Source organism: Streptomyces sp. BK208 (assembly GCF_004364245.1).
In the GTDB taxonomy this organism is placed as follows: Bacteria; Actinomycetota; Actinomycetes; order Streptomycetales; family Streptomycetaceae; genus Streptomyces.
The window spans coordinates 1-57,671 of sequence record NZ_SOAV01000002.1 but is presented as its reverse complement, the minus strand read 5'-3'; the positions used below and the strand labels follow the sequence as shown (position 1 = coordinate 57,671).

The 57,671-nt window shown below is 73.4% G+C and carries 38 protein-coding genes and 1 rRNA gene (1 of these 39 running past the window's edge); 23 read left to right on the top strand and 16 right to left on the bottom strand.

Features of this window, described 5'->3' with window-relative positions:
• Nucleotides 1–1,417, bottom strand: the 5' portion of a protein-coding gene (locus EV562_RS04800; RefSeq protein ID WP_133885418.1) for a serine/threonine-protein kinase. It extends 224 nt beyond the left edge of the window; only the first 1,417 of its 1,641 coding nucleotides appear in the window; it begins with the start codon at nt 1,415–1,417; its stop codon lies beyond the left edge, outside the window.
• Between the two features lie 396 nt (nt 1,418–1,813).
• Between EV562_RS04800 and EV562_RS04795 the strand changes: the two genes are divergently transcribed.
• The 9 genes from EV562_RS04795 to EV562_RS04755 all read left to right on the top strand — a co-directional run bounded on the left by EV562_RS04795 (nt 1,814) and on the right by EV562_RS04755 (nt 19,789).
• Nucleotides 1,814–5,656, top strand: coding sequence for an FHA domain-containing protein (locus EV562_RS04795; protein WP_133885417.1), 3,843 nt, complete (start codon nt 1,814–1,816; stop codon nt 5,654–5,656).
• A 355-nt stretch (nt 5,657–6,011) separates the two neighbouring features.
• Entirely contained in the window at nt 6,012–7,409 is a 1,398-nt protein-coding gene (locus tag EV562_RS04790) for an ABC transporter substrate-binding protein (protein ID WP_133885416.1), read from the top strand.
• 76 nt (nt 7,410–7,485) lie between these two features.
• A complete protein-coding gene (locus EV562_RS04785; RefSeq protein ID WP_133886013.1) occupies nt 7,486–8,769 on the top strand; it encodes a sugar ABC transporter permease in 1,284 nt (427 codons plus the stop codon).
• On the top strand, nt 8,766–9,707 hold the full coding sequence (locus EV562_RS04780) for a carbohydrate ABC transporter permease (RefSeq protein WP_133885415.1): 942 nt from the start codon (nt 8,766–8,768) through the stop codon (nt 9,705–9,707). The genes EV562_RS04785 and EV562_RS04780 overlap by 4 nt, the downstream gene beginning before the upstream one ends.
• 166 nt (nt 9,708–9,873) lie before the next feature.
• Nucleotides 9,874–12,159: a bifunctional glycosyltransferase family 2 protein/CDP-glycerol:glycerophosphate glycerophosphotransferase gene (locus EV562_RS04775; RefSeq protein ID WP_166661589.1), complete on the top strand. Its 2,286-nt coding sequence runs from the start codon at nt 9,874–9,876 to the stop codon at nt 12,157–12,159.
• A 183-nt stretch (nt 12,160–12,342) separates the two neighbouring features.
• Nucleotides 12,343–14,553: a bifunctional glycosyltransferase family 2 protein/CDP-glycerol:glycerophosphate glycerophosphotransferase gene (locus EV562_RS04770; RefSeq protein ID WP_133885413.1), complete on the top strand. Its 2,211-nt coding sequence runs from the start codon at nt 12,343–12,345 to the stop codon at nt 14,551–14,553.
• 4 nt (nt 14,554–14,557) lie between these two features.
• A complete protein-coding gene (locus EV562_RS04765) occupies nt 14,558–16,795 on the top strand; it encodes a bifunctional glycosyltransferase/CDP-glycerol:glycerophosphate glycerophosphotransferase (protein WP_133885412.1) in 2,238 nt (745 codons plus the stop codon).
• Nucleotides 16,792–18,081: a hypothetical protein gene (locus EV562_RS04760; RefSeq protein WP_133885411.1), complete on the top strand. Its 1,290-nt coding sequence runs from the start codon at nt 16,792–16,794 to the stop codon at nt 18,079–18,081. The genes EV562_RS04765 and EV562_RS04760 overlap by 4 nt, the downstream gene beginning before the upstream one ends.
• Nucleotides 18,082–18,235: 154 nt before the next feature.
• The gene (locus EV562_RS04755) at nt 18,236–19,789 is read left to right on the top strand and encodes a hypothetical protein (RefSeq protein WP_133885410.1); all 1,554 of its coding nucleotides are present in this window, start codon (nt 18,236–18,238) and stop codon (nt 19,787–19,789) included.
• A 16-nt stretch (nt 19,790–19,805) separates the two neighbouring features.
• On the opposite strand, the gene EV562_RS04750 is transcribed toward EV562_RS04755, so the two are convergent.
• Nucleotides 19,806–20,219, bottom strand: coding sequence for an organic hydroperoxide resistance protein (locus EV562_RS04750; protein WP_133885409.1), 414 nt, complete (start codon nt 20,217–20,219; stop codon nt 19,806–19,808).
• A 126-nt stretch (nt 20,220–20,345) separates the two neighbouring features.
• Here EV562_RS04750 and EV562_RS04745 point away from each other — a divergent pair, with 126 nt between their 5' ends.
• Both EV562_RS04745 and galE read left to right on the top strand, forming a co-directional pair.
• Complete coding sequence (locus tag EV562_RS04745) at nt 20,346–20,816, top strand: MarR family transcriptional regulator (protein WP_133885408.1); 471 nt, start codon at nt 20,346–20,348, stop codon at nt 20,814–20,816.
• 77 nt (nt 20,817–20,893) lie between these two features.
• Nucleotides 20,894–21,874, top strand: coding sequence for a UDP-glucose 4-epimerase GalE (gene galE / locus EV562_RS04740; protein WP_133885407.1), 981 nt, complete (start codon nt 20,894–20,896; stop codon nt 21,872–21,874).
• A 57-nt stretch (nt 21,875–21,931) separates the two neighbouring features.
• Here galE and EV562_RS04735 read toward each other — a convergent pair whose 3' ends face one another.
• Nucleotides 21,932–22,369, bottom strand: a complete 438-nt coding sequence (locus tag EV562_RS04735) for a glutaredoxin domain-containing protein (RefSeq protein ID WP_133885406.1) — start codon at nt 22,367–22,369, stop codon at nt 21,932–21,934.
• Between the two features lie 124 nt (nt 22,370–22,493).
• On the bottom strand, nt 22,494–23,123 hold the full coding sequence (locus tag EV562_RS04730) for a TetR/AcrR family transcriptional regulator (RefSeq protein ID WP_133885405.1): 630 nt from the start codon (nt 23,121–23,123) through the stop codon (nt 22,494–22,496).
• A gap of 171 nt (nt 23,124–23,294) precedes the next feature.
• On the opposite strand from EV562_RS04730, the gene EV562_RS04725 reads away from it, so the two are divergent.
• The 4 genes from EV562_RS04725 to EV562_RS04710 all read left to right on the top strand — a co-directional run bounded on the left by EV562_RS04725 (nt 23,295) and on the right by EV562_RS04710 (nt 29,295).
• Nucleotides 23,295–24,227: an ABC transporter permease gene (locus tag EV562_RS04725; protein ID WP_133885404.1), complete on the top strand. Its 933-nt coding sequence runs from the start codon at nt 23,295–23,297 to the stop codon at nt 24,225–24,227.
• The gene (locus tag EV562_RS04720) at nt 24,220–25,125 is read left to right on the top strand and encodes an ABC transporter ATP-binding protein (RefSeq protein WP_133885403.1); all 906 of its coding nucleotides are present in this window, start codon (nt 24,220–24,222) and stop codon (nt 25,123–25,125) included. The genes EV562_RS04725 and EV562_RS04720 overlap by 8 nt, the downstream gene beginning before the upstream one ends.
• Before the next feature lie 211 nt (nt 25,126–25,336).
• Complete coding sequence (locus EV562_RS04715) at nt 25,337–27,586, top strand: CDP-glycerol glycerophosphotransferase family protein (RefSeq protein ID WP_133885402.1); 2,250 nt, start codon at nt 25,337–25,339, stop codon at nt 27,584–27,586.
• A complete protein-coding gene (locus EV562_RS04710) occupies nt 27,583–29,295 on the top strand; it encodes a glycosyltransferase family 2 protein (protein ID WP_133885401.1) in 1,713 nt (570 codons plus the stop codon). The genes EV562_RS04715 and EV562_RS04710 overlap by 4 nt, the downstream gene beginning before the upstream one ends.
• Before the next feature lie 242 nt (nt 29,296–29,537).
• On the opposite strand, the gene EV562_RS04705 is transcribed toward EV562_RS04710, so the two are convergent.
• The 3 genes from EV562_RS04705 to EV562_RS04695 all read right to left on the bottom strand — a co-directional run bounded on the left by EV562_RS04705 (nt 29,538) and on the right by EV562_RS04695 (nt 36,203).
• The gene (locus EV562_RS04705; RefSeq protein WP_133885400.1) at nt 29,538–34,499 is read right to left on the bottom strand and encodes an NAD-glutamate dehydrogenase; all 4,962 of its coding nucleotides are present in this window, start codon (nt 34,497–34,499) and stop codon (nt 29,538–29,540) included.
• Between the two features lie 470 nt (nt 34,500–34,969).
• Entirely contained in the window at nt 34,970–35,641 is a 672-nt protein-coding gene (locus EV562_RS04700; RefSeq protein ID WP_133885399.1) for an HAD family hydrolase, read from the bottom strand.
• 58 nt (nt 35,642–35,699) lie between these two features.
• Nucleotides 35,700–36,203, bottom strand: coding sequence for a hypothetical protein (locus EV562_RS04695; RefSeq protein WP_133885398.1), 504 nt, complete (start codon nt 36,201–36,203; stop codon nt 35,700–35,702).
• A gap of 681 nt (nt 36,204–36,884) precedes the next feature.
• On the opposite strand from EV562_RS04695, the gene EV562_RS34990 reads away from it, so the two are divergent.
• Nucleotides 36,885–37,526, top strand: coding sequence for an Rv3235 family protein (locus tag EV562_RS34990; RefSeq protein WP_243859991.1), 642 nt, complete (start codon nt 36,885–36,887; stop codon nt 37,524–37,526).
• Between the two features lie 160 nt (nt 37,527–37,686).
• On the opposite strand, the gene secA is transcribed toward EV562_RS34990, so the two are convergent.
• Entirely contained in the window at nt 37,687–40,530 is a 2,844-nt protein-coding gene (secA, locus tag EV562_RS04685) for a preprotein translocase subunit SecA (protein ID WP_133885397.1), read from the bottom strand.
• A gap of 279 nt (nt 40,531–40,809) precedes the next feature.
• On the opposite strand from secA, the gene EV562_RS04680 reads away from it, so the two are divergent.
• Both EV562_RS04680 and EV562_RS04675 read left to right on the top strand, forming a co-directional pair.
• On the top strand, nt 40,810–41,376 hold the full coding sequence (locus tag EV562_RS04680; protein ID WP_133885396.1) for a GNAT family N-acetyltransferase: 567 nt from the start codon (nt 40,810–40,812) through the stop codon (nt 41,374–41,376).
• 242 nt (nt 41,377–41,618) lie between these two features.
• A complete protein-coding gene (locus tag EV562_RS04675) occupies nt 41,619–42,794 on the top strand; it encodes a crosslink repair DNA glycosylase YcaQ family protein (protein ID WP_133886011.1) in 1,176 nt (391 codons plus the stop codon).
• Nucleotides 42,795–42,833: 39 nt separating this feature from the next.
• Here EV562_RS04675 and EV562_RS04670 read toward each other — a convergent pair whose 3' ends face one another.
• From EV562_RS04670 to mtnA, 7 genes are all read right to left on the bottom strand, one after another.
• Entirely contained in the window at nt 42,834–43,598 is a 765-nt protein-coding gene (locus tag EV562_RS04670) for a response regulator transcription factor (protein WP_133885395.1), read from the bottom strand.
• Between the two features lie 230 nt (nt 43,599–43,828).
• Nucleotides 43,829–44,521 carry a ribosome-associated translation inhibitor RaiA gene (gene raiA / locus EV562_RS04665; RefSeq protein WP_133885394.1) on the bottom strand — a complete coding sequence of 231 codons (693 nt, stop codon included), beginning with the start codon at nt 44,519–44,521 and terminating at the stop codon, nt 43,829–43,831.
• 313 nt (nt 44,522–44,834) lie between these two features.
• Entirely contained in the window at nt 44,835–45,761 is a 927-nt protein-coding gene (locus tag EV562_RS04655; protein WP_133885392.1) for a ComF family protein, read from the bottom strand.
• Between the two features lie 115 nt (nt 45,762–45,876).
• Nucleotides 45,877–47,724, bottom strand: a complete 1,848-nt coding sequence (locus EV562_RS04650; RefSeq protein ID WP_133885391.1) for an LpqB family beta-propeller domain-containing protein — start codon at nt 47,722–47,724, stop codon at nt 45,877–45,879.
• The gene (gene mtrB, locus EV562_RS04645) at nt 47,714–49,786 is read right to left on the bottom strand and encodes a two-component system sensor histidine kinase MtrB (protein ID WP_133885390.1); all 2,073 of its coding nucleotides are present in this window, start codon (nt 49,784–49,786) and stop codon (nt 47,714–47,716) included. Before mtrB ends, EV562_RS04650 begins: the two co-directional genes overlap by 11 nt.
• 1 nt (nt 49,787) lies before the next feature.
• Nucleotides 49,788–50,477 carry a two-component system response regulator MtrA gene (mtrA, locus tag EV562_RS04640; protein WP_003975799.1) on the bottom strand — a complete coding sequence of 230 codons (690 nt, stop codon included), beginning with the start codon at nt 50,475–50,477 and terminating at the stop codon, nt 49,788–49,790.
• Between the two features lie 4 nt (nt 50,478–50,481).
• The gene (gene mtnA, locus EV562_RS04635; protein WP_133885389.1) at nt 50,482–51,624 is read right to left on the bottom strand and encodes an S-methyl-5-thioribose-1-phosphate isomerase; all 1,143 of its coding nucleotides are present in this window, start codon (nt 51,622–51,624) and stop codon (nt 50,482–50,484) included.
• 140 nt (nt 51,625–51,764) lie between these two features.
• On the opposite strand from mtnA, the gene EV562_RS04630 reads away from it, so the two are divergent.
• The 5 genes from EV562_RS04630 to EV562_RS04610 are packed head-to-tail and all read left to right on the top strand — an operon-like array spanning nt 51,765 to nt 57,444.
• Nucleotides 51,765–53,138 (top strand): glycerophosphoryl diester phosphodiesterase membrane domain-containing protein, encoded by a 1,374-nt coding sequence (locus tag EV562_RS04630; RefSeq protein WP_133885388.1) that lies wholly within the window; start codon nt 51,765–51,767, stop codon nt 53,136–53,138.
• A 22-nt stretch (nt 53,139–53,160) separates the two neighbouring features.
• Nucleotides 53,161–53,931: a DUF4129 domain-containing protein gene (locus EV562_RS04625; protein ID WP_166661588.1), complete on the top strand. Its 771-nt coding sequence runs from the start codon at nt 53,161–53,163 to the stop codon at nt 53,929–53,931.
• Nucleotides 53,928–55,145: a DUF4350 domain-containing protein gene (locus tag EV562_RS04620; protein ID WP_166661587.1), complete on the top strand. Its 1,218-nt coding sequence runs from the start codon at nt 53,928–53,930 to the stop codon at nt 55,143–55,145. The genes EV562_RS04625 and EV562_RS04620 overlap by 4 nt, the downstream gene beginning before the upstream one ends.
• Nucleotides 55,145–56,134, top strand: a complete 990-nt coding sequence (locus EV562_RS04615) for a MoxR family ATPase (protein ID WP_133886008.1) — start codon at nt 55,145–55,147, stop codon at nt 56,132–56,134. Before EV562_RS04620 ends, EV562_RS04615 begins: the two co-directional genes overlap by 1 nt.
• The gene (locus tag EV562_RS04610) at nt 56,134–57,444 is read left to right on the top strand and encodes a DUF58 domain-containing protein (protein ID WP_133885387.1); all 1,311 of its coding nucleotides are present in this window, start codon (nt 56,134–56,136) and stop codon (nt 57,442–57,444) included. The genes EV562_RS04615 and EV562_RS04610 overlap by 1 nt, the downstream gene beginning before the upstream one ends.
• Before the next feature lie 132 nt (nt 57,445–57,576).
• Here EV562_RS04610 and rrf read toward each other — a convergent pair.
• Nucleotides 57,577–57,671 (bottom strand): 5S ribosomal RNA (rrf, locus tag EV562_RS04605); the annotation flags it as partial.

Genomic DNA, 57,671 nt, shown 5'->3' with positions numbered 1-57,671 from the left:
GCGCCCTCGGCTCTCGCCGGGGCTGCTGCGGCTCGGGCACGGGCGGCGGGGCGTACCGCTGCGGCTGGGGCCGCTGCGGCTGCTGGGGTTGCGGGGTGGCGTAGCGCTGGGGCTGCTGCTGCGGATAGCCGTAGCCCGGCTGCTGGGGCGGCGGGGCCTGGCGCGGCTGCTGCGGGCGGGAGACCTGCCGCTGGGGGCGGCGGCGCAGCGGGTCCTGGTTCGGGTCCAGGTACTGGACCTGCGTCTGCTCGTTGCGGTCACGGGCGGCGCGCAGCTGGTTCTGCCAGGGGTGCGGGTCCTCGGGCCCGCCCTGTCCCGGCTGGCCCGGCTGCCCCGGGGGAACCGGCGGCATGACGGCGGTCGGGTCGGGCGCGCCGGTGCTCGGGAGGACGGTCGTGGGGTCGGCGGCGCCCGCCGGGCCCCCGGTGTGCGGCAGGACGCTGGTCGCGCCGTTCGGGTCGTAGGCGCCGTCGGGGGCGCCGGGGACGCCGGGGACCTGCGCGGGTGCCGGGTCGGGGGCGAGGAGCACGCCGACGCCCTCGGCGGCGCCGATCTGCGCGCTGTTCGCGTGCACGCCGATGCCCTCGGCGACGACGCGCAGGCCGCGGGCGAGGTTCTCGGCGCTGGGGCGTTCGTCCGGGTTCTTGCGCAGGCAGCGCTCGATGACCGTCCACAGCGGGTCGGGGACGGTGGAGGGGCGTCGCGGTTCGGCGCTCAGGTGCTGGTGCAGCACCTCGAGGGCCGATCCCCCGCCGAACGGGGGGCGGCCGGTGACCAGCTCGTACAGGAGGATGCCGGCGCCGTACACGTCGACGGCGGAGGTCTGCGGGCGGCCCTCGGCGGACTCCGGCGCGACGTACGCGGGCGTGCCGACGAACTCGTGGGTGCGGGTGAGGCCGGGCGAGTCGGCGAGGCGGGCGATGCCGAAGTCGGTGAGCATCGGGTGCATCTCGCCGCCGGTCTGCTTCAGCAGGACGTTGGCCGGCTTCAGGTCGCGGTGGACGACGCCGTCGGCGTGGCTCGCCGCGAGCGCGTCGGCGATCTGCGCGGTGAGCAGGGCCGCGGCGACCGGGGTGAGCGGCCCGTTCTCGCGCAGGTAGCGGTGGAGGTCGGGGCCGTCGACGAGGTCCATGACCAGGGCGAGCAGCTCGCCCTCGACGACGAGATCGCGGACCCGGACGATGTTGGGGTGGGTGAGCCGGAGCAGGACGGAACGCTCGCGCAGGAAGCGCATCACGATGTCGGCGTCGCTCGCGAGCTCCTCCTTGAGGACCTTGATCGCGACGGTCTCGCCGGGCTGCCCGGCCACGGCCGCCTCGGCGCCCGCGGTCTCGCGCTGGCGGGCCCGCCAGACGGTGCCCGTGGCACCGCGGCCGAGGGGCTCCTCGAGGAGGTACTTGCTGCCTACCGGCCGCACGTCATGCGCTCCTAGTTGCTTGCTGGCTGTTCGGACCCACTGTCGCAGAACCGGTCGGTCCCAGTCGGACCCAACTGTAGTGCCGCCTCCGCACCACGTTCGAAGGAAAGACGCGCGACCCGGTCCCTTGGTTGCCGCGACCCGTACGTGACCGATCTCAAGCGGACGGCATTCGATCATCCGCAGGGCACCTGTCAGGCATTTTTGGGGGCAGAGCCGACCAATCAAGATCATTTGACGGCGGGCGGCGGGCGCGTTGTCAGTGGCAGGTGCGAGGATGCCTGCAGAACTGGCCGACGTGCTCGTGTGACGGTGGGGGAAGTCCGCGGTGGGGGACCATGGTGGCGGCTTCCGTCCCGGCGCGTGGGCGCCCGCGCGAAGGGACCGCTTACGGCGATGCAGATCCGGCTGACCGTCGTAGACCCGCTGGGCCCGCATGCTTCGGCTGCCCCGGCCGCGTCCGCCGCTTCGGCGGGGGGCCGCGCCGCGCGGTGCGACGTACTCGTCACCGCACCGGCCGGCACCGCCCTGGCCGCGGTCGCCCCGGCGCTGGCCGCCACGCTCCCCGGCGAGACCCCGGGCACCGGTCAGGTGGTGCTGTACGCGGGTGCGCAGCGCCTCGACGCCCAGCGCAGCACCCTGGGCGAGCCTCCGCTGATCGACGGCGCCGTGCTCTGTCTGGGCGCCCCCGGCGAGCCCGACCCGCACGCCGAGCCGGCCGACGTCCCCGCCCAGCTCCACGTGGTCGCGGGTCCCGACGCGGGCGGCGTCCACCTGCTGCACGGCGGCCAGATCAGGCTCGGTCGCTCCGCCGACGCCGACGTCGCGCTCGACGACCCGGACGTCTCCCGCATGCACTGCGCCGTGACCGTCGGTCCCGACGCCCGCGTGTCGGTCGCCGACCTGGGCTCCACCAACGGCACCACCCTGGACGGCACCCGCGTGGGCGGTCGCCCGGTCCGCTTCGCGCCGGGCGCGCTGCTGCGGATCGGCGAGTCGGCGCTGCGGCTGGTGCCGGTGCCCCCGGCGGCGGAGGCACGGGTGGCGACGACGCCGGACGGGGAGGGACACGTACGACTGTCCGGGCTCCGGACGGCCGCCGCGGAGGACGGGGACGGCGACGCGGGGGCCCACACGCGCGTGGCGGACGGGGCGGAGGGGCAGGTGCGCGACGGGGACGGCCGCTCCCGCGCGCGGAGCGCGCCTCCGGGACCCGCGTCCGCGCACGGACCGGCGGGACCGGCCGGAGCGCCGGGACGCGCACCGGAGCACGACGGCACCGCGTCCCACGGGACCGACGGGAGGTCCGCGGCCGACGGCCGGACGCACCACGCGTACGGCTCCTCCCGCTACGCCGCGGGCGGGCCGTCCGCGGGGCCGACGCACGTACCCGGGCAGGGCGGCGCCCCCCGCATCGAGAGCCACGGCACCGGCCCGACGGCGGGCCTGCCCCGGCAGACCCCCGCCGGGGGCGAGACGCACGGCGGCGCGCGGGGCGCGGGGCCGTACGCGGCCGGGGCCTTTGGAGCGGGCGGGTACGGCCCGGGCCCTTCGGCGCCCGGAGCGTACGGAGACGGCACCCGCGACGCGGACGGGTACGGAGGCGGCACCCGCGACGCGGACGGGTACGGAGGCGACACCCGCGACGCGGGCGCGCCCGGGATCGGCTCTCCCGCACCGGCGGCGTACGGGCCGGGCGCGAGCGCGCACGGCGGCCCCGGTGGCCCCTCCGGAGCGGGCGGCCGGGGGGACGGCTCCGGCCCGGACGATCGCACCGGCCGGGAGACCGGCACCGGGCGCGGCGGCGACACCTCCGCGGGCGGGCGCACCGCCCGCGGAGGGACCCCTCTCCCGGGTGCCGACGTGCCGCAGGAGGCGCGCAGGCGCGGTGGGATAGGCGCGTGGGCGCGACGGCTGACCGGCGGGCGCGCGGGCGCCCCGGAGGCCGCCGCGTCCGGCGGTCCCGCGCGCGACGAGGCGGCGCCCGGACCGGCCCCGGCGGCTCCGTCCGGCGTCCCGGGCGCCCGGGAGACCTGGCCGGACCCCGCCTCGCTGCTGCTGACGGCGCTGGGACCGGGGCCGCGGCTGTGGGAGCGCGGCCCGGGCCACCCGGAGGCGCTCACCGTGCGGCTCGGTACGGCCGACCGGGTGGCGCCGGGCGGTGACGCCCCGCTGCCCGCGGTGCCGGTGACGGCCGATCTGCGCGAGGTCGGCGCGCTCGGCCTCGCCGGCCCGCGGGAGCGTCTGGCCGGGCTGGCCCGCTCGGTGCTGGCGCAGCTCGCCGCGCTGCACTCGGCCGACACCCTGGAGATCGTGCTGATCAGCGCGGACCGTTCCCGGCCTCTCGCCGAGCGCAGCGCCGAGTGGTCCTGGCTCGGCTGGCTGCCGCAGGTGCGCCCGGGACACGGCCAGGACTGCCGCCTGCTGCTGGCCCACGACCGCGAGCAGGCCACGGCCCGCGCCACCGAGCTCCTCCGGCGCCTGGACGACCACCTCGCCGACGAGAACCGGCCCGGTGCCCGCCCGGGGGACGCGGACGCGACCACCGCGGCCCCCGCCACCGGGGCCGTCCGGCCGCAGCCCTCCTGGGCCCGCGCCGGCGACGGGAGCGGCGACGGGACCGATCCCACCGGCGGCTTCACCGGGCCCTGGACCGTGCTCGTCGTGGACGGGGACCCCGGCGGTGCCGACGTGCGCGAGGCGGTGGCCCGGCTGGCCCTGGAGGGACCGCGGGCCGGTGTCCACGTCGTGTGCCTCGCCGAGACGGCCGCCGCCTCCCCCTCCTCCCCGGTGACCCGGACGTACGAGGCGGCCTGCGCGGTGTCGCCGGTGTTCCGGGAGTGCGGTGCCGTGGCGCTGCTCAGCGGCGACGTGGCGACGACCCTGCGGCTGCTGCGCGTCGCCCGTACGGCCGCGCATCCGGGCCCGGGCGCCCCGGCCGCACCCGCCGGGCCGGTCGGTCACGGCACCCTCGGCACGGTGGACGCCGTCTCCCCGGCCTGGGCCGAGCGGTTCGCGCGCGCCCTGGCCCCCCTGCGCACCGACGGCGCCGGCACCGGCGGCGAGCACCACGCGCGCGTGTCCGCGCCCCTCCCCCAGGCGGCCCGGCTCCTGGACGAGCTGGGCCTGGCCCGCGCCACCCCGGCCTCGCTGATGGCCCGCTGGGCCGCCGCGGCCGACGACACGGAGTCCCTCGGGGGACGCGCGCAGGCGGTGCTGGGCGCCGGTCCGCGCGGCCCCGTCCTGGTCGACCTGGCCGCCGAGGGACCGCACCTGCTGGTCGAGGGCCCGCCCGGCAGCGGCCGCACCGAGCTGCTGCGGGCGCTGGTCGCGTCGCTCGCCTCGGCCGAGCGCCCCGACCGGCTCGGTGTCGTCCTGATGGACGGCCGCGACAGCGTGAGCGCGGGCGGCGCCCACGGCGAGGGTCTGCGCGTGTGCACGGACGTCCCGCACGTCACCACCCACCTCACCGCCAACGACCCCGTGCGGATGCGGGAGTTCGCCCAGTCCCTGAGCGCCGAGCTGAAGCGCCGTGCCGAGCTGCTCGGGCGGTCGGACTTCGCCGAGTGGCACACCGGCCGCGAGGTGTCGGGCCGGCTCGTCGCCCAGCGCACCCCGACGACGGGGACGCCCGCGCAGGTCTGCGACTCCGGGGACGTCGAGTCCCCGCCCAGCTCCACCCTGCGGCTGCGGCCCGCCGCCAAGCGCCGCACGGGGCCGGTCCCGCCCCTCCCCCGCCTGGTCGTCGTCGTGGACGACCTCGACGCCCTCGTGGCTCCCCCGCTCGGCTCCCCCGGGCGGCCCGCGGCGGGGTCGGTCGTGCGGGCGCTGGAGGCCGTCGCGCGGGAGGGTGAGCGGCTCGGCGTCCACCTGGTCGCCGCCACCGCTCCCGGGGGACGCACGGACCGCACCGAGCCCGCCCTGCGCGCGGCCCTCCGCGCCACCCTGGACGCGCCCGTGCCCGGGCCGGACGAACCGGCGCCCGGCCGGGGGCGGTTGACCCACCCGGACGGCCGCGCCGTGGCCTTCCAGGGCGGCCGGGTCACCGGCCGTATCCCCCGCACGGCGACCCTGCGCCCCACGGTGGTCGCCCTGGAGTGGCACCGCATGGGCGACCCGCCCACCCGCCGCCCGGTCCGCGAACTGGGCAACGGACCGACCGACTTGGCCCTGCTGGCCAGCGCCCTGGAGCGGGCGGCACGGGAGGTCTCGGCGGCCGAGGTCCCGTCGCTCCTCTGACGCCGGACCCTGCGACCCGGCCCGTCCGGCGCCCGGGGCCGAAGCCGCCCCGGGTCTCGGCGGGGCCCGGCGCGGCCCGGCGCGGCGCGGCACGGCGCGGCACGGCACGGCGCGGCGCGGCACGGCGCGGCACGGCACGGCGCGGCACGGCACGGCGCGGCGCGGCGCGGCGCGGCGCGGCGCGGCAGCCCCCGGGACGCCCGCCGCCGGGCCGGGTTTCCGATCACGGTCACGACGCGGTCACGATCCCCCCGTCGACCACGGACGCGCCCTTGCCGCCCTCACCCCCCTGGCGTACACCAGAGCGCACGGGAGAGCGCCGAGCGTTCGACGAGGAACGAAGAACGGGGCAGTAATGCGCACGAGCAGCACCATCCGGACACGCGGAAGCGTCAAGAGGACCACCAGGACGGCAGCCACCCTCGCCGCGGGAGCGCTCGCGCTCTCGCTCACCGCGTGCGGCGGCGGCGATGACGACAACGGCGGCGGCGACAAGGGCGACAAGGGCGGCGACAAGACGCCGGCCGCCTCCGTCACCCTCCCGAAGCTGGACGGCGAGAGCCTGGAGGTCGCCGCCGTCTGGACGGGCACCGAGCAGGAGAACTTCAAGAAGGTCCTCGCGGAGTTCGAGAAGCGCACGGGCGCCAAGGTGACCTTCGTGCCCGCCCAGGACCCGATCATCAACTTCCTCGGTTCGAAGATCGCGGGCGGCGCCCCGCCGGACGTGGCGATGCTTCCGCAGCCCGGCGCCATCAAGCAGGCCGTCGACAAGGGCTGGGCCAAGCCGCTGAGCGCCGAGGCGACCAAGGAGCTCGGTGAGAACTACTCGCAGGGCTGGCAGGACATAGGCAAGGTCGACGGCAAGCAGTACGGCGTGTACTACAAGGCCGCCAACAAGTCGCTGATCTGGTACAACGCGCAGGTCTTCGAGAACGCGGGCGCCGCCGAGCCCAAGACCTGGGACGAGCTGCTCGACACCGCCCAGATGATCTACGACTCCGGCGTCGCCCCGTTCTCCGTGGGCGGCGCGGACGGCTGGACGCTCACCGACTGGTTCGAGAACGTCTACCTGTCGCAGGCGGGCCCGGAGAAGTACGACCAGCTCGCCAAGCACGAGATCAAGTGGACGGACCCGTCCGTGAAGGAGGCCCTGACCACCCTCGCGGAGATCTGGGGCAAGAAGGACTTCGTCGCGGGCGGTGCGTCCGGCGCCCTCCAGACGGAGTTCCCGGCCTCGGTGACGCAGACCTTCACCGGCGGTGACCAGCCCAAGGCGGGCATGGTCTACGAGGGCGACTTCGTCCAGGTCAACATCGGTGAGACGAAGGCGAAGGTCGGTACCGACGCGAAGGTGTTCCCGTTCCCGGCCGTGGGCGACACCGCGCCGGTGGTGTCCGGCGGCGACGCGGCCGTGGTCTTCAAGGACTCGAAGGCGGCGCAGGCGCTGGCCACCTGGCTGGCCTCGCCGGACGCGGCGGGGATCCAGGCGAAGCTCGGCGGGTTCCTCTCGCCCAACAAGAGCATCGACTCCTCGGTGTATCCGAACGAGGTGCAGAAGAAGATCGCCGAGGCGCTGGTCGCGGCCGGCGACGACTTCCGCTTCGACATGTCCGACCAGGCCCCGCAGGCCTTCGGCGGCACCCCGGGCAAGGGCGAGTGGAAGACGCTGCAGGACTTCCTGAAGAACCCGAAGGACGTCGCGGGCGCCCAGGCGAAGCTGGAGGCGGACGCGGCCGCCGCCTACGGGGGCTGACGCGATGACGTCGGCCACGGCGGCCAAGGCCCCGCGGGGCACCGCCGCCCCCCAGTCACCCAAGTCGCGCAGGAGCGTGACCGGCACCCGCAGGTCCGTGGCGGCGCTGTTCCTGCTGCCCGCCCTGGTGCTGCTCGGCGCGCTCGTGGTCTACCCGATCGGGTACTCGCTGATCCGCAGCTTCTACGACCAGTCCGGCGACTCCTTCGCCGGGTTCGACAACTACGAGACGCTGTTCACCGACGACGGCATCCGCACCGCCCTGAAGAACAACATCATCTGGGTGGTGTTCGCGCCGACGGTCGCCACCGCGCTGGGTCTGATCTTCGCGGTGCTGACCGAACGCATCCGCTGGGGCACCGCGTTCAAGCTGGTCGTCTTCATGCCGATGGCGATCTCGATGCTCGCGGCCGGCATCATCTTCCGCCTGGTGTACGACCAGGACCCGGACAAGGGCGTCGCCAACGCGGTGTGGGTCGGCGTGCACGACACGTTCGCCGAGTCGTCCGCGTTCCCGAAGGCGCACCCGGGCCGCGACTCGCCGCTGAAGCCCGCCGGCGGGGGCGCGTTCGTCACGAAGCAGCCGGTCCGCTCGGGCACCCCCGTCGTCCTGCCCCTCGTCGGCGTCGCCCCCGACCTGATGCCCGACGACGCGAAGAAGGCCGCGGTGCCCGAGCCCGCGGACGGCGAGGTCACCGGCACCACCTGGCAGGACTTCACCCGCGGCAAGGGCGTCGGCAGGCTCGGCGGCGTCGACGCGGCCGAGCTGGGCTACGCCGGGATGAAGATCGAGGCGGTCAAGGACGGCGAGGTCGTCGCGACGGCCACGGCCGCCGGGGACGGCACGTTCACCCTGCCCGCGGCGGCCGACGGGGCACTGCTCAGACTGCCCGCCGACAACTTCAAGGAGCCGTACAACGGCCTGAACTGGCTCGGCCCCTCCCTCGTCACTCCGGCGATCATCGGATCGTACGTGTGGATGTGGGCGGGTTTCGCGATGGTGCTGATCGCGGCGGGCCTGGCCGGGGTGCCCAGGGAGCTGCTCGAAGCCGCCCGGGTGGACGGCGCCAACGAGTGGCAGGTCTTCCGGCGGGTCACGGTGCCGCTGCTGGCGCCGGTCCTCGCGGTCGTGGTCGTCACCCTGATGATCAACGTCCTGAAGGTCTTCGACCTGGTCTTCATCATCGCTCCGGGCTCCTCCCAGGACGACGCGAACGTGCTCGCCCTGGAGCTGTACCGCAAGGGCTTCGCCTCCGACCAGCCGGGCGTCGCCAGCGCCATCGCGGTCTTCCTGCTGCTCCTGGTCATCCCGGTGATGTGGTTCAACGTACGGCGACTTCGGCGGGAGGTGCGGCGATGACCGCGGACGCGGGTTCCCTCACGGGAACCGGAACCGGGCCCGGTAGCGGGGCCGCCGCCGGGACACCCGGCGGGACCGTGAAGGCGAGGCAGTCGCTCGGGTCCCGGCTCGTCGAGGCCCTCAGCGGCGGGCTGGTCCGGGTGTTCCTGATCGTGGTGGCCCTGTTCTGGCTGGTCCCGACGATCGGGCTGCTGCTGTCCTCGCTGCGCACCCCCCAGGACATGGCGGCGAGCGGCTGGTGGAAGGTCTTCACCGAACCGTCCCAGCTGACCTTCCAGAGCTACGAGGAGCTGCTGAAGAACGGCGACATCACCTCCTCGCTGCTCAACACCGCGCTGATCACCGTTCCCGCGACCGTCCTGGTCGTGGTCATCGGGGCACTGGCCGGATACGCCTTCGCGTGGATGGACTTCCCGGGCCGCGACTGGTGGTTCCTGGCGGTGGTCGGGCTGCTCGTGGTGCCCGTGCAGGTGGCCCTGATCCCGATCGCCGAACTCTTCGGCAAGATCGGCCTGTTCGGTTCGATGCTCGGCGTGATCCTCTTCCACGTCGGCTTCGGCCTGCCCTTCGCGGTGTTCCTGCTGCGGAACTTCTTCGCGGAGATCCCGAGGGAGCTGCTGGAGGCGGCCCGCCTGGACGGGGCGGGCGAACTGCGGCTGTTCGCGCGGGTGGTGATGCCGCTCGGCGGGCCCGCGATCGCGAGCCTGGGCATCTTCCAGTTCCTGTGGGTGTGGAACGACATGCTGGTCGCGCTGATCTTCTCGGACTCCGACAGCCAGCCGATCACGGTCGCCCTGCAGACCCAGGTACGGCAGTTCGGCAACAACATCGACGTGCTGGCCCCGGGGGCGTTCATCTCCATGGTCGTCCCGCTGGCCGTGTTCTTCGCGTTCCAGCGGCAGTTCGTCTCCGGCGTGATGGCGGGCGCCGTCAAGTAGCGGACCCCACACCACCCTTGAGAGGGGGCGGACCGGTCACCGGTCCGCCCCCTCATCCGTACGGGCACAACGTCCCCCGAATGCCCCGGGGGCCGTAACCAAGTCGCTCCGGCGGCCGTTGCCGGGCAGAAGCCCGCACCGATCCCGCCGACCCATGGATGTCCCCGTGCCCCGGTTCAGTGTCATCGTCCCCGCGTACCAGGTGCAGGCGTATCTGCACGCGTGCCTGGAGTCGGTGCTGGCCCAGTCGTACCCGGACTTCGAGGTGATCGTGGTCGACGACTGCTCGCCGGACGCCTGCGGCGCGATCGCCGACGGCTTCGCCGCCCTCGATCCGCGCGTGCGCGTCGTCCGCCTGCCGCGCAACGAGGGCCTGGGCCCCGCCCGCAACGCCGGGATGGAGCGGGCGTGCGGCGACTACCTGGTCTTCCTCGACGGCGACGACACCCTCACCCCGCACGCGCTGCGGAGCATCGCCGACCGGATCAAGGAGACCGGCGAGCCGGACGTCCTGGTCTACGACTACGCGCGTACGTACTGGACCGGCGAGACGGTCCGCAACCAGGCCGCCGCGCACCTCACCGAGCAGGGCCCGGCGCCGTTCCGGCTCGCCGACCGGCCGGGGCTGCTGAAGCTGCTGATGGTGGCCTGGAACAAGGCGGTGCGGCGGGAGTTCGCCGAGCGCGAGGGCCTCGTCTTCCCGCCGGGGTACTACGAGGACACGCCGTGGACGTACCCGGTCCTGATGACGGCGGGGTCCGTCGCCACCCTGGACCGGGTCTGCGTGCACTACCGGCAGCGCCTGCGGGGCAGCATCCTCGGCACGCCGAGCGCGCGGCACCTGGACGTGTTCACGCAGTACGACCGCGTCTTCGCCTTCCTGCGCTCGCGCATGGAGACGCACCCCGGGGAGCGGCCGGAACTGGCCCGCTGGCGACCGCTGCTGTACCGCCGCATGGCCGACCACCTGACGACGGTGTACACCCGCCCCGACCGCCTCCCGCACGCCCTGCGCGCCGAGTTCCTGCGCCGGGCCCGCGTCCACTGCCGCCGCTACCGGGTGCCCGGCGCCCCCGCCCCGCTGCCCGTCCGTCTCCGCCACGCTCTGCTCCGCCTCGGCCTGCGCCGCACCTACGGAGCCCTGCGCCTGGCGTCGGCCCTGCGCCGCCGTACGGCTCGGGCGGGCGCGGGTCTGCTGCGCGCCGCCCGGTCCCGCGCCCTGCGCCTGCACTACCGCGTCCAGCGCTGCCTCCCGCTCCGCGCCGACCGCGCCGTCTTCGCCGTCGAGGGGAACCGGGGGTACGGGCGCGACCCGGGCGCGCTGGAGGAGGCGTTCCGCCGTCTCGCGCCGCACGTGCGCACGGCGTGGGCCGCCGACCCCGTGCACCACCACACCGTCCCGCCCGGTACCCGCCGGCTGGCCGCCGGCACGGCCGCCCACTGGACGGCCCTGGCCCGCTCCCGCTACCTGGTGTGCGACGCGGCCTTCGCCGCCGGGCTGGTCAGGCGCCGGGGTCAGGTCCTGGTCCAGACGCAGGCCGGGACGCCGCTCAAGCACATGGGCCTGGACCTCCAGGAGCGCCCGGCCGTCGGGCGCGGCACCGACTTCGCCCGGCTGCTGCGCGAGACCGGCACCTGGGACTACGTGGTCTGCGCCAACCGCCACTCCACCCTGACCTGGGAACGCGTGCACCCCGGTGACTGGACCGCCCTGGAGTGCGGCCAGCCGCGCACCGACGCGCTCCAGCGGGCGACGGCGGCGGACGTGGCCCGGCTGCGCGGGACCCTCGGCATCCCCGAGGGCACGGTCGCGATCCTGTACGCGCCCACCCACCGCGACTACCGGCGCACCCAGCGCGCCGCCCTGGACCTGGACCGCGTCGTGCGCCGCCTCGGTCCGCGCTTCATGGTGCTGGCCCGCGCCCACCCCCGTCACGGCGGGCCGCTCACCGCGTCGGGCGGCCGGGTGCTGGACGTGAGCGACCACCCGCACGTGGAGTCCCTCTGCCTGGCGTCGGACGTGCTGGTCACCGACTACTCGTCCCTGATGTTCGACTACGTGGGCCTGGACCGCCCGGTCGTGCTGCACGCCGACGAGCCGGAGGCGTTCGAGGCGGTCCGCGGCACCTACGTCGACCTGCGTTCCTTCCCGCCGGGAGCGATCGCGCGGGACGAGGACGAGCTGATCGGCGTGTTCGCGAGCGGCGACTGGCACGGCACCCGGACCGCCCGGCTGCGGGCCGCCTTCCGCGAGCGCTTCTGCCCGTACGACGACGGCCGGGCCGCCGACCGCGTCGTACGCCGCGTCGTCCTGGGCGAGAGCGGCCTGCCGCCGGTCGTGCCGCTCGCCGAGCGCCGCCCCGCGCCCTCCGCCGCCGCGGCCCTCGCGCGCCCTCCGCTGACCACGGTGCCGCAACCCGCGGGGCCCCGCACCGTCACCGACAGCCTCTGACCACCGTTGGTCCTCCGGGAGTCCCCATGCCCCGCAGTTCGTCGCGGCCCACTCCGACCCGGCCGCCCACGTGGCGGCCCGCGGGACGGCCGGGCCGAGGGCGCGGCCCGCAGGGGTCTCCCGCCGGACCGGGACGGACCGGTCCCGGGTGCGTCGGACCAGGATCACGAGAGAAAGAGCAGCATGCCCCGCTTCAGCATCATCGTCCCGTCCCATGGGGTCGCGGGGCGGCTCTCCCAGGCACTGGACTCGGTCCTCGGCCAGTCCTTCGGCGACTTCGAGCTGATCCCGGTCTGCGACGGCCCGGACTCCGCCGCGGCGGACGTGGCCGGTGAGCACGCCGGGCGGGACTCCCGGGTGAGGCCGGTGCACTCGCCGCCGTCCGCCGGTCTCGCCGGGGCGCGCAACGCCGGGATGCGGGCGGCGACCGGCGCGTACCTGCTGTTCCTCGACGGCGACGACGTCCTGGTGCCGGGGGCGCTGGCGGCGCTGGACGCGCGCCTTGCGGACACCGGCGGCGTCGACGTCCTCTACTTCGAGTACGAGCGCGTGCCCTGGTGGGAGGGCGAGACCACCAACCCGGCCGCCCCGCTGCTGGCCAAGGCCCCGGGCGGCGCCTTCACCCCCGACCGCGCCCCGCAGCTGTCCGGCGTGCACCTGCCCGCGTGGAGCGCGGTCCACCGCCGTACCTTCCTCGCCGAGCGCGGGCTCGACTTCCCCGGCGGGCACTTCACGGACGTCGGCTTCGGCGCCCGGGTCGCGGTGCGCGCCGAGCGCGTGGCGGTCCTGCGTTCCGTGGTCGTGCGGCACCGGGTGCGGCGTCAGGGCAACCGGCTGAACCTGCCCGGCGGGCACCACGCGGACCTGCTCGACCAGACCGAGTCGGCGCTCGTGTACGCCGCCGAGCGCGGTCTGCCGGCCGAGCGGTACGGCCCGCTGTTCGAGCAGCTCTTCGCGGCGGTCCTGAAGACGGCCGTCCACCCCCGGCGCCTGACCCGCCGGGAGCGGCGCGCCTTCTACCGCCGGGCGAGCCGGCTGTACCGGCGCCACCGGCCCGCGGGCTTTCGGCCGCCGGGCGGACGGCTCGGTGTGCAGCACCGGCTGCTGGCGTCGGGCTCGTACACCGGCTTCCGCGCCCTGCGCGCCGCCAACCGCGCGGTGACCGGTGTCCTGAGCCGCCTGCCGTGGCCGCGAGGGCTGCGCACCCGCCTGTTCTACCGCCGCCACCTGCGCCGTCCGCTCGACCCCGGCCTGGCGGTGTACTGCGCCTACTGGGGCCGCGGCTACGCCTGCAACCCGGCCGCGATCCACGCCAAGGCCCGTGAACTCGCCCCGCACATCAGGTCGGTGTTCCTGGTCGAGCCGGACCAGGCGCACACCGTGCCGAAGGACGTCGAGCACGCCGTCATCGGCAGCCGGCGCTACTGGGAGGTACTGGCCCGCGCCACGTACCTGGTGAACAACGCCAACTTCGCCGAGGGCGTCGTCAAGCGCCCCGGCAGCGTGCACGTGCAGACGCAGCACGGCACGCCGCTGAAGACGATGGGCGTGGACCAGTCGCCGTACCCGGTGGTGGCGGCGGCCACCGGCAGCTTCACCAAGCTCCTGGGCCGGGTGGACCGCTGGGACTACAACCTTTCCGCCAACCGGCACTCCACCCGGACGTGGGAGCGGGCCTTCCCCGGCTCCTACGAGCACCTGGAGTACGGCTATCCGCGCAACGACGTCTACGTGACGGCGACCGCCGAGGACGTGGCCCGCGTCCGGCGCGAGCTGGGCGTCCCGGAGGGGAAGACGGCCGTCCTGTACGCGCCCACGCACCGGGACTGGGAGACCGGTTCCGAGGCGGCGGGCCTCGATCTGGAGGCGTTCTGCGAGGCGGCCGGCGAGGACGTGGTGGTGCTGTCGCGCGCCCACTACTTCCACGACCGCGGCGGCAGCCGGCAACGCACCGGCCGGGTCATCGACGTGACCGCGCACCGCTCCTCGGAGGACGTGTGCCTGGCCGCGGACGCGCTGATCACGGACTACTCGTCGATCATGTTCGACTACGCCAACCTGGACCGCCCGATCGTCGTGTACGCCGACGACTGGGACGTCTACCGGGAGACCCGCGGCGTCTACTTCGACCTGCCGGCGGCCCCGCCGGGACCGGTGGCGCGCACGCCGCAGGAGCTGGCCCGCGTCTTCGCCGACGGCACGTACGCGGACGCAGGTTCGGCGGCGCTGCGGGCGGCGTTCCGGGAGCGGTTCTGCGAGTTCGACGACGGCCGGGCCGCCGAGCGCGTCGTGCGCCGGGTGCTGCTCGGCGAGCCGCCCGAGGCACTGCCGCCGGTGACCCCGCTCGCGGAGCGCGTCCCGGCCCCCGCCGCCGCCACCCTCGTAAGGAGCTGACCCCGTGCCCCGCTTCAGCGTCATCGTCCCCTGCTTCAAGGTGCAGGGTTTCCTGCGCGAGTGCCTCGACTCGGTCCTGGACCAGTCCTTCCGGGACATCGAGGTGATCGCCGTCGACGACTGCTCGCCGGACGGTTCCGGCGCGATCCTCGACGAGTACGCGGCCCGCGACGACCGGGTGCGGGTGCTGCACCTGGAGGAGAACGTCGGCCTCGGCCGGGCCCGCAACGCCGGGATGCCGCACGCCACCGGCGACTACCTCTTCTTCCTCGACAGCGACGACAGCCTCACCCCGGGCGCCCTGCGCGCCATGGCCGACCGGCTCGCGGAGACGGACGACCCGGACGTCCTGGTGTTCGACTACGCGCGCACCTACTGGTGGGGCGGCACCCGGCGCAACGCCCTCGCCCGGGTACTGGCCGAGGCGGGCGACGGCACGTTCACGGCGGCCGGGCACCCCGAGATCCTCGACCTGCTGATGGTGGTGTGGAACAAGGTCTACCGCCGCGACTTCGTCGAGCGGGAGGGCTTCGCCTTCCCGCCGGGCTACTACGAGGACACGCCCTGGACCTTCCCGGTCATGTTCAGCGCGGAGCGGATCGCAGCGCTGGACCGCATCTGCCTGAACTACCGGCAGCGCCGCCAGGGCAACATCCTGTCCACCACCAGCCGCAAGCACTTCGACGTGCACGCGCAGTACGAGCGGGTCTTCGCCTTCCTCGACGCCCGCCCCCACCTGGCGGACCGGTGGCGTCCGTTCCTGCACGCCAAGATGGGCGAGCACTGCCTGGACATCCTGTCCAAGCCCGACCGGCTGCCGCCGTCCGACCGGGCCGAGTTCTTCCACCGCACCGCCAAGATGTTCCGCGCCCACCGGCCCGAGGGCGCGCCGGTCCCGGCCGAATTGCGGGTGCTGGAGGGGCCGTACGCCGTCTACCGGTTGCGCCGGGAGACGGGGAGGGCGGCGCGGGAGCTGGAGCGCCGGACGCGGCAGGTGCGCGGCGCGGCCGCCGGGCGGGCGCGCCGGGCCGCGACCGCGGTGCTTCCCCGCCGTCCGCTCGACCCGGACCTCGTCGTGTACTCGGCGTTCTCCCACCGGGGCGTCATGGGCGACCCCGCGGCGATCCACCGCGCGGCCCGCGCACTCGCCCCGCACCTGCGCGGGGTGTGGGTGGTGCGCGACGAGGAGTGCGCGGCGGACCCGGCCCTGGTGCCGCCGGGCACGGAGCACGTGGTGCTGGGCAGCGCCGCCTACCGCCGGGTGACCGAGCGGGCGGCGTTCTTCGTCAACAACGTCAACTGGCCCGGCACCGTGGCCAAGCGGGACGGCAGCGTCCACATCCACACCCACCAGGGCACCCCGCTCAAGTACATGGGCGTCGACCTGCTGGGCAGGCCCGGCGCCCGGCTGGGCGTCGACGTGCCGCAGATGCTGCGCCGGGCCGACCGCTGGGACCACAGCCTGGTCGCGGGCCGGTACGCGGAGCGCGTGTGGGAGCGGGCCTACCCCTGCCACTTCACGTCCGCGCGCACCGGCAGCCCGCGCAACGACGTCCTGGTGAACGCCGGCCCCGAGGACGGCCGCCGGGTCCGCGAGCGGCTCGGCGTCCCCGACGGGCACACCGTCGTGCTGTACGCGCCGACCCGCCGCGAGTACCGGCGCGGGGGGCTCGTCGAGCGCCTCGACCCGGCCCGGCTCGCCGCCGACCTCGGCGCGGACCACACCCTGCTGGTGCGGCTGCACCCCTCCCTCGCCACCGGCCCGGCACGCGGCCTGGGCCTCGCGGAGCTGCACCGGCGGGGCGTGGTGATCGACGCCACGGACGAACCGCACGTGGAGGACCTGATGCTCGCCTCCGACCTGCTGATCACCGACTACTCCGCCCTGATGTTCGACTACGCCCTGCTGGACCGCCCGATCGTGATCCACGCCGACGACTGGGGCCCGTACACGGCGACGCGCGGCACGTACTTCGACATCACCGAGGAGGCGCCCGGGCACGTCTCGCGCAGCTACCGGGAGCTGGCGTGGCTGCTGGCGTCCGGGGCGTGGCGGGACGAGGAGGCGGGCCGGCTGCGGGCGGCCTTCCGGTCCCGGTACTGCGAGTACGAGGACGGCCGGGCCGCCGAGCGGGTGGTGCGGACGCTGCTGCTGGGCGAGCCGATGCCCGAGCCGGAGCCGTCCGGCGTCCCGGGCGCCCGCGGCGTCCCGTCCGGACGCGACCTGCTGCCCTCCACATGAGACCCCGCGGCTGGGTGCTGGTCGTCGCCGCCGTGTTCGCCGTGCTCCAGCTCGCGAACGTCACCGGCCGGGACACCCCCGACACCAAGAACTACCTGTCGTACGCGCTGAGCCTGACCGGTGAGGGCAAGCGCGCGGCGGCGACGGCCACCATCGACTACGTGTGCGCGAGCCGGGCGGAGCACGCGAAGCGGGACCAGAGCGTGCACGTGGTCCGCTTCCACCGCCCCGACCCCACCGACGAGGTGGTGGCGGCGTGCCGTGCGCAGGAGTGGGCGGTGGTGGGGCCGCGGCTGGCGGCCGGGCAGACCGGCGGGCACACCGTGCCGTACATGCCGGAGCGCTTCATGCGGATCTTCGAGGCACGGCCGGGCTACCCGGCTTTCCTGGTGCCGTTCGTCCTGGCCTTCGGGGCGACGTGGGGCCTGTGGGCGGCGGGGGTCGTCATCGCGTGCGCGGGCGGGGTCCTGGTCTTCCTGGTCCTGCGGACCCTGGCGGTCCCGGTGCCGCTCGCCCTGACCGGGCAGGCGCTGTACTACGTGCTGCCGTGCGGGACGACCGCGATGCGCCCGATGGCCGAGGGCCTGCTGATGGCGCTCACGCTGGCGGCCGTGTGGGGCTGCGCGCTGGTGCTGCGTGCGGGGCGGCCGCGGGCCGGTCTCGCGGTGGTCGCCGGTTCGCTGCTCGCCCTGTTCACGGTCAAGCACTCCCAGGCGCTGTTCCTGGGCCTCGGCCTGGCGGCGGCGGGCGCGCTGATCGTCCTGCGGGGCCGCCGGCGACCGCGGCGGGGCGTTCCGGTGCCGCGGGGGGTGCCGGCGCTCGCGGCCGTGGGACTGGCCGGCGCGGCCGCCACCCTGCTGCTGGCGTGGCTGCTGGACTACCCCTCCGAGGCGGACAGCCTCCAGGACCTGCTCACCGGTCACTTCGCCCGTCCCGACCGGACGCGTCCGTGGCCGGAGTTCTGGCAGTTGCAGGGCAACTTCTGGGTGGAGTGGCTGCGCAGGCAGGCCTGGCAGCCGCTGTTCGCGGCGGCGCTGGCCGCCGGGGCGTGGGGCGCGCTGCGGCGCGGGGGTGCGGTCGGCGTCTTCCTGGTCGCGGCGGCGTTCACCGGAATCCTGACCCAGGCCGCGCATCCGGACATCAACATCTGGGGCGAGCGGCTGATCGTGCTGGCGTGGCTGCTGCCGGTGGTGGGAGTGCCGCTGCTGCTGGAACCGGTGGTGCGGGGCGGCCGGCTGCCGCTGCCCGCGCAGGGGCAGCCGGAGCGGGCGGACTCGGTGGGCTGAGCGGACGTGGTGGGCCGGGCGGGCGCGGTGGACCGAGCGGGCCCGGTGGACCGGGCGGCTGAGCATCACCCGTTGAGGTGACTTGGGGTCATGGGCGGGACCCCACCGGGAACATACGGCAAATGTCCAGAATGCCCTTTACCGTCACCGTGCTGTGAGCGCCGGCGTCCTCGTCCGGCGGCCCGCGCGCGGTGCGACGGCGCTGCGCGGCGGCCGCACCTGGCGCCCCACCCCGTTCCAGCTCGCCGGTTTCTGCTTCTTCCTCGTGATGACGCTGGCGTACTGGGCGGTGCCGCTGTGCTGCGACGCCGGTCAGCACGCGGCCGTCGTCGAGCGCCTCAAGGCCGACCTCCTTCACCCGCGTCACCCGATGGCGGACCTGCCGGGTGCGGGCAGCGCGTACTACTCGCCGTACGCGGTGGCCCAGGGCGTGTTCGCCCGGCTGACGGGGCTGGGCGGCTGGGAGGTGGTGCGGCTCGCCGGGCCGCTGAACCTGCTGGTGCTGCTGACCGGCCTGAACCGCTTCGTCCGGGTGCTGAGCCCCCGGCCGTGGGCGCCGGTGCTGGCGCTGGGCGCGATGACGCTGCTGTGGGGCACCGAGCGGGCCTGGTGGAGCGGCTACCTCGGGCTGATGTCGATGACGGGCAACCTCGGCTATCCGTCGACGTTCGCGATCGGGCTCACCTTCTGGGTCTGGGCGCTGACCGGGGCACGGGCCCGCGACGGGCGCCGGGTGCGGTACGTGGGCCCGGGCGGACTGCGCGGACTGCCCGGCTACGCGGGTCTCGGCGTCCTGTACGGCCTGATCCTGCTGGTCCACCCGATCACCGCGGTGGCGGCGGTGATCGGCGCGGTGGCGCTGGTGGCCGGGTGGCAGGACGGGTGGCGCGGGCCGGTCGTGGGGCGGTGGGCGCTGACGGCGGCCGTGGCGGCGGGGGTGGCGGGCGGCTGGCCGTACTTCGACGTGTTCGCGCTGGCGGGCGACGACAGCGTGGACGGGATGCACCGGGTCCTGTACCTCCACCTGCCCGGGGAGTTCTGGCTGGCGCTGCTCGGCCTGCCGGCCCTGTGGGCACGCGGGCGCCGCTCGCCGAGGGACCCGCTGGTGCTGCTGTTCGCGCTGGACTGCGCGGTGGTGGCGTACGGCTGGTTCAGCGGCCACTACACCTACGGCCGGATCCTCGGCCTCACGCTGGTGCCGGCGCAGTTCGCCCTGGCGGTGGAGCTGGCGGCGCCCCGACCGTGGCCGCGGTGGCGGGCGGCGCTGGGCTCGGCCGCGACGGCCGGCGCCCTGCTGGGGTTCCTCACGGTCCACGCGGGGGCGGTCGTGCCGCGCGCCCTGGACCCGGTCGGTTTCGAGCAGCCGCCCCACTGGCCGGCGTACGCGTGGGCGGCCCGGCACATCGGCCCCGGCGAGGCCGTGATCACCGACGGTTACTACGCGGGGCACGCCATCGCCGGGTACGGCCCCGACCTCGCGGCGCCCGCCTGGCCCGACCCGTCGCTGGACGAACGGGTGCGCGGGCGGCGGGCCGCCGACGTCCGGGCGTACCTCGCGGCGGACTCGACCCGCGCCGAGCGCGCCGCCGTCGTCCGCCGCTACCACGTCCGCTGGCTGCTGCTGACCCGCTGGCACCCGGTGCCCGAGGAGGCGGTGGTGGTGGCGTGGAGCGAGCGGACGGGCGAGGTGCTGGCGCGGGTCGGGTGAGCGACCCCGGCGGGGACTACTCGACGACGAGATCGACCGGGATGTTGCCACGGGTGGCGTTGGAGTACGGGCAGACCTGGTGGGCCTGCTCGACCAGCTTGCGGCCGGTCTCCTCGTCGACCCCCTCGGGCAGCTCGACCCGGAGCGTGACGGCGAGCGCGAAGCCCTCGCCCTGCTTGCCGATGCCGACCTCGGCGGTCACCGCGGCGTCGCTGACGTCGACCTTCGCCGCCCGGCCGACCAGGCCGAGGGCGCTGCCGAAACAGGCGGCGTAGCCGGCGGCGAACAGCTGCTCGGGGTTGGTGCCCTGGCCGTTGCCGCCCATCTCGACGGGGATGCCGAGGGCGAGGTCGACCTTGCCGTCGGAGCTGACGGTACGGCCGTCACGGCCGTGGGTGGCGGTGGCGGCGGCGGTGTAGATCGCGTCCATGGGAAACCGGCCCTTTCGGAGGGAAGCTGCGTTGCCTGACATCTGTCCGACACCCACAAGTAGAGCACACGATTAAATTGCGCACAACTAAATGATGCACAATTCCTGTCGGTTACGCTGGGGAGCATGACCACGCCCGCATCCGACTGGCTCCGCCTGGACCAGCAGATCTGCTTCTCCCTGAACGCCGCGTCGCGCGCCTTCGGCAGCGTCTACCGCGTGGTCCTCAAGGACCTCGGGCTCACCTACCCGCAGTACCTGGTGATGCTGGTGCTGTGGGAGCACGGCGAGCTGCCCGTGAAGAAGCTCGGTGAGCACCTGCGCCTCGACTCCGGGACCCTGTCGCCCCTGCTCAAGCGGCTGGAGGCGACCGGTCTGGTGCGGCGCGAGCGCAGCGTGCGCGACGAGCGGTCGGTGGAGGTGCGGCTGACCGGGGAGGGCGCGGCACTGCGCGAGCGGGCCGTCGAGGTGCCGCGCAGGATCGCCGCGGCGACCGGCCTGGACCTGGCCGAGATCCAGGACCTGGGCGCCCGCCTCGACCGGCTCACGAGGGCCCTGGACGCGTACGGCACCGGCCCGGGCCCCGTACCGTCCTGACGGGTGCCGGCGTCCGGCGAGGGCCGGGATGACGGATCATGGGTACCGAGAACCACCGAACGAAGGGGACGGCCGCAATGACCTGGCTGATCACCGGCGGCGCCGGATACATCGGGGCGCACGTCGTAAGGGCGATGACCGAGGCGGGCGAGAAGGCCGTGGTCTACGACGACCTGTCGACCGGCATCGCCGACCGCGTGCCCGACGGCGTCCCCCTGGTGGTGGGCTCGGTCCTGGACGGCGAGCGGGTCGCCCGCGCCCTGGCCGACCACTCCGTCACCGGTGTCGTCCACCTGGCCGCCAAGAAGCAGGTCGGCGAGTCGGTGGACCTGCCGCTGCACTACTACCAGCAGAACGTGGAGGGGCTGCGGGTCCTGCTGGACGCGGTCACGAAGGCCGAGGTCCCGTCCTTCGTCTTCTCCTCCTCCGCCGCCGTGTACGGCATGCCCGACGTCGACCTCGTGACCGAGGAGACGCCGTGCGCACCCATGTCGCCCTACGGCGAGACCAAGCTGGCCGGCGAGTGGCTGGTCCGGGCCGCCGGCAAGGCGTCGGGCCTGGCCACGGCGTCCCTGCGGTACTTCAACGTGGCGGGCGCCGCGAGCCCGGAGCTGGCGGACACCGGCGTCTACAACCTGGTCCCGATGGTCTTCGAGAAGCTGACGGAGTCCGCGGCCCCCCGGATCTTCGGCGACGACTACGCGACGCCGGACGGCACCTGCGTGCGGGACTACATCCACGTGGTCGACCTGGCCGAGGCCCACGTGGCCGCGGCCCGCGCCCTGCAGGCCTCCCCGGGCCGCACCCTCACCCTCAACATCGGCCGGGGCGAAGGCGTCTCCGTCCGCGAGATGATCGACCGCATCAACGCCCTGACCGGCTACGGCCGGCCCCCGACGGTCACGCCCCGCCGCCCCGGCGACCCGGCCCGCGTCGTCGCCTCGGCCGACCACGCCGCCGTCGAGCTGGACTGGAAGGCCAAGTACGACGTCGAGGACATGATCACGTCGGCGTGGGCGGGCTGGGTGCGACTCCACCCGGAGGCGGCCCGGGACTGACCTCCGGACGGGGCGCGGGGCGCCGACGCCGGGTCACCGGGTCACCGGGTCACCGGGTCACCGGGACGAGGAGACCTGCTCGCGTACCCACGCCGGGTCGGGGTTGGTGTACGGCCGGCCCGCCACGAACAGGGTGGGCACGGTCTCGTTGCCGTCGTTGGCCTCCCGCACCAGCTCCGCCCCGGCCTCGTCCCGCCAGATGTCGACCCAGTACAGCCGCCGCGCCTTGCGGCCCAGCCGGATGCGCAGCCGCATGCAGTAGGTGCACCCCGGCCGCCAGAAGACGACCGGCCGGCCGTCGACGGCGCTGCGCCGCCGCGCCTCCAGCGCACCGATCGGCCTGGGGAAGAGCAACGGCGAGGTCATCGCCGCCAGCACTACGAACAGCACCACCATCACGGTGCCCGTGCCAGGCCGCCCCTGGACGAACGGCCCGGTCGCGGCACCCGCTCCAGCGATCAGCAACAGCACGGGATTCGTCCACGCGCGCCTCATGCCCACCCCTCCCCCGGTGACGGCGGACCCGGCCCGCCGTCCCGCGGCGGCCCGCCTGCCGAGCCGCCTGCTCCGGTCGGCATTATCGGCGAACCCGCCCGCTTGCCCGGAGGTTCGGGCCCGCTCAGAGCGCCTTCAAGCCCTCCGCCGTGGCCCGTGCCAGCGCGGCCAGGTAGCCCTTCGGCAGCTTCGGGCTCCGGACGACCACCGAGCGCCAGTACAGCGGGCCCGAGATCAGGTCCAGGGCGAGGTCGGTGTGCACGGCGGGGCCCAGCTCGCCGCGTTCCGCCGCCGCCGCGAGGATCTTGCTGGCGACGCCGTCCTGGCCCTCGCGCAGGGTCTTCTGCAGTGCCTCGGCGATGTCGGGATTGCGGGCCGCCTCCGCCTGGAGGTCGGGGATGATCTGCGAGGCCACCGGGTGGCGCAGGGCTCGGGACGTCACCTCGTACAGCAGGCGCAGGTCGCCCTCCAGGGAACCGGTGTCCGGCGCCGGGAGCCCCTGGACGGCCAGGGCCGAGACGACGTCGAGCACCAGGTGCAGCTTGGAGCGCCAGCGCCGGTAGACGGCGGTCTTGCCGACGCCCGCGCGGCGCGCGATGCCCTCGATGGACACGCGGGCGTAACCGACCGCCGCGAGCTCCTCGAAGACCGCCGCCCGGATGGCCTCCGTCACGTCCTCACGGAGCACCGCCGCCCCGGCGGGGGCCCTGCGGCGCGGGCGCGGCGGCTCGTCGGCGGCGGCGTTGGTCGTCATGCGCGTCAAGCATAGGGCGTCACGACGAAACGGTTGCGTTCCGGCGTCATCACGCCCTACGCTCACGTAACGACGATACGGTGCCGTCCCGACGTAAGTGAATCCACGCGGTCACCCAGGTGAACGACGGGCGTCGCCTCTCGCCCCCTCCCCCGAGCGAAAGCACCGGATGTGAGCCAGGTCCTCGATCCACCGACCCCGACAGCGGCCCCGGCCGCCGCGGCAGCGGCCGACACCGACCTCGCGGCACTCGCCGCCCGCCACGGCCTGTCGGTCAGCGGCGCCCGCCCCTCCCTGCCCCAGTACGTCCGTCAGCTGTGGGCGCGCCGGCACTTCATCGGCGCCTTCTCCACCGCCAAGCTCACCGCCCAGTACAGCCAGGCCAAGCTGGGTCAGGTCTGGCAGGTGATGACGCCCCTGCTCAACGCGGCGGTGTACTACCTCATCTTCGGCATGCTGATGAACACCAGCCACGGGGTGGAGGACTTCGTCCCGTTCCTGGTCACCGGCGTGTTCATGTGGACGTTCACGCAGAGTTCGATCATGGCGGGCACCCGGGCCGTCTCCGGCAACCTCGGCCTGGTGCGGGCCCTGCACTTCCCGCGTGCGGCACTGCCGGTGTCGTTCTGCCTCCAGCAGCTCCAGCAGCTGCTGTTCTCGATGGGCGCCCTGGTCCTGATCCTGCTGGCCTTCGGCGTGCCGCCCGCCCCGTCCTGGGTGCTCGCGGTCCCGGCGCTGGCGCTGCAGTTCGTGTTCAACACGGGCGTGTCGATGGTCATGGCCCGGGTGGGTTCGAAGATCCCGGACATGGCCCAGCTGATGCCGTTCCTGCTGCGCACCTGGATGTACGCCTCGGGCGTCATGTTCAGCATCCATCACATGACCGGTCCGGACAGCGGTCTGCCGTCCTGGGTCGGCCCGCTGCTCCAGGTCAACCCCGCCGTCGTCTACATCGACCTGATGCGGTTCGCGCTCATCGACAGCTTCGGCGGCGACATGCTGCCGGACCACGTCTGGGCCCTGGCCCTGGGCTGGGCGCTGGTCGCCGGGATCGGCGGCTTCATCTACTTCTGGAAGGCCGAGGAGACGTACGGTCGTGGCTGACAGCACCCCCGCCGAGCGGGTACCCACCGTCATCGCCGACGGCGTCGACATCGTCTACCGGGTCAACGGCACCGGCGCGGGCCGCGGCTCCGCCACCGCCGCCCTCAACCGCATCCTGCGCCGGAAGAAGACCGAGAAGGCGGCGGGCGTGCGCCGGGTGCACGCCGTGAAGAACGTGTCCTTCGTGGCGTACCGGGGCGAGGCCATCGGCCTCATAGGCACCAACGGCTCGGGCAAGTCGACGCTGCTCAAGGCCGTCGCCGGCCTGCTCCCGGTGGAGAACGGCCGCATCTACACCGACGGGCAGCCCTCCCTGCTCGGCGTCAACGCCGCCCTGATGAGCGACCTCACCGGCGAGCGCAACGTGTACCTCGGCGGCCTGGCGATGGGCATGTCCCGCGCGCAGATCAAGGAGCGGTACCAGGAGATCGTCGACTTCTCCGGGATCAACGACAAGGGCGACTTCATCACCCTGCCGATGCGCACGTACTCCTCCGGCATGGCCGCCCGGCTGCGCTTCTCCATCGCCGCCGCCAAGGACCACGACGTCCTCCTGGTCGACGAGGCGCTGGCCACCGGCGACCGCTCCTTCCAGAAGCGCTCCGAGGAACGCATCCGGGAGCTGCGCCGGCACGCCGGCACGGTGTTCCTGGTCAGCCACAGCAACAAGTCCATCCGCGACACCTGCGACCGGGTGCTGTGGCTGGAGCGCGGCGAGCTGCGGATGGACGGGCCGACGGACGAGGTGCTGAAGGAGTACGAGAAGTTCACCGGCGGACCGGACCGGTCGGCCAAACCCAAGGCCGCACCCAAGGCTGCGCCCAAGGCCGCACCCACGGCCGCAGCCGGGGCCACAGCTGGGGCCACAGCTGGGGCCGCACCAAAGACCGCACCTTGAGGCCGCAGCCGGGGCGACGCCCCAGGCGGCTCCCGAGGCGGCGTCCGAGCCGAAGGCGGTCGCGTGAGGGTTCCGTCCCCCGGGAGGCGTACGCTCCCGCCCCACGATTAAGCCTTTTGCCGGATTGATGTCACTATGACCGAATAGATACCGACCCACAGGAGTGCTCCGGGAGCGACCGAGCGAAGGCCGAGGCGAAGGAGTCCCCGCGATGTCCGACACGGTCCCCGACCCGTTCCCCGGGGCGGTCCCCGACCTCAGCGTCGTCGTCCACGGCCGCAACGTCCAGGACCACCTCCCCGCCCTCCTCGACTCCCTGGACGCCCACCCCCTGCCCGGCGTCGAGGTGATCGTCGCCGCAGTCGGGGACTGGGCGCGGGAGACGGCCGAGCGGCACGTCCCCGCCTTCACCGTGCTGCCGCTCCCGGACGGAGCCGGGGACGCCGCGGCCCGTTCGGCGGGGGCGGCCCGGGCGCGGGGCCGGTGGCTGCACTTCGTGCACGCCAAGGACGGGCTGCCCGTCGGCGCCCCGCCCGCCGTCGCCCGGCACACCGCGGGCCTCTCCGACTCGGTGGACGTCCTGCTCCTGGATCACGTCCGCAGTTCCTGGCGGGTCTCCGGTCTGCCCTCCCCCGACGGCCCCCGCCTCGCGCGCGCGGGCCGCGCCGCGGAGGGCGTCGCCCTCGACGACCGGGCGGCGCTGCTCCGGCTGGCCCCGCTGCTCGGCAACCGCGCCGTGCGCACCGGTTTCTGGCGGGCCCACGAACGGCTCCTGACCACCGAGGACGAGCCCTTCGCCGCCTGCGCCGCCCTGCTGCTCGCCGACCGCGTGGCCTGCCTGCCGCACCCGGCGTACGAGGACCGGCTGCTGCGCCCCGAGAGCCTCCCGCCGCCCACGGCGGCCGAGCGGTACGCGCTGGTCGACCGCTACGAGGCGCTGCTCGGCCTCACCGCCGACCGCCCGGCCGTCCACGGCGTCCTGTACGACCTGATGGTCCGCGACTGCCTGCGCACCTTCGCCCGCGCCGGGATGCCGGAGGACGTGGCGCGGGAGTTCTTCCGCCGGGCGTCCGTGACCGCCCGGCGCCACCGCCCCGACGGCCTGCGGCGCCCGGCCGGCCTGGAGGGGATGCGCCGGTCGCTCCTGGAGGAGGGTGCCTACGGCAGGTACCGCGCCCTGCGCAGCGCCAACCACGCCCGCCGCGGGGTGCGCTCCGCCGCGCGCACCGGCAGGCGCCGGGCCGGAAACCGGCTGCGCGCCCTCCAGTACCGCGCCGCCCTGGCCCGCCCGGTCGACCCGCACCTCGCGGTCTTCTCGGCGTACTGGAACCGGGGCGTGGCCTGCAACCCGGCGGCGATCGCCGCCAAGCTCGCCGAACTCGCCCCGGGCGTCCACCCGGTGTGGGTCGTCACCGAAGCGGGCGCCGCCCTGCTGCCGCCCGGCACCGACCACGTCGTCCCCGGCACCCGCCGCTACTGGGAGGTGCTGGCCCGGGCCAAGTACCTGGTCAACAACGTCAACTTCCCGGACGCGGTGGTCAAACGCCCCGGCACCGTCCACGTCCAGACCCACCACGGCACCCCCCTCAAACGCATGGGCGTGGACCAGCTGCCGTACCCCGCCGCCGCCCACGGCCTGAACTTCCAGGCGCTCCTTGAACGCGTCGACAAGTGGGACTACAGCGTCTCCGCCAACCGCCACAGCACCCGCATGTGGCAGCGGGCCTACCCGTCCCGGCACGTGTCCCTGGACCACGGCTATCCGCGCAACGACGTCTACTACACCGCCGGTGCCGTCGAGGTGCGCGCGGCCCGCGCACGCCTCGGCATCGCACCCGGCCGCCGCGCGATCCTCTACGCGCCGACCCACCGCGACTACGAGGCCGGCTGGACCCCGCGCCTGGACCTCGTCGCCCTCGCCGACCGACTCGGTGAGGAAACGGTCCTGCTGGTGCGCGCCCACTACTTCTACGACAGCGCGACCGCCCCCTCCACCCCGCTGGCGGACCTGCGCCGCACCGGCCGCCTCGTCGACGTCTCCTCCTACGAACCCGTCGAGGAGCTGTGCCTGGCCGCCGACGCGCTGGTCACCGACTACTCGTCGATCATGTTCGACTACGCCAACCTGGACCGCCCGATCGTCATCCACGCCGACGACTGGGAGACGTACCGCACCACCCGCGGCGTCTACTTCGACCTGATGGCCGAAGCCCCCGGCCCCGTCGCCCGCACCCAGGCGGAACTGACGGAGATCCTCACCACCGACGCCTGGCACGACGAACGCGCGACGAAGGCACGGGCCGCCTTCCGGCGCCGGTTCTGCGAGTACGACGACGGCCACGCCGCCGAACGCGTCGTACGCCGTGTCTTCCTCGGCGAGGACGAGCGGACGCTGCCCCCGGTCGTGCCGGTCGAGGACCGCGTCCCGGCCCCGAGCCCCGAGGAGGCCACCGCGTCATGAGGACAGCCACCACGAGCCCGGCCACGGGCGCGCTCCTGCCCCTGCGGGTCCCCGACGTCACCGTCACGGTCATCGTCTACAACGACGCCGAGCGCCTCCCCCGCGCGGTCGCGTCCGTGCTGCGGCAGACGCACGCGAACATCGAGGTCGTCATCAGCGACGACCACTCGACGGACGCCACCGAGGAGGTGGCCCGCGAACTGGCCGCCCACGATCCGCGGGTCGTGTACCTGCGGCTGCCGGAGAACAGCGGCGGATGCAGCGCCCCGCGCAACCGCGCCCTGGAGATCGCGCGGGCGCCGTACCTGATGTTCCTGGACAGCGACGACGAACTGCCCGAGCGTGCCGTGGAGGTCCTGCTCGCCGCCCACCGCGAACGCGACCTGGACTTCGCCATGGGCGCGGTGCACCGCGTCCGCGTGGACGGCGGACGCCGCACCACCTGGATGCCGCACCTGGTCGCCGAGCGCCGCACCCTGGACGGCATCGGGGCCGACCCCCGGCTGCTCTTCGAGCACCTGTCGACCAGCAAGATGTACGCGCGCGCCTTCCTCGACCGGCACGGCCTGCGCTTCCCCGAGGGCATCCACTACGAGGACCAGCTCTTCTCGGCACAGGCCTACTGCCTGGCCAAACGGTTCACGGTCGTCCCCGAGCCGGTCTACCGCTGGTACATAGCCCCGTACGCCGCCTCCGAGACCGCCTCCATCTCCAACCAGCGGCACAAGCTCTCCAACGTCCGCGACCGCGTCCACGTGCAGCGGCTCATCGACGCCTTCCTGGCCGAGAGCGGGCACGAGACGCTGCGCGAGGACAAGGACTTCAAGTTCCTCAAGCACGACTTCCGGATGTACGCCGGTGACCTGCCCTACCGGGACGACGCGTGGCTGGCGTCCTTCGCCGACCTGATGAACCCCTACCTCGACACCCTCGCCGAGGGCGCCTACGCCCGGCTGCCGCGCGCCGAACGGGTCGTCCTGCGGCTGCTGCGCGACCGGCGCCTGTCCGACCTGCGGACGGCTGCCCGGGGCCTGGGCCACGACGTGGCGCCCCGCCGGGTGACGCCGGACGAGGAGAGCGGCCGCGTGTATTGGGGCGAGGAGGTCCCGCAGTCCCCGGAGGCCCGGCGCGAGCTGGACCTGACGGACCTCGGCCTGGACACCCGCCCGTTCTTCACCGCCCTGCTCCGGCACGAGATCACGGAGATCGCGCGCGGTCCCGGCGCCGCCGTCGACCTCACCGTCCGCACCTACGACCCGGCCCTGCGTCTCCCGGTCGGCCCCCAGCTCGCCGTGCTCCACCTCTCCCCCGGCCGCCGGCGCCTCACGGTCGCCTTCCGCCTCTCGCCCGTCGGCCCCGGTCTCTTCGAGGGCCGCGTGCGCCTGGACCTGGCGGCGGCCCGTCTCCCGCTCCAGGGCTTCGAGGGCACCCGTCATCCCGTGCTCCGGCTGCGCCACCGGGGCCGCACCCACACGGGCATCCTGCTGGCGCCGCTGACCTTCACGCCCCTCACGGCCCGCGTCCCCCACCGCGCCGGCCTCACTCCCCACCGCGTCACCCTCCGCCCTGAGGGCCACAACCCGGGCCGCCTCCAGATCACCTGGCAACCGGTGGGCCCGACGGCCACGCTCATCCGCCCAGCAGCCCGCCGCCTGTCCACCCCGAGAACACGAAGAGCGGCCCGCCTGATCGCCAACGTCCTCCGCTGACATAACCGCGGGCAGCCGTGCCCCCCCATAACCGCGGACAGTCGTGCCTACCGCCCTCCCCCCTCCGTAGCTGCGGGCAGTCGTGCCGCTGGGGCGGCACGGGTGGGCGCAGCGGCACCCCGCAAGCGCCGGGCAGCGCACCCCACCCCGCGCCCACCCTCACCCCGCGCACGACGCAAAGGCGCCCCGGACCGACCCGGCCCGGGGCGCCTCACACAGCACCGGCGCGAACGCCGTACCGCCTACGAATGCGTGCGCAGCAACGTCCGCATCGTCCGCATCGCCACCGACAGATTCGACAGATCGAACTCGTCCGACGACCGGATCTCCTCCAGCGTCGTCCGCGCCCGCCCGAGAATCGCCGCGTTCCTCTCCTCCCACGCCTTGAACCGCTGCTCCGGCGTGGACGTTCCGTTCCCCACCGCCAGGACGTCCGCGGTCAGCGACGCGTGCGCCGCGTACAGGTCCTCACGGATCGCCGCCCGGGCCATCGACTGCCAGCGGTCGTCCCGCGGCAGGTCACTGATCCGGTCCATCAGCTGGGTGACGCCGAGCCGGTCGGCGAGGTCGTAGTACACCTCGGCGACGTCCAGCGGCTCCTTGCCCATGCGGTCGGCCACCGACACGATGTCCAGCGTCGCGAACGCCGAGGAGAACCCGGCCACCCGCGTGGCCGGCTCGTCCGGAACACCGGCGGCGGTCAACTCGTCGTAGATGTGCTGGTACCACTCGGCGTCCGCACCACGCAGCAGCTTCGGCAGCTGCGCCCACACCTGCTCGACCCGCTCGGCGAAGAAGTCCACCGTCTCGGCCAGCTCCAGCGGCTGCGGCCGGTTGTTCAGCAGCCAGCGCGTGCCACGCTCGACCAGGCGGCGCGAGTGCAGCCGGATCCGGGTCTGGACGGCCGCGTCGACCTTGTTGTCCAGCGCCTCCACCGCGTCCCACACCGGGGAGGAGCTGAAGATCGCCCGCGCCGCGGTCTGCGCCCGCACGATCTCCTCGAGCGACGCGCCGGTCTCCTCGCGCATCCGGTGCAGATACGTCGTACCGCCCGTGTTGACCGTGTCGTTGACCAGGACCGTCGTCGTGATCTCGCGGCGCAGCGGGTGGCTGTCGACCTGCTCGGCGAACTGCTCGCGCAGCGCCGTCGGGAAGTAGGCGTGCAGCAGACCCTTGAGGTACGGGTCGTCCGGCAGCGAGGTGTGCAGCAGCTCCTCGGCGACCGTGATCTTCGTGTACGCCAGCAGCACGGCCGTCTCCGGGCCGGTCAGGCCGCGTCCGCCGCCGAGCCGCTCGCGGATCTGGCGGTCCGTGGGCAGGAACTCCAGGGCCCGGTCGAGGTGGCCCTCCCTGACCAGGTGGCGCATGAAGCGCTGCTGGGCGTGGAGCATGTCCTTGGACTGCGCGAGCGCGTTGGCGATCGCCGTGTTCTGGGCGTAGTTGTTGCGCAGGACCAGCGCGCCGACCTCGTCGGTCATCTGGGCGAGCAGCTTGTTGCGCTGCTTGACGGTCATGTCGCCGTCCTTGACCAGACCGTTGAGCAGGATCTTGATGTTCACCTCGTGGTCGGAGGTGTCCACGCCCGCGCTGTTGTCGATGGCGTCGGTGTTGATCCGGCCGCCCTGCAGCGCGAACTCGATCCGGCCCAGCTGGGTCAGGCCGAGGTTGCCGCCCTCGCCGACGACCTGGACCCGCAGGTCCTTGCCGTCGACGCGGATGGCGTCGTTGCCCTTGTCGCCGACGTCGGCGTTGGACTCGGTGGACGCCTTGACGTACGTGCCGATGCCGCCGTTCCACAGCAGGTCCACCGGGGAGCTGAGGATCGCCTTCATCAGCTCGGCCGGGGTCATCTTGGTGATGCCCGGCTCGATGCCGAGGGCCTCGCGGACGTGCGCGTTGACCGGGATGGACTTGGCCGTGCGCGGGAAGATGCCGCCGCCCGCCGAGAGCAGCCCGGTGTCGTAGTCCTCCCAGGAGGAGCGGGCCAGCTCGAACAGCCGGCGGCGCTCGGCGTACGAGGTGGCCGCGTCCGGCGTCGGGTCGATGAAGATGTGCCGGTGGTCGAAGGCGGCCACCAGGCGGATGTGCTCGCTGAGCAGCATGCCGTTGCCGAAGACGTCGCCGGACATGTCACCGATGCCGACGACGGTGAAGTCCTGGGTCTGGGTGTCCACGCCCAGCTCCCGGAAGTGCCGCTTGACGGACTCCCAGGCGCCGCGGGCGGTGATGCCCATGCCCTTGTGGTCGTAACCCGCGCTGCCGCCGGAGGCGAAGGCGTCCCCGAGCCAGAAGTTGTAGGACTCGGCGACCTCGTTGGCGATGTCGGAGAACTTCGCGGTGCCCTTGTCGGCGGCGACGACGAGGTAGGTGTCGTCCTCGTCGTGCCGGACGACGTCGGCGGGGTGCACGACCTCGCCGGCCACCATGTTGTCGGTGATGTCGAGCAGCGCCGAGATGAAGGTCCGGTAGCTGGCGATGCCCTCCGCCATCCAGGCGTCGCGGTCCACGCTCGGGTCGGGCAGCTGCTTGGCGACGAAGCCGCCCTTGGCGCCGACCGGCACGATGACGGTGTTCTTCACCATCTGCGCCTTGACCAGGCCGAGGATCTCGGTGCGGAAGTCCTCCCGGCGGTCCGACCAGCGCAGGCCACCGCGCGCGACCTTGCCGAAGCGCAGGTGCACGCCCTCGACGCGCGGCGAGTACACCCAGATCTCGAACGCCGGGCGCGGCGCGGGCAGGTCGGGAATGGCCCGCGGGTCGAACTTCATGGAGACGTAGTCGTGCGGGACGCCGCCGCTCGCCTTCTGGAAGAAGTTGGTCCGCAGCGTGGCCTTGATGACGGTGAGGAAGGACCGCAGGATCCGGTCCTCGTCGAGGCTGGCGACCTGGTCGAGGGCGGCGTCGACCTCTTCGAGCAGGGCGTCGACGATCTCGCGCCCGGCGCGCTGGCGCTCCGGCGCCATCCGCGCCTCGAACAGGGAGACGAGCAGCCGCGTGGTGTGGACGTTGTTGCGGAGGGTGTCCTCCATGTAGTCCTGGCTGAACGTCGAACCGGCCTGCCGCAGGTACTTCGCGTACGCGCGCAGCACCATCGCCTGCCGCCAGGTCAGCCCGGCGCTGAGCACGAGGGCGTTGAACCCGTCGTTCTCCGCCTTGCCGGTCCAGGTGGCGGCGAAGGCGTCCTGGACCCGCTCGCGGGCGTCGTCGCCGCGGTAGTCGACGCCGCCGGCCGGCGCCTTGGGCATGCGCAGGCCGAAGTCGTAGATCCAGGCCGTGGTGCGGTCCGCGCAGCGCAGCTCGTAGGGCCGCTCGTCGGTGACCTCGACGCCGAGCCGGCTGAGCACCGGCAGCACGGCGGACAGGGAGACCGTGCCGCCCTTCTGGTAGATCTTGAAGCGCCGCTCCTCGGGGGCGGCGCCGACCGGCTCGTACAGGCTCAGCGCGAAGGTCTTCTCCTCGTCGAGCTGCTCCAGGTGGCCGAGGTCGGCGACCGCGGAGCGCGGGCCGTGGTCGGCCTTGTAGCCCTCGGGGAAGGCGGACCCGTAGTGGCGCAGCAGCTCCGCGGCGCGCTCCTCGCCGACCTCGGCGGTCAGCGCCTCGCCGAATCCGTCGGCCCAGGAACGGGCGGCCTCGACGAGCCGGGTCTCGACGCGCTCCTTGTCGGCGTCGGACAGGTGCGGCAGCTCGGTGCCCTGCGGGACGCGGACCACGAAGTGCAGCCGGGACAGGATCGACTCGGTGTTCCAGGCCGTGAAGTCGACGCTGGTGCCGCCGAGCTCCTCCTTGAGGATGTCGATGATCCGCAGCCGGACCCCGGTGGTGTAGCGGTCGCGGGGGAGGTAGACGAGGGCCGAGTAGTAGCGGCCGTACTCGTCCTGGCGCAGGTAGAGGCGCAGGCGGCGCCGCTCCTGGAGGTAGAGCACGGAGGTGACGATCGGCTCCAGCTCCTCGACCGAGGTCTGGAACATCTCGTCGCGCGGGTACGTCTCCAGGATCTGCAGCAGGTCCCGGCCGTCGTGGCTGTTGGGCGAGAAGCCGGCCCGCGCCAGCACCTCCTCCACCTTGCGCCGCACGACCGGCACCCGGCGCACGGACTCGGTGTACGCGGCGGAGGAGAACAAGCCGAGGAAGCGCCGCTCGCCGACCACGTTGCCGTTCTCGTCGAACTTCTTGACGCCGACGTAGTCGAGGTACGAGGGCCGGTGCACGGTGGCCCGGCTGTTCGCCTTGGTCAGGACCAGCAGCCGGTGCTCGCGGGCCTTGGCGCGGGCGTCGGCGGGCAGCCGCTCGAAGGAGGGGCTGACGGGGTGGCTCTCGTCGGTCTCGTGGTGCGGGTCGGAGCGCAGGATGCCGAGGCCGGTGCCGGCGACGGCGCCGAGGGAGTCGTCCTCGCGCAGCTGGTACTCGCGGTAGCCGAGGAAGGTGAAGTGGTCGTCGGCCAGCCAGCGCAGCAGCTCGCGGGCCTCCTCCAGCTCCCGCGCCGGGAGGTCCTCGGGGGTGGCCTCGGTCGGCAGCTGGTCCGCGATGCGGACGGCCGCCTCCCGCATCTTGCTCCAGTCCTCGACGGTCTCGCGGACGTCGTTCAGGACGCGCAGCAGATCTGCGGTGATCTGCTTCAGGTCGCCGCGGTCGGTCTCGCGGTCGATCTCGACGTGGATCCAGGACTCGGTGTGCGCGTCGTGCGGCAGGTCCGCGGTGGGCGGTCCGGCGAGGACCTCGACGAGCTTGCCGGCGATGTCGCGCCGCACCACGATCTGCGGGTGCACGACGACGTGGATGCCACGGCCCTGGCGGGTCAGCTCGTTGGTCACGGAGTCGACGAGGAAGGGCATGTCGTCGGTGACCACCTCGACGACGGAGTGGCTGCACGTCCAGCCGTTCTCCTCGACCGTCGGGGTGTGCACGCGGACGTTGGCCGTGCCCTGCGGGCGGTTCTCGGCCAGCCGGTAGTGCGAGACGGCGGCTCCGAAGACGTCGACCGGGTCGCGGTCGGTCAGGTCCTCCGGGGCGGTGTGCCGGTAGTAGCGCTGGAGGAACGCGAACACGGATGCGTAGTCCGGGGTGCCGTCCGGGCCGTCCGGGGTGCCCGGAGATCCCTCGCCCGTCGTCCCAGTCGGTAGGTGCCCCCCGACCGGGCTGTTCTCAGCTACCCGCGCAGCCCTTTCGAGCAGCTCGGCCTTGGCTTCGTCCAGCTTGGTCTGCATTGTCCTCTGGCTCCTGTCGCGCGCCGTTGCGTGACGTAGAAGGAAGTACGGTCTCCTGCCTTCCGGCATGACGTCGGGACACGGGGTGTCCGGTCTGCTCCGACGCTATGCCGCAAGGTGAGAGGAGCGGGGGCATATCAGCCAATGTCGCCGCTTCCGCCGGGTGTGACTTCGCTCTCGCCGTCACCGTCCGGGGAGTGTGCGGCGGCCCGACGGGGGTCTGTGCCGCCCCGTCCCGCCCGCGGGGATCAGCGACCGCCGCCCGGGCACGGATGTCGTCCGTGTGTACCGGGCGCAGGGCAGGGGCACCAGTGCCCCCGCGAGCTATCGCGCTGATCACGCCACAAGGCTATCGCCCCGCACGGGCTCCCCGTCATGGGCCGCATGTGTACAAAAGCGGGCTGACAACTTGGACGTTCCGCACAGCTACCCCGGGGTAACGGCGCGGCCGGACGCACCGGGCGACACCGTCACCCCGCCAGCTGCTCCGCCACCACCACTGCCTCCGCCAGCGTGTCCACCACCGGCACCCCGATCCCCTCCAGGCTGGCCCGGCTGTGCGATCCCCCGGTGTACAGCACGGCCCCCGCACCCACGTGGCGCGCCGCCACCGCGTCGTCCGCGGCGTCGCCGATCACCACCGTGCGCGCGGGCTCCACCCCGGACAGCGCCAGCTGCGCGAGGTGCCGCACCATGTGCTCGGCCTTGCTGCCCCCGGACGGACCGGTCCGCCCGTCGACGCGTATGAAGTGCGCCTCGATCCCGAGCCCCTGGACCAGCGGCACCAGCTCGTCGTGGCCGTACATACTGAGGATCGACTGGCTGCGCCCGGCCGACCGCCAGCCGGCGAGCAGCTCCGTGACGCCGTCGGCGAGCCGGCACCGCGCCCGGTGCGCGCTGTAATGGCGCTGGAAGGCCGCGTCCATGAACTCCCACTCGGCGTCGGTGGGCATCCTGCCCATCAGCCGCTCGTAGAACTTCGGCACCGGCACGCAGTACAGCGCCCGGTAGCGCTCCAGTGTGATCGGCGCCAGCCCCAGCTCGGCGAACGCCGCGTTCGTCGCCCCGATGATCGCGTCGTTGTCGTGGAACAGGGTGCCGTTCCAGTCCCACACGATGTGTGCGCCCGTCTGCATCCCCATGCCCGAAAACGTACCGGTCGCCACTGACAGCCGGGGCGCCGCGGTGGCGGGTTCCGCGTCACACCAGGTTCGGGATCTCCTGCGTCGCGTACCAGAGCAGCTCGTGGTCCTCCGCGCCGTCCACGACGGACTGGGCGTCGTCGTCGCCGCCGTCCGCCGCGGCCAGGGCCCCGGCCGCGGCGCGCACGTCCGCCTCCGCGTCGTCCGAGTCGACGTGCACCGCGGCCGCCTTGGCCAGCGGCAGCGGCCCGGCGACCCGGACCTCGCCCGGCGCGGCCGGGTCCGGTCCCCGGTCCGGGCCGGCGGTGGCGGCACCGTCGGGCACGTCGGCGGCGACCACGACCCGGCGCCGCGCCGCGTCGCCGTCGGCCGCCAGCAGCCGCAGCGAGGCGAGCGCGGCCCGGTTCAGGGCGGCGTACTCCAGCTCCTCGATGTCGTCCGACCGGTACCACTCGCGCAGCGCCGGGGTGACGGCGTAGGCGACGAGCGGTCCGGCCCCCAGCTCCCCCGCCCGGTGCGCCTCGGCGAGGCCGGACAGGGTCAGGGGGACGTAGACGCGCATGAGTCTGCCGCTTTCGTGGTCGGGACGCCGCCGGAGCGCTCGGTGGCCCGGCGGGAGAGCCTTCAGGATACGTGCGGGTGTCCCCTTTCGGGTCCCCGCCCACGGCGTCCGACGCGTCCACCGAGAGCCCGGAATTCACCCGGTCCACCCGAGGCGGGCCGGGCTCTCCGGGCACCCCGGTCACTCGGATAAGTGAACCTCTCGACCCCCTCGGCGCGCTCGCCCGCCGCCTTGCCGCGCCGCCCTTCCAACCCGTACAAGATCCCCGACCGCGAAGTTACCGCCCGGTATCGCCCGGGCCGCCGAACGGGGACCCCCATGCGCAAGGTCATGACCAGGACCCAGCTCCGCACCAGCCGCCCACCCCTGAACACACCGAACGGCTCTCCCGCCTCACCCGCGCCGTACAGCTCGTCCGCCTCACCCACCTCACCCGCCTCAGCCGCGCCGTACGACTCCTCCGTCTCACCCGCGCCGTACGGCGCCGGTTCCGGCACCGCGCCTCGGCCGCCGGGCCGCGCCGACACCCGGCCGTACGGGGTCGGCGCCGACGCCACGCCCCGGCCGCTCGGCCGCAGCGCCCCGGACGGCCGCGCCGACGCCCTCTCCCCCGCCCTCTCCGGTCCGCCGCACCGCAGGCCCGGCGTGGAAGCGGCCGACCCGGCGGAGACCCCGCCGCGCGTGCCCGGCGGCCTGCCGCCCCGCAGGCCCGGCGGACGCGCCACACGCGCCACCGCACCCGGCGGGCGTCCGCCGGGCTCCCCCGGACGGTCCCAGCGGACCCGTACGCGGCCCGCGGACACCCGGCCGCCCACGCCCGGCCGGGTCCGGGCCGTCGGAACGGGCCCGGCCGCACCAGCGGGCATCCCGGACCGCCCGGTCCCCGCCACTCGCCCGCTCGACGCCCCGGAGGTGACGCGCTCGGTCCACCCCGCCACGGCGCCGCTCGTCCTAGGACAGACCCCGCGCCGCCCCGTCCCGCAGCTGAGTCCCACCGACCACTTCGCCGAGCTGCTCCTCGGCGTCCTCAGCGGCAGGCGCCCCGTCCACTCGATGCTCCGCCACACCGTCGGCCACGCCTACGACGATCTCGCCGACCTCGCCGAACGCGGTCCGCTGCGCACCCGCGGCGCCGCCCCCGTGGTCCGCGACATCGGCTACTTCGAGCCCCGGCCGGGAGCCCTGGAGGTCTTCGCGCGCATCGGCGCGGGCGACCGCCTGCGTGCCATGGCGTTCCGCCTGGAACAGGGACGTGACCTGCGCTGGCGCTGCACGGCGGTGGAACTGGGCGGCCGCCGAAGGACGCGCGCGGACGACGACTGACCGCCCCGGCCGGCTGACGGAACACGACCGCCGGAAGCCGACCGCCGGAACAGGACCGCCAGACCACGACCACCGCACACCACCGGAACAGGCCGAAGGGCCGGCCACCCCCGGGTGACCGGCCCTTCCCACCGCTACGGCGTCCGCAGGCGCCGCGCCGTCACTTCTTGCGGCGCCGCCCGCCCTTGGCCTGCTTGCGGCGCTCCGCGCGCGTGAGCCCGTCGGTCTGGGCCTGCCCGGCCTCGCCGTCGGTGAACTCACCCTCGACGACACCGCCCTCGCCGTCCACGGTCGGCGCGGAGAAGTGCAGGTCCCGGCGCTGCGGCGCGTCGAGGCCCTTGGCCCGGATCTCCGGACGGGCGCCCGCCTGGGCCGGGACCGCGTCCTGCGCACCCTTGTCGAGCGACGGCGCCGTGTCCTCGACGGGGACCTCCTCGACCTGCTGCTCGACCTGGACCTCCAGGTTGAACAGGTAGCCGACGGACTCCTCCTTGATGCCCTCCATCATGGCCTGGAACATGTCGAAGCCCTCGCGCTGGTACTCGACCAGCGGGTCCTTCTGCGCCATCGCGCGCAGGCCGATGCCCTCCTGGAGGTAGTCCATCTCGTAGAGGTGCTCGCGCCACTTGCGGTCCAGCACCGAGAGGACGACCCGGCGCTCCAGCTCGCGCATGATCTCGGAGCCGAGCTGCTTCTCGCGCGCCTCGTACTGCTCCATGACGTCGTCCTTGATGGACTCCGCGATGTAGTCGGCGGTCAGGCCCGCGCGGTCGCCGGCGGCCTCCTCCAGCTCCTCGACGGTGACCTTCACCGGGTAGAGCTGCTTGAAGGCGCCCCACAGCCGGTCGAGGTCCCAGTCCTCCGGGAAGCCCTCGGCGGTCTCGGCCTGTACGTAGGCGTCGATCGTGTCGTTCATGAAGTGCTGGATCTGCTCCTGCAGGTCCTCGCCCTCCAGGACGCGGCGCCGCTCGCCGTAGATGACCTCACGCTGGCGGTTGAGGACCTCGTCGTACTTCAGGACGTTCTTGCGGGTCTCGAAGTTCTGCGTCTCGACCTGCGACTGGGCGGACGCGATCGCGCGCGTGACCATCTTGTTCTCGATCGGCACGTCGTCCGGCACGTTCGCCATGGACATCACGCGCTCGACCATCTGGGCCTTGAACAGCCGCATCAGGTCGTCGCCCAGGGAGAGGTAGAACCGGGACTCGCCGGGGTCGCCCTGACGGCCGCTGCGTCCGCGCAGCTGGTTGTCGATGCGGCGCGACTCGTGCCGCTCGGTGCCCAGGACGTAGAGGCCGCCCAGCTCCTTGACCTCTTCGAACTCGGCCTTGACCGCCTGCTCGGCCCGCTCCAGGGCGGCGGGCAGGGCCGCGGCCCACTCCTCGATGTGCTCCTCGGGGTCCAGCCCGCGCTGGCGCAGCTCCGCCTCGGCGAGGTCCTCGGGGTTGCCGCCGAGCTTGATGTCCGTACCGCGGCCGGCCATGTTGGTGGCCACCGTGACCGAGCCCTTGCGGCCGGCCTGGGCGACGATGGTCGCCTCCCGGTCGTGCTGCTTGGCGTTGAGCACCTCGTGCTGGACGCCGCGCTTGCTGAGCTGCTGCGAGAGGTACTCGGACTTCTCGACGGAGGTGGTGCCGACGAGGATCGGCTGACCCTTGCGGTGCTTCTCCTCGATGTCGTCGACGACCGCCTCGAACTTCGCGACCTCGGTGCGGTAGATCAGGTCGGACTGGTCCTTGCGCACCATGGGGCGGTTGGTCGGGATGGGCACCACGCCGAGCTTGTAGATCTGGTGGAACTCGGCGGCCTCGGTCATCGCCGTACCGGTCATGCCGGACAGACCGGGCTGCTCCTTGCCCTCGTGGTCGTGGCGCTTGTAGAGGCGGAAGAAGTTCTGGAGGGTGATCGTGGCGAGCGTCTGGTTCTCGTCCTTGATGTCCACCCCCTCCTTCGCCTCGATCGCCTGGTGCATGCCCTCGTTGTAACGGCGGCCGGCGAGGATACGGCCGGTGTGCTCGTCGACGATCATGACTTCGCCGTCGAGGACGACGTAGTCCTTGTCCTTCTTGAACAGTTCCTTGGCCTTGATGGCGTTGTTCAGGTAGCCGACCAGCGGGGTGTTCACCGACTCGTAGAGGTTGTCGATGCCCAGCCAGTCCTCGACCTTGGACACGCCCGACTCGTGAATGGCGACGGTGCGCTTCTTCTCGTCGACCTCGTAGTCGCCGGTCTCCTCGATGCCCTTGAGGGTGTTGCCGGCCTCGCCCTTCTTCAGCCGGGTGACCAGCTTGGCGAAGTCGCCGTACCACTTGGTGGCCTGGTCGGCCGGGCCGGAGATGATCAGCGGCGTACGGGCCTCGTCGACGAGGATGGAGTCGACCTCGTCGACGATGGCGAAGTTGTGGCCGCGCTGGACGAGCTCGTCCTTGGACCACGCCATGTTGTCGCGCAGGTAGTCGAAGCCGAACTCGTTGTTCGTGCCGTACGTGATGTCGCAGCCGTACATCTCGCGGCGCTGCGCCGGCGTCTGGTTGGCGAGGATGCAGCCGACGGTCAGGCCCAGGAACTTGTGGACGCGGCCCATCAGCTCGGAGTCGCGCTCGGCCAGGTAGTCGTTGACCGTGACGATGTGCACGCCCTCGCCGGACAGGGCGTTGAGGTAGGCGGGCAGGGTGCCGACGAGGGTCTTGCCCTCACCGGTCTTCATCTCGGCCACGTACCCCATGTGGAGGGCCGCGCCGCCCATGATCTGCACGTCGTAGTGGCGCTGGCCCAGGACGCGCTTGGCGGCCTCACGGACGGTGGCGAATGCTTCGGGCAGCAGGTCGTCCAGGCTCTCACCGTCGGCGTAGCGCTGCTTGTACTCGTCGGTGAGGGCCCTCAGCTCGGCGTCGGAGAGGTCAGCGAAGTCCTCTTCGATGGAGTTGACCTGGTCCGCGATGCGGTGCAGCTTGCGCAGGATCTTGCCTTCGCCTGCACGCATGATCTTGGAGAGGACGGACACGGGGGTTGGTCTCCTTGCCGGTCGGGCCTGGGACGGTCGGTTTCCTGTGACGGACTGAGCAACGGCCATCGTATGCGAGGACCCCGCCGCCCCGGGAGGCCTGCCGCAACGGGGACCGACCACTCCTCACATCCAGCATTCCTGTCAGCTGTCACCCTTTTCAACGTCCGGGCCCCGCGGATGGTGCCGGGCCCTCCGGCGAATCGCACGAGAGGTGACCGGATGTTCACGCACGGCAAAACATTGGCGCCGCCCCGAGGCGCCGCGCAGAATCGGCCGATGGAACCCGTCACGCTCACCACCGACCGCCTGGTCCTGCGCACGGTCGGCCCGCAGGACACCGACGCCGTGTACGCCGCCTGTCAGGACCCCGACGTCCAGCGGTGGACGACGATCCCCTCGCCCTACCTCCCGGAGCACGCGCGGGGCTTCACGGAGCAGATAGCCCCCGGCGGCTGGGCGAACGACTCGATGTACACCTTCGGCCTCTTCCTCCCCGCCGGGGACCTGGCGGGCATGCTCGGCGTCACGATGATCGCCCTGGGCGTGGGCGAGATCGGGTTCTGGGCCACCAAGGAGCACCGGGGCCGGGGCCACGTCACCGAGGCCGCGGTCGCCGTCGCCCGCTGGGCCTTCACCGAGCGGGCCGTCGACCGCCTGGAGTGGCGCGCCGAGGTCGGCAACACGGCCTCCCGCGCGGTGGCCCAGCGCGCGGGCTTCACCATGGAGGGCACGTTGCGCTCGGCGATCAACAACAGGGGCGTACGCCGCGACAGCTGGATCGGCTCCCTCCTCCCCTCGGACCTCTCCCTCCCCTCCACGTCCCCGTACCTCCCGGCGCCCTAGCTGCGGGCAGCCGTACCCACACCCCTCCCCGCCCAGCTGCGGGCAGTCGTGCCGCTGGGGCGGCACGGGTGGGCGCAGCGGCACCCGGCCGACGCCGGCCCACACCCCCACCCCAACCGCACCACCGACCAACCCGCACCCGCCCTCACACCCGCACCCGCACCCGCACCCGATTTCACCGCACCGCTTCCCCCGCCGGCCCGGCCCCCCACTGTCAGACCCACCCCCTATGGTGCGGACGTATGACGACCCTCCCGCCCCCCGCCACGGAACTGTCCGCAGACGAGGCCCGCCGCCTCGCCCTCCGCGCACAGGGCTTCCTCGGCGCCCCCGACCGCCGCGCAGGCGTCCGCGGCGTCCTCCGTCACCTGGGCGCGGTGCAGCTCGACACCATCTCGGTCCTGGCCCGCTCCCACGAGCTCATCCCGTACGCCCGCCTGGGCGCGGTCGGCCGCCGGACCGTCGACGCGGCCTACTGGACGGACACGCACGCCTTCGAGTACTGGTCCCACGCCGCCTGCATCCTCCCCATCGAGGAGTGGCCCCACTTCGCCTTCCGCCGCCGCGCGTACCGCGACCGCCCGCACTGGAACCAGCACCTCCCCGAAGGCGACTACGACCGCGTCATCAAGCAGCTCCGCGCCGAGGGCCCGCTCACCGCGACGGACCTGGGCGGCGCGAAGAAGACCAGCGAGTGGTGGGACTGGTCGGGCACGAAGGTCGCCGTCGAGCGCGCCCTCATGTACGGCGAGGTGGTGTGCGTCGAACGCCGTGGCTGGAAGCGGGTGTACGACCTGGCCGAGCGTGCCGTCCCGGCCGCACTGCTCCACGACGACCTGGACGACACCGAGTGCCTGCGCCGCCTCGTCCGCCTGGCCGGGCAGTCCCTGGGCGTCGGCACGCGCGCGGACATCGCGGACTACCACCGGCTCAAGGCGGAGCAGGTCGACGCCGTGATCGCCGACTCGGGCCTGGTACCGGTCACGGTGCAGGGCTGGGGCCGTCCGGCCTGGGCGGACCCGGCGGCGCTGGAGACGGTGCCGCGCGGCCGTCACCGCACGACGCTGCTCTCCCCTTTCGACTCCCTCATTTGGGAGCGGGCGCGCACGGAGCGGCTCTTCGGCTTCATCCACCGCCTGGAGGCCTACGTACCCAAGCAGAAGCGGGTGCACGGCTACTTCGCGATGCCGGTCCTGGCCGGCGGCCGGCTCGTCGGCCGCGTGGACCCGGCCCGCGAGGGGCGCACGCTGGTCGCCAAACAGGTCACGCTGGACGGCCGGAAGGCGGCCCCTGCGGTGGCGCAGGCCCTGGTCGAGGCGGCGAGCTGGGTGGACTGCACGGACGTACGCGTGGAGCGGGTCGAGACGCCGGATCTGCGCGAGCCCCTCGTCCGGGAGGTGGCCCGGCTGCTCGCCTGACCGCCTCACCGGAAATCACGGGGTCACGGGGTCACAGGGTCACCGGATCTCGAGAATCTTCTCCCGCATCGCGTACACCACGGCCTCCATCCTGGAGTGCAGCTGGAGTTTCTCCAGGATGTTGCGCACGTGGTTCTTCACGGTGTTCTCGGAAATGAACAGTTCCTTCGCGATGTCCCGGTTGTTCATTCCCGTGGCCACGAGCTTGAGGACCTCCAGCTCGCGATCCGTGAGCCGGGGCGCGGGCACCAGTCGGCGTTCGTCGGTCCGCTGGATCATCGACTTGAACTCGGTGAGCAGTTTCGACGCCATGGACGGACTGATCTGGGACTGCCCGTCGGCCACCGCGCGAATGGCGGTGGCCACCTCGTCCGTGGAGATCTCCTTGAGGAGATAACCGGTAGCGCCCGCCTTGATCGCGTCGTAGAGGTCGGCCTCCTCGTCGCTGATCGTCAGCATGATGATCTTCGCGCTGGGGGCCACCTCCTTGATGGAGGTGCAGGCCTCGATACCGCCCCGCTTGGGCATCCGCACATCCATCAGGATGATGTCCGGCAGCAGATCGGCGGCCTTCTCCACGGCCTCGGCGCCGTCACCGGCCTCTCCGACGACCTGGATGTCCTCCTCGGCCGCGAGCACGATCTCCAGACCGCGACGGAAGAGGGCGTGGTCGTCGACGACCAGCACCCTGATCGGCTCCTCGCGCGCGGAGCCGGCGTCGGCGTCCGGGCCCATGCCGACGGCCCCGTCGTCGATCCCGTGGTCGACGCCCGAGCCCCGCATCGGTCCGAAACTGTCCGCCATCGTTCCTCCCCCTGAAGGCTGTGGCCCGAGGTCCTGAGCCATCGCCAACCCAGAGCAACGACCCACCGGTTGGGCCGTTGCCGCCATGATTCCATGCCAGGCCGACAGCGGGGTGACCGAACGGGCACCGACGGGGTCGCACACCCGCGCGCACCGTGGCACACCGGTGCCCCTGGGGGCGCACACATGCGCTCCAGGGGCACCGGTCCGCTGTCTCCGGCGGTGCGGCGTCAGCCGCCGAGCGCGTCACCCGCGTCGGGCGCGTGGGCCTGGGTGACCATCGTGTCCGTGGTGAGGTGGATCACGCCGTAGTCGTAGGCGTGCCGCCGGTAGACGACGCTGGGCTCCTTCGTCTCGGAGTCGACGAACAGGTAGAAGTCGTGCCCGACCAGCTCCATCTCGTAGAGCGCCTGGTCGAGGGACATGGGTGCGGCCACGTGGGTCTTCTCCCGGACGACGAGCGGACCGTCGCCCTGGACCTCCAGCGAGCCGATCTTCTTGGTGGGTACGCCGTCCTGCTTCTCCGTCGGGACGACGTCGCCGTTCCCGTTGAGCGTCGCCGCGTCGGGGACGTGGTCGGCGACCTCGGCCGCCGGGATCCGGCGCGCGCCACGGCGCGAGAAGCGCTTGTCGTGCTGCTTGCGCAGCCGTGCGCCGAGCTTCTCCGCCGCCAGGTCGAGCGCCGCGTAGGGGTCGCTCGCCGCCGCCTCTGCCCGAATCACCGGACCGCGGGAGCGGAGGGTGATCTCCACTCGGTCACAGCGGTCGGCCTGCCGGGGGTTCGGCTCCTTGGACACCTCGACGTCGAGGCTGATCACCTTGCCATCGAGCTTCTGGATCTTCTCCAGCTTCAGCTTCTCGGCCACGTGCTTCCGGAACCGCTCGGGCACCTCGGTCTTGCGGCCCTTGACGACGATGTCCACGCAGAACTCCGTTCCCGGATCGCTCCGCTTCCACGGCGGAGCATCTCCCTTTTGCACCAGGCTCCGGTCTCTCCCGGAACCTCGGACTCGGTGACGTCCACCTCCTCCCCCGCGGGCGAGATCTCCACTCCACCGGTGCGGGTGATGACGCTGAAACCCGCAGCACGGCATTCGGATTTGAGAGGTGTGGCCTGCGGCTTTGCCTCACAACCGAACATATCTCGCCCGGACGGATGTCGTCACCCTCTACCGCCCCGTACCTCCGTTCCGGTGAATTACTCCCGTCATTACCTGCAACGACGAAACTTCTCAGTCAGTTCCGGTTTATTTCGAAGGAATTAGGTGAAGCCGCAACCACTGCCGCGCAGATCGCTTCCCGGATCACGTCACCGCCTCCGTACCGGCCCGCCGTTCGGGGCCTGGTCTTCCGTTCCTCTCTGCCTTCCCCTGCCGCCGCCGGATACACAGCCGATCTCGCCCTCCCGTACGTTCCCGGCCCCGCCCGCGACTCAGCGGTGGCGGCCTTCGCCGCGCGCACCGCACGCGCGGCCTCGGACAGGGACGCCCCCGTCGTCATCAGGTCGTCGACCAGGACGACCGCCCCGCCGTCCAGCAGCCCGACACCGCCTGGGGCCACCGCCAGCGCGCCGGCGAGGTTGTCCACCCGCTGCCTGGCATCGAGCCCCGACTGGTCCGCCACGGCGTACCGCTGCCGCAGCACGGTCAGCACCCGGGCGGACGTCCCGGTGCGCCGCAACTCCGCCGCCGCGGCGAGGGCGATCCGCCGCGCCGGGTCGTGGCCACGCCTCCGCACCGCCCCGCGCGCCGACGGCACGGGCACGAGCAGCACCGGCCCCCGCGCCGGTACGGCTCTTCCGTCACCGGCCTCCGCATCACCGGCGCCCGCGTCACGGACCGCCGCGTGTATCTGGCGAAGGCCCACCCGCACCGCTCCCGCCAGTGCCGCGCCGAGCGGCGCCGCGAGGGCCAGCACCCCGCGCTCCTTGTGGGCCAGGAGCGCGGCCCGCACCTCGTCCGCGTAGGGCGCGGACGCGTGCACCGCGGGCAGGCCGGGCGGCGCCGGGTCCGGACGCACCCGGCGCGGCGGCACCCCGCTCAGGGCCGCACGGCACCGGGGGCACAGCACCGCACGCTCCCGGCCGCAGCCCCCGCACTCGGCCGGCAGCACCAGGTCCGTGAGGTCCGTCCACCATCTCCGCACCGCTCGTGATCCCCGCATGGCCACCACTGTGCCCAAGCGGACGAAACCCCACCAGGCCTGTGGAAAACGCGGAGGACACCGCCGGTCGTCCTGTGGAAAACGTCGTCACCCGCGACGGCCGGCCGCCCCCGCCTCACCCCGGGTAGACCGGCGCGGTCCCTTCCGTCACCTTCTGCCACTGGAGCCCGGACGGCAGCCGCACGATCAGGTCCTCCGAGTACGCCACCAGCGGCAACCGCTCGTCCTCGGTCGCGGCGATCTCCTTGACCCCGGTCAGCGCCGCGGGCACCGAGGCCTCCGGCGTCGAGCCGTCGACCTGGACGTACCCGATCTGCTGGACGCCCCCGCGCTCGCGCCCGACCACCACGAGGCGGGCGTCACCGGCCCACGACATGGCCGTGACCTCCTCCAGCTCGGGGGTGGCGGAGCGCAGTTCGAGGACGGTGACCGCGGCCGGTCCACCGGCCCGCTCGTCCCGTTCGATCCGCCCGATGAGCAGCGACCGCTTGCCGTCCTTCTCCACGACCAGCGCGATCCGCACCCCGTCGGCGGCCACCCGCACGGCCTGCACGCGCCCGTCGAGGCCCGGTGTCCGGACCTCCACCGGGTCGCCCGCGCCCTTCTCCAGCAGCAGCAACCGGGGGGCCGCCGGGTCGCGGTCGGCGATCCAGAGGTCGCCCTGGGTGTCCCAGCTGGGCGGGGTCAGCCGATCGGTCTCCGCCTTGCCTGCGCTGGTCAGCACGGGGTCGCCGAGGGAACCGCCCGACACCATCGAACCGACGTAGAGCGACTTGCTGTCGAGGCCGATCCCGGCCGCGCTGTGCTCGTCGCGCGACACGGCGACCGACCGCATGGGCCGCTGTCCCTCGCCCAGGGGGCCGGGCACCGGTTCGGCCCGGGTCCCGTTGCTGCCGGCGGCGATGTGCACCAGGCGGTCCTGCTCGTCGACGAAGTACAGGTAGTCGGGCCGCTGCGCCGAGCCGCGCGTCGCGACGGTCTCGGCCCGGTCCTCGGAGAGCGAGCACAGTTTCTCGTCGCCCGAGCGCAGCTCGACCTCCTCCACCGCGGGGGTGAGGTTCTGCAGCGTGAACAGGAGCTGCGCGGCCATCTCGTCGCACTTGCCGTCACCCGCCGCGGCTGCCTTGTCGTTCAGCGGCACGGTCAGCCTGCTGCGGTCGTCGGGCGTCAGCGGACCGACGTTCTTCGCCAGCGCTGTGCCGGTCGGGAAGCTGGACCTGACGACGGGGTCCAGCAGGCTCGTGGGCCCGTCGAGCAGGGAACGCACCACGTGGGTGAGCGGATCCACGCGCCGGCGGACGTAGACGGGATCGGCGACGGCGGCCGGTTCCCGGACCGGGCCGGTGCCGGCGTCCGCCCGCGTCGCGGTGTTCGAGGCGAAGTAGTAGCGGTTGACCGACATGTAGTTGCGCTGGAAGTCCGACTTGCCCATGACGACGCCCTGCGGCAGCACGTCGATGCGCCACTGCTTGGTCTTGCCGTCCCGGGTGAGGTGCACTGACTCGCGGTACGCGCCCTCGGCCGGCGCGTACGACTGCTGCGCGTCCACCGTGGCGACCCTGGTGCCGGTCAGGTTGACCGAGTAGTCGTTGGCGTCCTCGCGGTTGCCGGAGTGGTCCGACATCGTCCCGGGCCCGTCCGCGAGGACCGTCGCCGACCGGTCCGGCCGCCAGTTCTTCGCGGCATCGCCGGTCAGGTACTTCCGGGCCGTCTCGTAGTGCGGATCATCGCTGGTCAGCGCCTCCAGGAAACCCTGCACGATGTCGGCGGGCGGGTCGTCCTCCTGCGGCGGCATCGCGAACACCCGCACCTGCGGGTCCTGCCTCGGCGTGGACTCCACCCCCCGCAGGTCCCCGCTGTCGGGCATGGACGCACAGCCCGCCAGCAGTACGAAGCCGCAGGCGGTGTACGCCCACACACGTGCCGGCCGCCGCCGACCGCTCCCCTCGCGGTCAGCGCCCACGAGATGCCTCCCCTTGCCTGCTCGAGTCCTCGGGACCGGCCTCCGTGCGGCTCCGGTCCCCCGGCGCCGGCTCGCCGTCCTGTCTCCGGGCGCCCGACGCGGGCCTGGGCACCACGCGCGCGCCGTTGCCGGGCAGGGCCGTCGGGTCGGCCGTGGGGGCCACCGTGGCCTGCCGCGGCGTTATCGGCCCCCGCGCGGACACCGGAGAGCCCTGTCCGGCCGCCGCCTGCGCCGGGACGCCGACCGCCTTCTGCGCGCCGTGCGGCGACGCGGAGTCGCCCAGACCCGCGTCCTGGAGCCCTCGATTGCGGCGCGAGTCCTTCGGCTCCAGCGGTATCGGCGACCCCCGCAGCGGCTCGTCCGCGGTCCTGGGCAGCGTCAGGCGGAACTGCGAGCCGCCGCCGGGCTCGCCCCAGGCCTGCAGCCAGCCGCCGTGCAGCCGCGCGTCCTCCAGGGCGATCGACAGGCCGAGCCCCGTACCGCCGGTGGTACGCGCGCGTGCCGGGTCGGCCCGCCAGAAGCGGCTGAAGACCCGGGTGGCCTCGCCCGGCTTGAGCCCGACGCCGTAGTCGCGCACCGCGACGGCGACCGCGCCCCCGGCGGCGGCGAGCTTGACGACCACGTCCCGGCCCTCGCCGTGCTCGACGGCGTTGACGACGAGGTTGCGCAGCACGCGCTCGACACGCCGGGCGTCGGCCTCGGCGACGACGGGCTGCTGGTCGCCCAGGACGCGTACCCGCGTCCCCTTGCGCTCGGCGAGCGGCTCCGCGCCGCTGACGACACGCCGGACGACGTCCCGGAGGTCTATCGGCTCGGCCTCCAGGGCCGCGGCGCCGGCGTCGAAGCGGCTGATCTCCAGCAGGTCGGCGAGCAGCGTCTCGAACCGGTCCAGCTGGTCGGCGAGCAGCTCGGCCGACCGCGCGGTCACCGGATCGAAGTCCACGCGCGCGTCGTGGATGACGTCGGCCGCCATCCGTACGGTGGTCAGCGGCGTCCGCAACTCGTGCGACACGTCCGAGACGAACCGCCGCTGCATCCGTGACAGGTCCTCCAGCTGACTGATCTTGAGCTGGAGGTTCTGGGCCATCTTGTTGAAGGCCTCACCGAGCCGGGCGATGTCGTCCTCACCGGTGACCTTCATCCGTTCCTGCAGCCGGCCCGCGGACAGCCGCTCGGCGATGCTCGCCGCCATCCGTACGGGCGTGACGACCTGGCGCACCACGAGCCAGGCGATGGCCCCGAGCAGCACGACGACGAAGAGCCCGGCCGTCGCCAGGGTGCCCCTGACCAGGCTGAGCGACTTCTCCTCCTGGGTGAGCGGGAAGAGGTAGTACAGCTGGTACGGCTCGCCGTTCGGGTCGTTGACCTGCTTGCCGATGACCAGTCCGGGCTGGGACGCCTGGCCGGAGTTGTAGACGATGCGGGTGTAGCTCTGGGCGGCGGAGGTGTCGCCGTCGATCCGCTCCCGCAGGTCCTCGGGGACGCTGACCGCCCAGTCGACCGAGCCGGAGGCGCGCGGCCCGCGTCCGCTGCCGCTCTCCCCGCCCATCGGGAGGGTGACCACGTCGAAGGCGCTCTGGCCGCCGCTGGAGAGCGACTTCACCAGTTCGCTCATCCACTGGATGACGTTCTGCGAGGGACGGCCGTCTGCGGGGGCCGTGTCGTCGCCGCCGGTGCTCGCCGCCTCCTCGGCCTTCTGCTTGGCCGCCGTGAAGCCGCCGGTGGCCTGGCTCTGGGAGGCCTTCACCTTGGCGTCCAGCAGGCCGTTGCGGACCTGCCCGATCACCACGAAGCCGAGCAGCAGCACCACGCCCAGCGACATCAGCAGGGTGGTGGCGACGACCTTGAGCTGGATGTTGCGCCGCCACAGCCGCATCACCGGCAGCAGGGGCCTGCGCACCCAGCGCATGAACAGCCGGAGCACCGGGCTGCCCTGCACCCCGCCGTGCAGCAGCCCGCTCTCCAGCACGGCGCTCAGGCGCGAACCGGCGCTCCGGTGGCCGACAGGCCGTCCGGCGCGGGCCTCGGACCCGGGCGCCGAAACGGCACTGTCCTTGGCCATGTCAGCTCGGTCCGGCCTTGTAACCGACGCCGCGGACGGTCACCACGATCTCCGGCTTCTCCGGGTCCTTCTCGACCTTGGAGCGCAGCCGCTGGACATGCACGTTGACCAGCCGGGTGTCGGCGGCGTGCCGGTAGCCCCAGACCTGCTCGAGGAGCACCTCGCGCGTGAACACCTGCCACGGCTTGCGGGCCAGCGCCACCAGCAGGTCGAACTCCAGCGGCGTCAGCGCGATCGACTGCCCGTCCCGCTTCACGGAGTGACCGGCCACGTCGATGACCAGGTCGCCTATGGCGAGCTGTTCCGGCGCCGGCTCCTCCGACCTCCGCAGGCGCGCCCGGATGCGGGCCACCAGCTCCTTCGGCTTGAACGGCTTCACGATGTAGTCGTCGGCGCCCGACTCGAGACCGACCACGACGTCGACGGTGTCACTCTTCGCCGTCAGCATCACGATCGGCACACCCGACTCCGCCCTGATCAGGCGGCACACCTCGATGCCGTCCCGGCCGGGCAGCATGAGGTCGAGCAGCACCAGGTCGGGCTTGGTCTCCCGGAAGGCGGCCAGCGCCTTGTCGCCGTCGGCTACGAAAGACGGCTCAAAACCCTCACCACGCAGCACAATGCCGAGCATCTCGGCCAGTGCGGTGTCGTCGTCGACGACAAGGACTCGTCCCTTCATAAACGACATCATCCCATTAGCTAATCGTTACCTGGCGTGACCTGGCACACAGCGCGGCCAGGGCCTCGGTCGTCACGGGCGAAACCACGCCGTCCTCGGTGACGATCGCCGTCACCAGCTCGGGCGGAGTCACGTCGAAGGCGGGGTTGTACGCCTGGGTCCCCAGGGGTGCCACCGGAATCCCGCCTCCCGCTCCCGCCACCGGCACCTGAGGCGCTGTGACCTCGGTCACCTCGTATCCGGGGCGCTGTTCCACTTCGATGGACGCCCCGTCCGGTGTCTCCATGTCCACCGTCGTGGCCGGCGCCACCACGATGAACGGCACGTGGTGGTACCGCGCGAGCACCGCGAGCGGATAGCTCCCCACCTTGTTCGCCACCGAACCGTCGGCCGCGATGCGGTCCGCACCGACCAGCACAGCGTCCACCTCACCCGCCGCGAACAGCGAACCCGCCGCGTTGTCGGTGAGCAAGGTGTACGCCATGTCGTTGCGGGCCGCCTCGTATGCCGTCAGGCGAGCACCTTGCAGCAAGGGACGCGTTTCGTCCACCCACAGGCGTCGCAGCCGCCCCGACCGGTGCGCCGCGAGGGCCACCGCGAACGCCGTCCCCTCACCGCCCGAGACCAGCGAACCGGTGTTGCAGTGCGTGAGGACGCGGTGCCCTCCGGCAGGCAGCAGCTCGTCGAGCAGCGCCAGCCCGTGCGCGGCCATCCGCTCGCTGGCCGCGGCGTCCTCCCGGTGCAGCGCCCGCGCCGCGGACAGCGCCGCCGCGGCGGCCTGCCGGGCGTCACCGGTCCTGGCGAGCGCCTCCTGGTGGGCGGCCTGCGCCCGGCGCACCCCCACGGCGAGGTTCACCGCGGTGGGACGGGCACCCGCCAGCGCCGCCGCGGCCTCCTCGACCTCGAAGCCCCGGACGGCGGCGAGCGCGACTCCGTAGGCGCCCGCGATGCCCAGCAGCGGCGCCCCGCGCACGGCGAGCGAACGGATCGCCTCGACGAGCGCGGCCGCGTCCGTGCAGACCAGCTCGACCTCCTCGGCGGGCAGCCTGGTCTGGTCCAGCAGCACCAGCACCGGACCCTCGGGGGGTTCCTCCCAGCGGAGCACCGGTATCCCGGTCGGCCGGTTGTCCTCGCCGCTTCGCGCGCTTCGATCAGCCATGCGGTCAGTCTGCCCCCTGTACGACGGACAATTGAAGGTGCGCAGCCCCTACCGCGCCCGGCCCGCACCCGACGCCCCCATGGCACGATGGCTGCCAACCTGCCGCCGCGACCGCGGACGGGCACCGTGAAGGAGCGACGATGAACGACACTCCGGGCTGGGCATCGCCCGGATCCGCCCCGTCCGACGGGCCGGAGCCCGGCGCGTCCGGCCCCGCCGAGCCCGCCGACCGCCCCGCCGGCCCCGGCCGGCCCGCGGCGCCCGCGGACCGGCCGGATGCGGAACCGACGAGCCCCGGCACGAAGTGGTCCAAGGAGCAGCCGCCCGCCGGCCGGTGGTCCGCACCCAGCGGCCCCGCCGACCAGGGCCAGGCCCCGCCTCCGCCCCAGCCCGGCCCGGGCTGGGGCACCCCGCCGCCCGGACCCCCCGGAGGCGGCCACGGAGCCTACGGCGGCCGGCACGGGGGCTACGGCGGCTACGGCGCCCCCGGGGGACAAGGCGGCTGGGGAGGCGGCTGGGGCGGACCCCCGCCCGCGGCCAAGCCCGGCGTGATCCCGCTCCGCCCGCTCGGCGTCGGCGAGATCCTCGACGGCGCCGTCTCCACCATGCGCACCTACTGGCGCACCGTCCTCGGCATCTCCCTGACCGTCGCCGTCTTCACCGAGATCGTCGTCGTGCTGCTCCGGGGCCTCGTCCTGGACGACACCAGCACCGACGTCCTCAACGACCCCGACGCCACCCTGAGCGAACTCGGCGACGCGCTGGCCGACACCACGATCAACTCGGGTGTCGTCTTCCTGATCTCCCTGATCGGCACCGTGCTGGCCACCGCGCTGCTCACGACCGTCACCAGCCGCGCCGTGCTCGGCAAGCCGGTGACCACCGATCAGGCCTGGCGGGACTCCCGCGCCCAGGTGCTGAAGCTGTTCGGCCTGATCCTCCTGCTGCTGCTCATCGTCGCCGGCCTCCTCACGGCCGGCATGGCACCCGGCCTGATCGTCACGGCCACCGCGGGCGGCGCGGCCGGCGTCGCCCTGGCCGCCCTGGGCTTCCTCGCGGGCTGCGTCGTCGCGGTGTGGCTCATGGTCCGCTTCTCGCTCGCCTCCCCCGCGCTGATGCTGGAGAAGCAGGGCATCAAGAAGGCGCTGGGCCGCTCGGTGAAGCTGGTGCGGGGCTCCTGGTGGCGCGTCTTCGGCATCCAACTGCTCGCCACGGTCATCGCCAACGTCGTCGCCTCGATCATCGTCATCCCCTTCACCTTCCTCGCCGCGGCCCTCGGCGGCGACGGCGTCGGCGGCTTCCTGGAGGGCACCGGCGACCTCGGCTGGACGTTCCTCGTCGTCAGCGGCATCGGCTCGGTGATCGGCTCCATGATCACCTTCCCGATCACGGCGGGCGTGACCGTGCTGCTCTACATCGACCAGCGCATCCGCCGCGAGGCCCTCGACCTCGAACTGGCCCGTGCCGCCGGCACCCGGGGCCCCGGCGCCTCCGGCGCCGTCCCGGGGAGCTGATGCGGTGAGTCCGACGGGGGGAATGCTCACAGAGGTGCTGTCCCGCGCCGCGCCGACGGTGTCCCGCGCCGGCGACACCTCCGTGCTGCCGGCGCTGTCACTGTCGCGTTCCGGCGACGAACCGCCGGTGACGATCCCACGCGACCCGGCGCGGGAGGCCGCACGGCGCGAGCTGTCCAAGGGGATGTACCACGAGAACGATCCCGGCTGGTTCCAGCGGGCTCTGAACGCCTTCTGGGACTGGGTCGAAGAGCTGTTCGGCAAGGCGTCCACCGCGACACCCGGCGGGACGCTCGGCCTGGTCGTCGTCATCGTGGCCGTGCTGGCCGTGCTGGGCGCCCTCTGGTGGCGTCTGGGCACCCCGCGCCGGGGCGCCGTCTCCGCCCCCGCCCTCTTCGACGACCGTCCCCGCAGCGCCGCCGACCACCGCGCCGCCGCCCAGGCCCACGCCGCCGAAGGACACTGGAACCAGGCCGTACAGGAACGCATGCGGGCCGTCGTCCGCGGCCTGGAGGAACGCGCCCTGCTCGACATCCGCCCGGGCCGCACCGCCGACGAGGCGGCCACCGAGGCGGGCCGCGCCCTGCCCGCCCACGGAGAACGACTGCGTACCGCCGCGCGGGACTTCGACGACGTGGCGTACGGCGGCCGGCCCGGCAGCGAAGCGTCGTACCGGCGTCTCACCGAACTCGACCACGACCTGGAACGCAGCAAGTCGCACCTGGCGAGCAGCACGACCGGCGGCCCCACGGGCGACGCGGACCGGGACACCCGCCGGGGAGCCGCCGAATGACCACCGAGGCCACGCTCCCCGCCACCGCGGCCTCGCCCACCGCCCGCCAGGTGTGGACCCGCGCGCGGGGCATCGCGCTCGCGCTCGCTCTGCTGCTCGTCGGGGCCGTCACGATCGCCGTCGTCCGCTCCGACGCCCGGCACGGCGAACTCGACCCGCGCTCCGCCGACCGCTACGGCAGCCGCGCCGTCGCCGAACTCCTCGCCGTCCGGGGGGTCTCCACGCGCGTGGTCACCACCCCGGAGGAAGCGCGGTCCGCGGCCGGGCCGGACACCACCCTGCTGATCGCCGCACCCGACCTGCTGACGGCGCGTGAACAGGCTCGACTCCACTCGGCGACGACCGGGTCCGGGGGACGCACCGTCCTCGTCGCTCCCGGTGGCGGCGCCGTCGAACGCCTCGCCCCCGGCGTCACCGCCGACCCCGCGCTCAGCTTCGACTCCACGCTGGCCCCCGCCTGCGACCTGCCCGCCGCCCGCCGCGCGGGCAACGCCGACACCGGCGGCATCCGTTACAGCACCCACCTCGAAGCCGACGCCTGCTACCCCAGCCGCCGCCTGGCCACCCTGCTGCGCGTCCCCGACGCCTCCGCGAAGGCGTCCCCGGGCCTCCCCCAGGGCGACACCGTCGTCCTCGGCGCCCGCGACATTCTGCTCAACGACCACCTCGACGAGCACGGCAACGCCTCGCTCGCCCTTCAACTCCTCGGCTCCCGCGACCACCTGGTCTGGTACCTCCCCTCCCTCTCCGACGTCCCGGGCCCGGACGAGGAACGCAGCTTCCTCGACCTGCTCCCCTCGGGCTGGCTCTGGGGCGCCCTGCAGCTCTTCATCGCCGCAGCGCTCGCCGCCCTGTGGCGGGCACGCCGACTGGGCCCGCTGGTGCCCGAAAAACTCCCCGTCGCGATCCGCGCCTCCGAAACCGTCGAAGGCCGCGCCCGCCTCTACCGCAAGGCGAACGCCCGCGACCGCGCCGCCAGCGCTCTTCGCTCCGCCACCCGCACCCGCCTCGCCCCCCTCGTGGGCATCCCCGTCACCCGGGCGCACACACCCGAGTCCCTGCTCCCCGCCCTGTCCGCGCACCCGCACGGCGCACCCGGCGACGGACAGACCCTGCACGCCCTCCTCTTCGGCCCGCCGCCCGGCGACGACGCGGCCCTGATCGCACTCGCCGACCAACTCGACGCCCTCGAAAGAGAGGTACGCCGTCCATGATGGACCCGACCACTGACAACGCCGGGCAGACCGCGGCCCCGGGCGACGCCCGCGCCGCCCTCGAAGCCCTGCGCGCCGAGATCGCCAAGGCCGTGGTCGGCCAGGACGCCGCCGTGACCGGTCTCGTCGTCGCGCTCCTGTGCCGCGGCCACGTCCTGCTCGAAGGTGTCCCCGGAGTCGCCAAGACGCTGCTCGTCCGCACGCTCGCCGCGGCCACCGAACTCGACACCAAACGCGTCCAGTTCACCCCCGACCTGATGCCGAGCGACGTCACCGGCTCCCTGGTCTACGACGCCCGCAGCACCGAGTTCTCCTTCCAGCCCGGCCCGGTCTTCACCAACCTGCTGCTCGCCGACGAGATCAACCGCACACCCCCGAAAACCCAGTCGTCCCTCCTCGAAGCGATGGAGGAACGCCAGGTCACCGTGGACGGCACGCCCCGCCCGCTGCCCGAACCGTTCCTCGTCGCGGCCACCCAGAACCCGGTCGAGTACGAGGGCACGTACCCCCTCCCGGAAGCCCAGCTGGACCGCTTCCTCCTCAAACTCACCGTCCCCCTGCCCACCCGCCAGGACGAGATCGACGTCCTCACCCGCCACGCCGCCGGGTTCAACCCGCGCGACCTGCACGCCGCCGGCGTACGCCCCGTCGCCACCGCCGCCGACCTGGAGGCCGCCCGCGCCGAGGCCGCCAAGACGACCGTCTCCCCCGAGATCACGGCCTACGTCGTCGACATCTGCCGCGCCACCCGCGAGTCGCCGTCCCTGACCCTCGGCGTCTCCCCGCGCGGAGCCACCGCGCTGCTGTCGACCTCCCGTGCCTGGGCCTGGCTCACGGGCCGCGACTACGTCACCCCCGACGACGTGAAGGCCCTGGCCCTGCCCACCCTGCGGCACCGCGTCCAGCTCCGCCCGGAGGCGGAGATGGAGGGCGTGACCACGGACTCGGTCATCAACGCGATCCTCGCCCACGTCCCCGTCCCCCGCTGATGGCACTCACCGGACGCGCCGCGCTCATCGCGGCCCTCGGCTCCGTCCCCGTCGGCATCTGGGCCCCCGGCTGGACGGGCATCCTCGCGGTCAACGTCCCGCTGGCCGCCGCCTGCGCCTGCGACTTCGCCCTGGCGGCCCCCGTACGGCGCCTCGGCCTGTCCCGCTCCGGCGACACTTCCGCCCGTCTGGGTGACACCGCTGACGTCACCTTGACGGTCACCAACCCGTCCGGCCGCCCGCTCCGGGCCCGTCTGCGCGACGCGTGGCCACCCAGCAGCTGGCAGTCCGGCACCGAGACGGCGGCCTCCCGCCACACCCTCACGGTGCCCGCGGGCGAACGCCGGCGCGTCACCACCCGCCTGCGCCCCACCCGCCGCGGCGACCGCCACGCGGACCGCGTCACGATCCGCTCGTACGGCCCCCTGGGCCTGTTCGCCCGCCAGGGCACCCACCGGGTTCCCTGGACGGTGCGCGTCCTGCCCCCGTTCACCAGCCGCAAGCACCTCCCCTCGAAGCTGTCCCGCCTGCGCGAACTCGACGGCCGCACCAGCGTCCTCACCCGCGGCGAGGGCACGGAGTTCGACAGCCTGCGCGAGTACGTCCCCGGCGACGACACGCGCTCCATCGACTGGCGGGCCACGGCACGCCAGTCCACCGTGGCGGTACGCACCTGGCGCCCTGAACGGGACCGGCACATCCTGCTCGTCCTCGACACCGGACGCACCTCGGCGGGTCGTGTGGGTGACGCCCCTCGCCTCGACGCCTCCATGGACGCCGCTCTGCTCCTCGCCGCCCTGGCCTCCCGCGCCGGCGACCGCGTCGACCTCCTCGCCTACGACCGCCGGGTGCGTTCCCTGCTCCAGGGCCGCACGGCGGGAGACGTCCTTCCGTCCCTGGTCGACACCATGGCGACCTTGGAACCGGAGCTGGTGGAGACCGACGCACGCGGCCTCACCGCCACCGCGCTCCGGGCCGCGCCCCGCCGGTCCCTGATCGTCCTGTTCACGACGCTCGACGCGGCACCGGTCGAGGAGGGACTGCTCCCCGTCCTGCCGCAGCTGACCCAGCGCCACACCGTCGTCGTGGCCTCGGTGGCAGACCCGCACGTGGCAAGAATGGCCGAAGCCCGGGGTCACACGGATGCCGTCTACGAAGCCGCGGCGGCCGCACAGGCCCGAACAGAACGTCGTCGCATCGCCGACCAACTCCGTCGGCACGGTGTGACGGTCGTCGACGCGATCCCGGACGACCTGCCGCCGGCGCTCGCCGACGCGTATCTCGAGCTCAAAACAACAGGCCGCCTGTAACGGTCCGAAAAAGCGGCGGGCGGGGCGTCTCGCCCCACCCCGCTCGCACAGTTCGCCTCTCCTGTGCGCGAATAGCCCATGAAACGCAGAGAACCCCGCACCGTTCCCGGTGCGGGGTTTTCTCCAATGATTGTTCGGCGGCGTCCTACTCTCCCACAGGGTCCCCCCTGCAGTACCATCGGCGCTGTAAGGCTTAGCTTCCGGGTTCGAAATGTAACCGGGCGTTT

Excerpts from the sequence above, each read along its gene's own strand:
- EV562_RS04750 (WP_133885409.1), bottom strand. The coding sequence starts at position 20,219 with ATGGACGCGATCTACACCGCCGCCGCCACCGCCACCCACGGCCGTGAC.
- EV562_RS04610 (WP_133885387.1), top strand. The coding sequence starts at position 56,134 with ATGGCACTCACCGGACGCGCCGCGCTCATCGCGGCCCTCGGCTCCGTC.
- galE (WP_133885407.1), top strand. The coding sequence starts at position 20,894 with ATGACCTGGCTGATCACCGGCGGCGCCGGATACATCGGGGCGCACGTC.
- EV562_RS04675 (WP_133886011.1), top strand. The coding sequence starts at position 41,619 with ATGACGACCCTCCCGCCCCCCGCCACGGAACTGTCCGCAGACGAGGCC.
- EV562_RS04625 (WP_166661588.1), top strand. The coding sequence starts at position 53,161 with ATGCTCACAGAGGTGCTGTCCCGCGCCGCGCCGACGGTGTCCCGCGCC.
- EV562_RS04780 (WP_133885415.1), top strand. The coding sequence starts at position 8,766 with ATGACCGCGGACGCGGGTTCCCTCACGGGAACCGGAACCGGGCCCGGT.
- EV562_RS04615 (WP_133886008.1), top strand. The coding sequence starts at position 55,145 with ATGGACCCGACCACTGACAACGCCGGGCAGACCGCGGCCCCGGGCGAC.
- EV562_RS04700 (WP_133885399.1), bottom strand. The coding sequence starts at position 35,641 with ATGGGGATGCAGACGGGCGCACACATCGTGTGGGACTGGAACGGCACC.
- mtrA (WP_003975799.1), bottom strand. The coding sequence starts at position 50,477 with ATGATGTCGTTTATGAAGGGACGAGTCCTTGTCGTCGACGACGACACC.
- EV562_RS04705 (WP_133885400.1), bottom strand. The coding sequence starts at position 34,499 with ATGCAGACCAAGCTGGACGAAGCCAAGGCCGAGCTGCTCGAAAGGGCT.
- EV562_RS04730 (WP_133885405.1), bottom strand. The coding sequence starts at position 23,123 with ATGACGACCAACGCCGCCGCCGACGAGCCGCCGCGCCCGCGCCGCAGG.
- EV562_RS04695 (WP_133885398.1), bottom strand. The coding sequence starts at position 36,203 with ATGCGCGTCTACGTCCCCCTGACCCTGTCCGGCCTCGCCGAGGCGCAC.
- EV562_RS04630 (WP_133885388.1), top strand. The coding sequence starts at position 51,765 with ATGAACGACACTCCGGGCTGGGCATCGCCCGGATCCGCCCCGTCCGAC.
- EV562_RS04745 (WP_133885408.1), top strand. The coding sequence starts at position 20,346 with ATGACCACGCCCGCATCCGACTGGCTCCGCCTGGACCAGCAGATCTGC.
- EV562_RS04655 (WP_133885392.1), bottom strand. The coding sequence starts at position 45,761 with ATGCGGGGATCACGAGCGGTGCGGAGATGGTGGACGGACCTCACGGAC.
- EV562_RS04795 (WP_133885417.1), top strand. The coding sequence starts at position 1,814 with ATGCAGATCCGGCTGACCGTCGTAGACCCGCTGGGCCCGCATGCTTCG.
- EV562_RS04770 (WP_133885413.1), top strand. The coding sequence starts at position 12,343 with ATGCCCCGCTTCAGCATCATCGTCCCGTCCCATGGGGTCGCGGGGCGG.
- EV562_RS04710 (WP_133885401.1), top strand. The coding sequence starts at position 27,583 with ATGAGGACAGCCACCACGAGCCCGGCCACGGGCGCGCTCCTGCCCCTG.
- EV562_RS04735 (WP_133885406.1), bottom strand. The coding sequence starts at position 22,369 with ATGAGGCGCGCGTGGACGAATCCCGTGCTGTTGCTGATCGCTGGAGCG.
- EV562_RS04715 (WP_133885402.1), top strand. The coding sequence starts at position 25,337 with ATGTCCGACACGGTCCCCGACCCGTTCCCCGGGGCGGTCCCCGACCTC.
- EV562_RS04670 (WP_133885395.1), bottom strand. The coding sequence starts at position 43,598 with ATGGCGGACAGTTTCGGACCGATGCGGGGCTCGGGCGTCGACCACGGG.
- EV562_RS04760 (WP_133885411.1), top strand. The coding sequence starts at position 16,792 with ATGAGACCCCGCGGCTGGGTGCTGGTCGTCGCCGCCGTGTTCGCCGTG.
- EV562_RS04620 (WP_166661587.1), top strand. The coding sequence starts at position 53,928 with ATGACCACCGAGGCCACGCTCCCCGCCACCGCGGCCTCGCCCACCGCC.
- EV562_RS04790 (WP_133885416.1), top strand. The coding sequence starts at position 6,012 with ATGCGCACGAGCAGCACCATCCGGACACGCGGAAGCGTCAAGAGGACC.
- mtnA (WP_133885389.1), bottom strand. The coding sequence starts at position 51,624 with ATGGCTGATCGAAGCGCGCGAAGCGGCGAGGACAACCGGCCGACCGGG.
- mtrB (WP_133885390.1), bottom strand. The coding sequence starts at position 49,786 with ATGGCCAAGGACAGTGCCGTTTCGGCGCCCGGGTCCGAGGCCCGCGCC.
- EV562_RS04680 (WP_133885396.1), top strand. The coding sequence starts at position 40,810 with ATGGAACCCGTCACGCTCACCACCGACCGCCTGGTCCTGCGCACGGTC.